General features: G+C 44.4%; 45 protein-coding genes (1 of these 45 only partly in view). 43 read left to right on the plus strand and 2 right to left on the minus strand.

Annotated features, from left to right (window positions below; genetic code table 11):
• The 13 genes from GPK88_RS14795 to GPK88_RS14855 form a co-directional block, all read left to right on the plus strand.
• Window positions 1–1169, plus strand: the 3' portion of a protein-coding gene (locus GPK88_RS14795; protein ID WP_173761907.1) for an MATE family efflux transporter. 160 nt of this gene lie to the left of the window's left edge; 1169 of the gene's 1329 nt are visible here — the last part of the coding sequence; the start codon falls outside the window, past its left edge; its stop codon occupies window positions 1167–1169.
• A gap of 197 nt (window positions 1170–1366) precedes the next feature.
• Complete coding sequence (locus GPK88_RS14800) at window positions 1367–2302, plus strand: AraC family transcriptional regulator (protein WP_243874509.1); 936 nt, start codon at window positions 1367–1369, stop codon at window positions 2300–2302.
• Between the two features lie 84 nt (window positions 2303–2386).
• Window positions 2387–2899 carry a DUF6106 family protein gene (locus GPK88_RS14805; protein WP_148446768.1) on the plus strand — a complete coding sequence of 171 codons (513 nt, stop codon included), beginning with the start codon at window positions 2387–2389 and terminating at the stop codon, window positions 2897–2899.
• A 321-nt stretch (window positions 2900–3220) separates the two neighbouring features.
• Window positions 3221–4510 carry an ABC transporter substrate-binding protein gene (locus tag GPK88_RS14810; protein ID WP_021976632.1) on the plus strand — a complete coding sequence of 430 codons (1290 nt, stop codon included), beginning with the start codon at window positions 3221–3223 and terminating at the stop codon, window positions 4508–4510.
• 107 nt (window positions 4511–4617) lie between these two features.
• Window positions 4618–5517 (plus strand): carbohydrate ABC transporter permease, encoded by a 900-nt coding sequence (locus GPK88_RS14815; protein ID WP_022426329.1) that lies wholly within the window; start codon window positions 4618–4620, stop codon window positions 5515–5517.
• On the plus strand, window positions 5510–6340 hold the full coding sequence (locus GPK88_RS14820) for a carbohydrate ABC transporter permease (protein ID WP_173723223.1): 831 nt from the start codon (window positions 5510–5512) through the stop codon (window positions 6338–6340). Before GPK88_RS14815 ends, GPK88_RS14820 begins: the two co-directional genes overlap by 8 nt.
• A 121-nt stretch (window positions 6341–6461) precedes the next feature.
• Entirely contained in the window at window positions 6462–8486 is a 2025-nt protein-coding gene (locus GPK88_RS14825; protein WP_118064695.1) for a beta-galactosidase, read from the plus strand.
• A 77-nt stretch (window positions 8487–8563) separates the two neighbouring features.
• The gene (locus GPK88_RS14830; protein WP_118064697.1) at window positions 8564–9679 is read left to right on the plus strand and encodes a phosphotransferase enzyme family protein; all 1116 of its coding nucleotides are present in this window, start codon (window positions 8564–8566) and stop codon (window positions 9677–9679) included.
• A 34-nt stretch (window positions 9680–9713) separates the two neighbouring features.
• Window positions 9714–11876, plus strand: a complete 2163-nt coding sequence (gene gnpA / locus GPK88_RS14835; protein WP_173761909.1) for a 1,3-beta-galactosyl-N-acetylhexosamine phosphorylase — start codon at window positions 9714–9716, stop codon at window positions 11874–11876.
• A 192-nt stretch (window positions 11877–12068) separates the two neighbouring features.
• Complete coding sequence (locus GPK88_RS14840) at window positions 12069–13448, plus strand: urease accessory protein UreH domain-containing protein (RefSeq protein WP_215707988.1); 1380 nt, start codon at window positions 12069–12071, stop codon at window positions 13446–13448.
• 22 nt (window positions 13449–13470) lie between these two features.
• A complete protein-coding gene (locus GPK88_RS14845) occupies window positions 13471–13818 on the plus strand; it encodes a Fe-S-containing protein (protein ID WP_173761911.1) in 348 nt (115 codons plus the stop codon).
• 134 nt (window positions 13819–13952) lie between these two features.
• The gene (locus tag GPK88_RS14850; protein ID WP_174095619.1) at window positions 13953–14789 is read left to right on the plus strand and encodes a YitT family protein; all 837 of its coding nucleotides are present in this window, start codon (window positions 13953–13955) and stop codon (window positions 14787–14789) included.
• Between the two features lie 81 nt (window positions 14790–14870).
• Window positions 14871–15386: a GNAT family N-acetyltransferase gene (locus GPK88_RS14855; protein ID WP_243278892.1), complete on the plus strand. Its 516-nt coding sequence runs from the start codon at window positions 14871–14873 to the stop codon at window positions 15384–15386.
• Between the two features lie 134 nt (window positions 15387–15520).
• Here the strand turns inward: GPK88_RS14855 and GPK88_RS14860 are convergent, their stop codons facing one another.
• A complete protein-coding gene (locus GPK88_RS14860; protein ID WP_173761914.1) occupies window positions 15521–16576 on the minus strand; it encodes a LacI family DNA-binding transcriptional regulator in 1056 nt (351 codons plus the stop codon).
• A gap of 289 nt (window positions 16577–16865) precedes the next feature.
• Between GPK88_RS14860 and GPK88_RS14865 the strand changes: the two genes are divergently transcribed.
• From GPK88_RS14865 to GPK88_RS14880, 4 genes are all read left to right on the plus strand, one after another.
• A complete protein-coding gene (locus tag GPK88_RS14865; protein ID WP_173761915.1) occupies window positions 16866–17726 on the plus strand; it encodes an alpha/beta hydrolase in 861 nt (286 codons plus the stop codon).
• 67 nt (window positions 17727–17793) lie between these two features.
• A complete protein-coding gene (locus GPK88_RS14870) occupies window positions 17794–18606 on the plus strand; it encodes a purine-nucleoside phosphorylase (RefSeq protein ID WP_173761916.1) in 813 nt (270 codons plus the stop codon).
• A gap of 35 nt (window positions 18607–18641) precedes the next feature.
• The gene (locus GPK88_RS14875; RefSeq protein WP_148446755.1) at window positions 18642–19631 is read left to right on the plus strand and encodes a RelA/SpoT-related domain-containing protein; all 990 of its coding nucleotides are present in this window, start codon (window positions 18642–18644) and stop codon (window positions 19629–19631) included.
• An 11-nt stretch (window positions 19632–19642) separates the two neighbouring features.
• Window positions 19643–20977: an MATE family efflux transporter gene (locus tag GPK88_RS14880; protein WP_173761917.1), complete on the plus strand. Its 1335-nt coding sequence runs from the start codon at window positions 19643–19645 to the stop codon at window positions 20975–20977.
• Between the two features lie 71 nt (window positions 20978–21048).
• On the opposite strand, the gene GPK88_RS14885 is transcribed toward GPK88_RS14880, so the two are convergent.
• Window positions 21049–21540 carry a DUF2798 domain-containing protein gene (locus tag GPK88_RS14885; RefSeq protein WP_148446751.1) on the minus strand — a complete coding sequence of 164 codons (492 nt, stop codon included), beginning with the start codon at window positions 21538–21540 and terminating at the stop codon, window positions 21049–21051.
• A gap of 362 nt (window positions 21541–21902) precedes the next feature.
• Here GPK88_RS14885 and eno point away from each other — a divergent pair, with 362 nt between their 5' ends.
• From eno to GPK88_RS15015, 26 genes are all read left to right on the plus strand, one after another.
• Window positions 21903–23198, plus strand: coding sequence for a phosphopyruvate hydratase (eno, locus tag GPK88_RS14890; RefSeq protein ID WP_215707989.1), 1296 nt, complete (start codon window positions 21903–21905; stop codon window positions 23196–23198).
• Window positions 23199–23364: 166 nt separating this feature from the next.
• Window positions 23365–24141, plus strand: a complete 777-nt coding sequence (locus tag GPK88_RS14895; RefSeq protein ID WP_148446747.1) for an ABC transporter permease — start codon at window positions 23365–23367, stop codon at window positions 24139–24141.
• A gap of 23 nt (window positions 24142–24164) precedes the next feature.
• Window positions 24165–24902 carry an ABC transporter ATP-binding protein gene (locus tag GPK88_RS14900; RefSeq protein ID WP_148446745.1) on the plus strand — a complete coding sequence of 246 codons (738 nt, stop codon included), beginning with the start codon at window positions 24165–24167 and terminating at the stop codon, window positions 24900–24902.
• A gap of 120 nt (window positions 24903–25022) precedes the next feature.
• Complete coding sequence (gene larB / locus GPK88_RS14905; RefSeq protein WP_215707990.1) at window positions 25023–25766, plus strand: nickel pincer cofactor biosynthesis protein LarB; 744 nt, start codon at window positions 25023–25025, stop codon at window positions 25764–25766.
• On the plus strand, window positions 25767–27143 hold the full coding sequence (gene larC, locus GPK88_RS14910) for a nickel pincer cofactor biosynthesis protein LarC (protein WP_215707991.1): 1377 nt from the start codon (window positions 25767–25769) through the stop codon (window positions 27141–27143).
• Window positions 27144–27297: 154 nt separating this feature from the next.
• A complete protein-coding gene (locus GPK88_RS14915) occupies window positions 27298–28326 on the plus strand; it encodes a LacI family DNA-binding transcriptional regulator (protein WP_148446739.1) in 1029 nt (342 codons plus the stop codon).
• 385 nt (window positions 28327–28711) lie between these two features.
• The gene (gene iolC / locus GPK88_RS14920; RefSeq protein WP_215707992.1) at window positions 28712–29746 is read left to right on the plus strand and encodes a 5-dehydro-2-deoxygluconokinase; all 1035 of its coding nucleotides are present in this window, start codon (window positions 28712–28714) and stop codon (window positions 29744–29746) included.
• Window positions 29747–29764: 18 nt separating this feature from the next.
• The gene (gene iolD, locus GPK88_RS14925; RefSeq protein WP_215707993.1) at window positions 29765–31696 is read left to right on the plus strand and encodes a 3D-(3,5/4)-trihydroxycyclohexane-1,2-dione acylhydrolase (decyclizing); all 1932 of its coding nucleotides are present in this window, start codon (window positions 29765–29767) and stop codon (window positions 31694–31696) included.
• A gap of 16 nt (window positions 31697–31712) precedes the next feature.
• The gene (locus GPK88_RS14930; protein ID WP_215707994.1) at window positions 31713–32498 is read left to right on the plus strand and encodes a 5-deoxy-glucuronate isomerase; all 786 of its coding nucleotides are present in this window, start codon (window positions 31713–31715) and stop codon (window positions 32496–32498) included.
• A 138-nt stretch (window positions 32499–32636) separates the two neighbouring features.
• Window positions 32637–33788, plus strand: a complete 1152-nt coding sequence (locus GPK88_RS14935; RefSeq protein WP_173761921.1) for an iron-containing alcohol dehydrogenase — start codon at window positions 32637–32639, stop codon at window positions 33786–33788.
• A 124-nt stretch (window positions 33789–33912) separates the two neighbouring features.
• Entirely contained in the window at window positions 33913–34860 is a 948-nt protein-coding gene (locus GPK88_RS14940; RefSeq protein ID WP_215707995.1) for a substrate-binding domain-containing protein, read from the plus strand.
• A gap of 250 nt (window positions 34861–35110) precedes the next feature.
• The gene (locus GPK88_RS14945) at window positions 35111–36481 is read left to right on the plus strand and encodes an MFS transporter (RefSeq protein WP_330626705.1); all 1371 of its coding nucleotides are present in this window, start codon (window positions 35111–35113) and stop codon (window positions 36479–36481) included.
• Between the two features lie 137 nt (window positions 36482–36618).
• Window positions 36619–38358, plus strand: a complete 1740-nt coding sequence (locus GPK88_RS14950) for a cache domain-containing sensor histidine kinase (RefSeq protein ID WP_215707997.1) — start codon at window positions 36619–36621, stop codon at window positions 38356–38358.
• A complete protein-coding gene (locus tag GPK88_RS14955) occupies window positions 38358–39944 on the plus strand; it encodes a response regulator transcription factor (protein WP_148446726.1) in 1587 nt (528 codons plus the stop codon). The genes GPK88_RS14950 and GPK88_RS14955 overlap by 1 nt, the downstream gene beginning before the upstream one ends.
• Before the next feature lie 27 nt (window positions 39945–39971).
• Window positions 39972–41015 (plus strand): LacI family DNA-binding transcriptional regulator, encoded by a 1044-nt coding sequence (locus tag GPK88_RS14960; protein ID WP_215707998.1) that lies wholly within the window; start codon window positions 39972–39974, stop codon window positions 41013–41015.
• A 495-nt stretch (window positions 41016–41510) separates the two neighbouring features.
• On the plus strand, window positions 41511–42524 hold the full coding sequence (iolG, locus tag GPK88_RS14965; protein ID WP_148446722.1) for an inositol 2-dehydrogenase: 1014 nt from the start codon (window positions 41511–41513) through the stop codon (window positions 42522–42524).
• 26 nt (window positions 42525–42550) lie between these two features.
• Entirely contained in the window at window positions 42551–43450 is a 900-nt protein-coding gene (iolE, locus tag GPK88_RS14970) for a myo-inosose-2 dehydratase (RefSeq protein ID WP_215707999.1), read from the plus strand.
• A 106-nt stretch (window positions 43451–43556) separates the two neighbouring features.
• A complete protein-coding gene (locus tag GPK88_RS14975) occupies window positions 43557–44402 on the plus strand; it encodes a class II fructose-bisphosphate aldolase (protein ID WP_118071573.1) in 846 nt (281 codons plus the stop codon).
• 102 nt (window positions 44403–44504) lie between these two features.
• Window positions 44505–45731, plus strand: a complete 1227-nt coding sequence (gene rlmD, locus GPK88_RS14980) for a 23S rRNA (uracil(1939)-C(5))-methyltransferase RlmD (RefSeq protein ID WP_243278894.1) — start codon at window positions 44505–44507, stop codon at window positions 45729–45731.
• A 132-nt stretch (window positions 45732–45863) separates the two neighbouring features.
• The gene (locus GPK88_RS14985) at window positions 45864–46184 is read left to right on the plus strand and encodes a SymE family type I addiction module toxin (RefSeq protein ID WP_148446720.1); all 321 of its coding nucleotides are present in this window, start codon (window positions 45864–45866) and stop codon (window positions 46182–46184) included.
• 14 nt (window positions 46185–46198) lie between these two features.
• Entirely contained in the window at window positions 46199–46984 is a 786-nt protein-coding gene (locus tag GPK88_RS14990; RefSeq protein WP_148446718.1) for a ParA family protein, read from the plus strand.
• Window positions 46974–47972, plus strand: a complete 999-nt coding sequence (locus tag GPK88_RS14995) for a ParB N-terminal domain-containing protein (protein WP_195565766.1) — start codon at window positions 46974–46976, stop codon at window positions 47970–47972. Before GPK88_RS14990 ends, GPK88_RS14995 begins: the two co-directional genes overlap by 11 nt.
• A 129-nt stretch (window positions 47973–48101) precedes the next feature.
• Window positions 48102–48401: a hypothetical protein gene (locus GPK88_RS15000; RefSeq protein ID WP_330626706.1), complete on the plus strand. Its 300-nt coding sequence runs from the start codon at window positions 48102–48104 to the stop codon at window positions 48399–48401.
• A gap of 46 nt (window positions 48402–48447) precedes the next feature.
• Complete coding sequence (locus GPK88_RS15005) at window positions 48448–48810, plus strand: TfoX/Sxy family protein (protein ID WP_195565768.1); 363 nt, start codon at window positions 48448–48450, stop codon at window positions 48808–48810.
• A gap of 17 nt (window positions 48811–48827) precedes the next feature.
• Window positions 48828–49013: a DUF6440 family protein gene (locus tag GPK88_RS15010; protein WP_005342831.1), complete on the plus strand. Its 186-nt coding sequence runs from the start codon at window positions 48828–48830 to the stop codon at window positions 49011–49013.
• Between the two features lie 25 nt (window positions 49014–49038).
• The gene (locus GPK88_RS15015; RefSeq protein WP_005340973.1) at window positions 49039–49506 is read left to right on the plus strand and encodes a hypothetical protein; all 468 of its coding nucleotides are present in this window, start codon (window positions 49039–49041) and stop codon (window positions 49504–49506) included.
• Window positions 49507–49598: the final 92 nt, after the last annotated feature.

The following is a 49598-nucleotide window of genomic DNA, read 5'->3' on the forward strand; positions in this document are numbered from 1 at the left end:
TTAACCTATTTACGGCACTTGCATCCGGAGGAGCAGTTGTAGTCAGCCAGTATATTGGCCGGCGGGATATGAAAATGGCATCGGAATCATCCAGTCAGCTTCTGATGGTAGCTACTGTATTTGCAGTAGTGATCTCAATTCCGGTACTGATCTGGAAAGTCCCTCTTCTGAAGGGATTATTTGGCAAGGTAGAACCGGATGTAATGGAAGCGTGTAAAACATATCTCAGGATCTCCGTATATTCTTTTCCGGCTCTGGGAATATACAATGCAGGAACCGCACTCTACAGAAGCATTGGAAAGACAAGTGTGACCATGAAGATCTCAATTGTATCCAATCTGATCAATGTGGCAGGAAATTTGATCGGAGTTTTTGTTTTCCGAGCAGGAGTAGCAGGCGTTGCTTATCCATCCCTGATCGCCAGAACGTTTTCAGCAGTGGTGATCACACTGCTTTGCTTCCGGGAAAAGGAAGTTCGCTATGTGGGCCGATGGATCTTTCAGTGGAACAGAGAACTTCTGAAAAAAATGCTTTCTATTGCAATCCCCAATGGAGTGGAAAGCGGGATCTTTCAGTTTGTAAAAGTGGCACTTTCCAGTGTGGTTGCGCTGTTTGGTACTTACCAGATCGCGGCAAACGGAATTTCTCAGAGTATCTGGAGTGTGGCAGCACTGATCAGTGTGACCATGGGGCCGGTATTTATTACTGTGATCGGTCAGTGTATGGGAGCTGGAGATATCAGGCAGGCGGAATATTATTTTCGGAAATTAACGAAAGTGACAGTCTGTATTTCAGTCGCCTGGAATACACTGATCTTTCTGATAACGCCACTGCTTATAAAGATCTTTGCAGTTTCCCGGCAGACAGGGCAGATGATCCTCTATCTGGTGCTGATCCATAACATAGCCAATGCAGTGGTATTTCCATTTGCAGATCCTCTGGGAAAAGGCCTCCGGGCAGCAGGAGACGCCATGTTTACCATGGGAATCTCTTTGTTCACAACCATTGGCGTGAGACTGATATTATCTATATTGCTGGGAATTGTCCTGGATCTGGGAGTGATCGGGATCGCACTGGCCATGTGTCTGGACTGGACGGTCCGCGGAGTGATCTTCTGGATCCGTTTCCGCCAGGGAAAATGGAAAACTTATCGTGTGATCGGTGAATAACCGGAACAGAACAATAAACAAGAAGAGAAAACAAATGAAAAAGCAATCGGCAGAATGCACAGATATCAACAGATCAGAGCTTTCAGCAGGTTGCTTTTTTTGGCGGATAGCGGTAAGATAACAAAGACTTGACTTAAACGCGGATCGTTTTTATCCGCCTGAAATGCAGACATAGGAAAACATACGGAGGAATATCTTTGGCAAAAAAACGAAAACCCAAAATGGAGCTCCGGTATTACAAAATGCCGGAAGGGAGTCCGATTCTTGCATTGCTTGGTCAGAAATGGATCCAGAATTACGGAAACGATATCGATTATCTTCATTTTCATAATTATCTGGAGATTGGTTTCTGCTATGAAGGTCAGGGGTTCTTGATTCTTGGAGAAGATAAGGTACGGTTTCATGACCGGGAATTTACAGTGATCCCGCCCAATTATCCCCATACCACAAACAGCGACATTGGAACTGTCAGTCGGTGGGAGTATCTTTTTATTGACGTGGAAGGATTTTTGAATAAATTTATTGACAATTCCGTGAAAAAGGAAAAGATCGTTCAGCGTATCAACTCCAGAGCACTTTTTCTGAATGAAAAAGAAAACCGTTCCATGGCGGATAAGATCCTGAAGATCCTAGATATCATGCGGAATGGAGAAGAGTTTTATCTGGAAGAAGCCAAGGGGATCCTGGCATCGCTTCTTGTGGAGATTGCAAGGATCAACCGGGATTCGGGGGAAGAGCGCTACAGTGAGGGAAGAGGAAAAGTCATGGATATGATCTCCAAATTCCAGGATTATATTTCCGATCATTACATGGAGGATCTTCGGATCGATGAGCTGGCAGAATACTGTCACATCAGTGAAACCCATCTGCGACGGATCTTTACGACCTACATGAAGATGAGTCCGCTGGAATACATCAATACCATCCGGATCCAGGCGGCCTGTGATTATCTGAAAAAGACGGATCAGCCCATTGCGGATGTGGCACATAAGTGCGGCTTTACCACTAATTCCACTTTTAACCGGAACTTTCGCCAGGTTATGGGGATGACACCTCTGGAGTGGAGAAAACGGCCAGAAAATTATGAACAGCAGCTTCTTAAGTTTGATATCCATTCAGAGGAAGGCTGGTAGAACAAAAAAACAGATCTGTGGATCTGGCACAACAGAAAAAATACAGGGTAGTGTGTCGGATCAGACAGATGGAAAGAGGGAAAAATGTACGACTACAGGATCGTGGAGCAGGTCTCCCGAAAAAAGAAACATATGTCAGGAGCTCTCAGAAAAGTAATGGTGATCTTTGCGGTACTTTTTGTACTGATGGGAATCACCATCTCCCAGGCATTTATGCTCCCGGGATTTCTTCTGGCGCTGCTTTATTTTGTATATGATATCTTCAGCCAGAGAGATTATGAATATACCATGGAGAATGGCCAGCTGACCATTGATGTGATCTATGGCAAAAAATACCGGAAAACAGCACATGTGCTGAACCTTGAGGAGATGGAAGTGACCGCACCTCACTATCACGAAAAAGTGGCAAAATACAAAAAGAATTCCGGTACAGAGAAACTGAAAAAATACGATTATACCTCCTATGAGGATGATGTGCCATACTATACCATGATCATCCGGGAAGACGGGCGGAAAATAAAACTTCTTCTGGATCTGACAGAGGAGATGTTACATACGATGAAAACACAGTTTCCGGAAAAGGTCTATTTTGCATAATATGTTAAAATGTTTGTGAAATATGTATAAAAAATAACGTAGAATTTTATGAAATAGAAACAAAAACCTTCTTTTTTGGCGAAAAATATTCGCAGAATGTCGAAAAAGAAGGTTTTTCTTTGCCATGATGACCAATGAGAAAAATGAAAAACACTCAAAATGCATAAAAAAGCAGGTGCCTGAATCATGAAATAGTGCAAAATCAATAAAATGGTTGAAATTGCACATTATATGAACGGTTCTGCAAACTATGGCCGGAATACGGATGCTATAATCCATTCATAAGCAAACGGGAAATGCTTAATAAAGGAGGAAAAGTAAATGAAGAAAAAATTACTCGCAGTATTAATGACAGGCATTATGGCAATGTCTTTCGCTGCAACAACTACAGCAGTATATGCAAAAGGTGACGATGACAATACACTGACCGTATGGGCATGGGACCAGAACTTTAACATCAAGGCTATGAACATTGCAGGTGAGCAGTATGCAAAGGATCATGAAGGATTTAAAGTAGATGTAGTTGAGACATCTTCCGATGACTGCCAGACGAAACTTACAACAGCTGCAAACGCCGGAGATTACAGCACACTTCCGGACATCGTTCTGATGCAGGACAACAGCTACCAGAAATATCTGAAGAGCTATCCGGACGCTTTCACAGATCTGAAAGACATGGACATCAACTGGGATGATTTTGGAAAACTGAAACAGTCCTACTCCATGGTAGATGATACACATTACGGTGTTCCATTTGATAATGGTGCAACAATCGCCTGCTACCGTACCGATATCCTGGAAGAGGCAGGATACACCATCGATGACCTTACAGATATCACATGGAGTAAATTCGAGGAGATCGGTAAAGATGTTCATGAGAAAACCGGTAAATACCTCCTTACAAGTGAGGCAACAGGCGGCGATACTCTGATGATGATGATCCAGTCCTGTGGAGCAAACTTCGTAAATGAGGATGGAGAAGCTTACATTGTAGGAAATGATGTAGCTGAGAAATGTGTAGATCTTTATGTAGACCTTGTAAAGAACGATGTTGTTAAATTAGTAAACAACTGGGATGAGTACATCTCCACAATCACAAGCGGTGAGGCAGCAGGTATCGTTAACGGTAACTGGATCACAGCTACACTGATGGGAACAGAGGATCAGAAGGGTCTGTGGCAGATCACAACAATGCCGAAAGTTGACGGTGTTGACACAGCTACAAACTATGCGAACAACGGTGGTTCTTCCTGGTATATCACATCCAACTGCAAGAACGTAGAGCTTGCTGAGGACTTCCTTGCAAGCACATTTGGTTCCAGTACAGATTTCTATGATGCGATCCTTCCGGAAACAGGAGCAATCTCCTGCTACCTGCCAGCTGGTGAGTCTGACGTTTACAACGAGCCAAGCGAGTTCTTCAACAACCAGCCAATCTTCTCAACAATTGTAGAGTACTCTTCACACATTCCGGAATTCACAAAGACTCCGTATCACTATGAGGCAAGAGAGTGCATCAACACAGCAGTTGTTAATATCGTAAACGGCGCAGACAAAGAGTCTGCACTTCAGGAAGCACAGGATACACTGGCATTCAAGATGACAGAGTAAGATCTGAAGGCTGCATTCTGAAATGAATAAGTAAATACGAAGCAGGGGACTGCATGCAGTCCTCTGTCTTATGTAAAGGCTTAAGAGGTTTGAAAGGAGGAGTTCCTGTGAATTCCAAAAAAAGTGGCATGTCTCTGGTAGCGAAACAGAGAGCGGCAGGCTGGATCTTTCTGGCACCTGCAACCATCATGATCGCTGTCATGAGTTTTTATCCGATGATCCGTGCATTTATCATTTCTTTACAGACAGGTGCCGGAGCAAACATGAGGTTTGCGGATCCGATCTTCAGTAACTATAAACGTATCATGATGGATAAGGTATTCCAGCAGTCCATCGTCAATACTTTCCTGTATCTTATTATTCAGGTACCGATCATGCTTGTCCTTGCGATCCTGCTTGCACAGCTTCTGAATAACAAGGATCTGAAATTTAAAGGCTTTTTCCGTACATGTGTATTTCTTCCATGTGCAACATCTCTTGTATCTTATTCTCTGATCTTCCGTTCTATGTTTGCAACAGACGGTCTGATCAACAGCATCCTGATCAAACTTGGAATTTTAACAACTGGCTATAACTTCCTGGGTAACTCCACAAGTGCAAAGATCGTGATCATCATCGCACTGATCTGGAGATGGACAGGATATAACATGGTGTTCTATCTGGCAGGTCTTCAGAATATTGAATATTCTGTATACGAGGCAGCAAAGATCGATGGTGCCAATGGCTGGAAGACCTTCTGGAAAATTACCGTACCACTTCTGAAACCGACAATTATCATGACATTTATTATGTCGATCAATGGTACACTGCAGTTGTTTGATGAGTCTGTCAACCTGACAAAAGGTGGCCCGGCGAACTCAACAATCACAATGTCCCATTATGTTTATAATACATGTTTCATCAACGTGCCAAACTTCGGATATGCGGCAGCAATGTCATTTATCATATTTATCATGGTAGCGATCCTGGCCTTTATCAATTTGAAAGTAGGTGATACACGTGACTGAGAAAAAGAATAAATCCGCAATTCAGAGAAGATTGATCCCTACATATATTTTTCTGATCATCGTATCATTTATCTCTGTATTTCCACTGTACTGGATGATCTCTGCGGCAACCAATACATCCACAGATGTATCCAGAGGCCGTATCCTTCCGGGTACATATTTTATGCAGAACTTTAAAAACCTGACTGCACAGCAGCCGCTGTGGAGAGCTCTTGGAAACTCTCTGTTTTATGCAGTTCTTACTACAGTGATCTGCCTTCTGATCTGTTCTATCGCAGGTTATGGCTTTGAGGTATATCATGACAGATGGAAAGACAGACTGTTTTCCATCCTGCTTCTTGCAATGATGGTTCCGCAGGTTGCAACGATGGTTCCTTTATTTAAGATGTTTTCAAAAGCCGGACTCTTAAATACAGCGGTAGGTTTTATCCTTCCGATCATTTCCACACCATTTATGATCATGATGTTCCGTCAGAATGCCAGAGCATTTCCTATCGATATCATTGAGGCAGCACGGATTGACGGATTAAGCGAGGTAAGGATCTTTTTCCAGATGTTTATCCCGACTATGAAATCTACTTATGCGGCGGCAGCAGTTATCACATTTATGAATGCATGGAATTCCTATCTGTGGCCGAAGGTAATCATGACAGATAATAAGGCGATGACCATGCCGATGTTGATCGCCAATCTGATCACAGGATATGTAACGGATTACGGCATGCTGATGTGCGGCGTATTATTCTGTTCCATTCCGACCATGATCGTATTCTTCGTATTACAGAAACAGTTCGCAGAGGGTATCACCGGAGCTGTTAAATAAGATTCAAATTTAAAAGGATGCTGTCGAAAGCTGTAGGTGTATTGTATAATATGCTTCAAGTGGATCACACAGCATCCTTTTTATAAAGTGTCATAATAAAAAATATAAGGAGAAAGAAAAAATGGCAAAGCAGATCAGATATGACCATTTCCTGCACGGTGGCGATTACAACCCGGAGCAGTGGCTGGACAGACCGGACATTCTGAAAAAAGATATCGAATATTTTAAGAAAGCACATATCAACACGGTTTCCATGGGGATGTTTTCCTGGGCTGTACTGGAGCCGGAAGAAGGGAAATATAACTTTGACTGGCTGGAAGCGGTAATTAACAATCTGTATAAAGAAGGCATTTATACGATCCTTTCCACACCATCCGGAGCCAGACCGAAATGGATGGCAGATAAATACGAGGAAGTTCTCCGTATGGACCCGGATCGGACAAGAAGATTTTTCGGTGGAAGACATAACCACTGTTATACTTCTCCTGTATACCGTGAAAAGATTTTTAATATCAATAAGAAGCTTTCCGAACGCTTCGGAAAACATCCGGCAGTGATCCTGTGGCATATTTCCAATGAATACGGCGGGGAATGTCACTGTCCTCTGTGCCAGGAAAAATTCCGGGAATGGCTGAAAGAGAAATATGGAACCATTGAGAATCTGAATTCCAGATGGTGCACAACCTTCTGGAGCCATACCTACAACAGCTTTGACCAGATCGAAAGTCCGTCACCAAAAGGAGAAAATGCGCTTCATGCACTGACTCTGGACTGGAAACGTTTTGTTACAGACAGAACTGTAGATTTCATGAAACATGAGATTTCTGCGATCCGCGCAGGCGGGTCAGATCTTCCGGCAACCGCCAATCTGATGTACGACTACGACGGACTTGACTATAAAAAGTTTAAGGATGTTATGGATATCGCTTCCTGGGATAATTACCCAAGCTGGCATAAAAAAGACAACTATACCACAGCAGTGGATGGAGCCTTGCAGCACGACCTTATGAGGAGTATCAAAAAAGCACCGTTCCTTCTGATGGAATCCTGTCCTTCTGCAACCAACTGGAAGCCGATCAATAAGCTGAAAAAACCGGGAATGCATCTGGCTGCTTCCCTGCAGGCAGTCGCCCATGGTTCCGACAGTGTCCTGTATTTCCAGCTCCGCCAGAGTCAGGGTGCCTCCGAGAAATTCCACGGTGCGGTGATCGATCACTATGGCGGTGATGATACCAGAGTTTTTCGTGAAGTGACAGAGGTAGGAAAAGTTCTGGAACAGATCCAGGAAACTGTGGGAAGTGTAACGAAGTCTCCGGTGGCTGTTCTTTATGACCGTGAAAATGACTGGGCGCTGAAAGATGCCCAGGGACCTCGAAATGAAGATATGCATTACCAGGAAAACGTACAGAAACAATATCGTGCACTTCGAAGAAAAGGTTATAATACCGATATTATCAGTATGGAACATGACCTGTCTGATTATAAGCTGGTAACAGTACCGATGGCCTATATGTTCTATCACGGATACGCCGAAAAGCTTCGTACCTTTGCTGAAAATGGAGGTACACTGGTAATTTCCTACTGGTCCGGACTTGTAGATGAGACAGATAAATGTTATCTTGGGGGAACGCCTCACGGTCTCATGGAAACAGCAGGCATCCGTGCAGAAGAAATCGATGCGCTTTATGACTGGGAAGAAAATACCGGTATTCCGGAAACCGGAAATCACCTCAAACTTACAGAAAGCTATACCTGCAAAAATCTCTGTGAGCTAGCAAAAGTTTCCGATGCGGAAGTGCTGATGCGTTACGGAAAAGATTTTTATCAGGGCTATCCGGTGCTGACTCACAAAAAATATGGAAAAGGCCATGTTTACTATGTGGCAGCCGATATGGAAGCAGCCTTTTATGAGGACTTCCTGGGACGAGCAGCAGAAGAAGCCGGTGTGGAGATGCCGCTTACGTTTATACCGGAAGGAGTTTCTGTGACAACCAGGGAAAATGAAGATACGGAATATCTGTTTATCCAGAATTTCGGGGAGAAAACGGAAACAGTTTCTGTTCCGGAAGGTTACGAAGTCCTTTATGGATCGGACAGTGAAATTATGGCCCCGCTTACTACAAGAATCTTAAAGGGGAAAAAATAATCACAGCAAAAAAGTATAAAGCATATCTGCTTTCGGACGGTATGCTTTTTACTGCTGTCTGGGAAAGAGAAGGTAAGATGACAAAGATACAAAAAGAAGAGATAAAAAAAATCGCGGATCAGTTTGCATTTACCGGGGAACTGATTTCCTGCGCCCCCTGCGGAAGCGGGCATATCAATGGAACCTACATGCTGAGATACCGGATCGGAGAAATGGGCTCCATCAAGGTGATCCTCCAGAAGATCAACAGGGAGATCTTTCAGAAACCGGAAGAGCTTATGGAAAATATCGCAGGAGTCACCGGACATCTGAAAAAGAAGGTCATTGAGAAGGGTGGAGATCTGGAACGGGAAGTTCTGAATCTGATTCCCACAAAAGAGGGAAAAGCATATCTGACAGATGAGAACGGAGAGTGCTGGAGAGCCTATATTTTTATTACCGATGCAGTAAGCTATGATCTGGTGGAAAAACCGGAAGATTTTTACGAAAGTGCTGTTGCATTTGGAAAATTTCAGGAAATGCTGGCTGATTATCCGGCAGAGACTCTGCATGAAACCATAAAGGATTTCCATGATACAAAAAAGCGTTTTCAGGCGCTGAAAGATGCCGTGGAAAAGGACTGCTGTCACCGTGCCGCATCGGTAAAAGAAGAAATTGCGTTTGCACTGCAGCATGAAGATCTGGCTGGAATATTTGGAAAACTTCTGGAAAATGGGGAAGTTCCACTTCGGGTAACCCATAACGATACAAAACTGAATAATATCATGATCGATCTGGAAACGGGAAAGGGAATCTGTGTGGTCGATCTGGATACTGTAATGCCAGGACTGGCCATGAATGATTTTGGTGATGCGATCCGGTTCGGAGCCAGCACTGCGCTGGAAGATGAGAAAGATTTAAGTAAAGTCTCCTGTGACATGGAGCTCTACGAGATTTACGTGAAAGGTTTTCTGGAAAGTTGTGGAGACAAGTTAAACGCCAGGGAGATCGAGATGCTTCCTATGGGCGCCAAGGTGATGACCTATGAATGTGGCATCCGTTTTCTTACTGACTATCTGGAAGGAGATCATTATTTTAAAATCGACCGTGAAGACCATAATCTGGACCGCTGTCGTACACAGTTTAAGCTGGTGGCAGATATGGAGCAGAAATGGGAGCAGATGCAGGCAATCGTAAAAAAATATCAGAAATAAAAAACAGGGGATTTTTACAATGGAGGTAAAGATAATGAGCGAGACAAAAGGAAGAGTGACCATCCCGACAGATCTGGATGTGATTCCGGAGACACTGAAAATGCTGGATGAGTGGGGTGCAGATGCCATCCGTGACTGTGACGGAACAGAATTTCCGGCAGAGCTGAAAAATACAGGGGCCAAGATATATGCTACCTATTATACTACCAGAAAGGATAATGCCTGGGCGAAGGCACATCCGGAAGAGATCCAGCAGATGTATATCATGACATCTTTTCACACGGCAGTTTCCGATACTCTGGAGATACACCTGATGGACCATCTGTATCCGGATATGCTTGCTGTCAATACCAGAGATGATATTAAAAGATGGTGGGAAGTTATGGACCGTACCACAGGAGAGGCTGTCGGTACAGAAGAATGGTCCTATGATGAAAAATCCGGAAATGTGGTGATCCGTCCGGCAAAAGAGTTTCATGAGTATACGGTAAGTTTTCTTGCATATATCATGTGGGACCCGGTACATATGTACAATGCTGTTGTCAATGACTGGAAGGATGTAGAGCCTCAGATCACCTTTGATGTGCGCCAGCCTGCAACACGGGCACATTCCCTGGAACGTCTCCGCAGATTTCTGGATTCGCATGATTATGTGAACGTGGTACGATTTACCACATTTTTTCATCAGTTTACGCTGATCTTTGACGAGATGGCAAGAGAAAAATATGTGGACTGGTTTGGATATTCTGCCTCAGTGAGCCCTTATATTCTGGAACAGTTTGAGCGGGAAGTAGGCTATAAATTCCGTCCGGAGTTTATCATTGACCAGGGGTATATGAATAATACCTACCGTATCCCGTCAAAGGAATTTAAAGATTTCCAGGCTTTTCAGAGAAGAGAAGTGGCAAAGCTTGCAAAGGAAATGGTAGATATTGTCCATGAGTATGGAAAAGAAGCCATGATGTTCATGGGCGATCACTGGATCGGCATGGAGCCTTTTATGGATGAGTTTGCTTCCATCGGACTGGATGCAGTAGTGGGAAGTGTTGGAAACGGAGCAACCTTACGTCTGTTCAGCGATATCAAACATGTAAAATATACAGAAGGAAGATTTCTTCCATACTTTTTCCCGGATACCTTCCATGAAGGCGGAGATCCGGTAAAAGAGGCAAAAGTAAACTGGGTAACTGCAAGAAGAGCTATCCTTCGAAGCCCGATCCAGAGAATCGGCTATGGCGGCTATCTGAAGCTGGCTCTGGAATTTCCGGATTTCGTACAGTATATCAAAGAAGTATGCCAGGAATTTCGTGTGCTCTATGACAATATCCAGGGAACCACGCCATACTGCGTAAAACGTGTGGCAGTTTTAAACTGCTGGGGAAAAATGCGCTCCTGGGGCAACCATATGGTACATCATGCTATCTATTACAAACAGAATTATTCTTATTTTGGAATCATCGAGGCATTAAGCGGTGCGCCGTTTGATGTTTCCTTTATCAGTTTCGATGATATCCGTGAAAATAAAGATCTTCTTAATGATTTTGACGTGATCATCAATGTAGGTGATGCGGACACTGCACAGTCCGGCGGCGAGAACTGGGCAAATCCGGAAATCCTTACAGCAGTGCGGAAATTTGTCTACAATGGCGGCGGTTTTATCGGCGTTGGTGAGCCGGCAGCCCACCAGTGGCAGGGAAAATTCTTTCAGCTGGATGATATCCTGGGAGTAGAGGAAGAAAGAGGATTTAATCTCAATACAGACAAATACAACTGGGAAGAACACAGAGATCATTTTATTCTGGAAGATACAGACGGAACCGTAGATTTCGGCGAGGGCAAAAAGAATATCTTTGCACTGCCGGATACGAAGATCCTGATCCAGAAAGACCAGGAAGTCCAGATGGCGGTGAAAACCTTTGGAAAAGGCCGTGGTGTTTATATCAGCGGACTTCCGTACAGCTTCTGTAACAGCCGTATTCTTTACAGAGCTGTACTCTGGTCAGCGGCAGCGGAAGGCGAACTTCACCGTTGGTTTTCTTCCAATTATAATGTGGAAGTACATGCTTATGTGAAAAATAAGAAATACTGTGTGGTAAACAACACGTATGAGCCACAGGATACCACAGTTTACACAGGGGACGGACAGAGTTTTGACCTTCATCTGGAAGCCAATGAGATCCGCTGGTATCAGATCTGAGAAAAGTGTCGTTCGTGAAGATTCTGTGAAATTTCCTGACGGCGTTGACAGAGGATAAAACCTATAATATAATAAGCCTATCACAATACTAGGAAATAAAAAACTGTTACAGTAGAATCTATGATTTATTGTAACAGTTTTTGTTTTGTTTTAAATGAAAAATGGAATGTGGGAGTCTGATTCAGAAATCTTATGAAAAAGGTGAGGAGAAAAACATTGAAACATGAGAGGGTATATATTGATGGTATGACCTGTATCAACTGTCAGACTAGGATCTGGAATGCACTGAGATCCAGAACCGGGATTACAGATGTCACAGTCAGTTATGAACGGTCACAGGCAGAATTTTACTATGAGCCACAGCAGATCACACTGGATGAGATCCGTAAGCTGATCGAGGATCTGGGATATCAGATGATCCCCGGGGAGAAATTCAGAAGAAAACGTTTCTGTCAGGCGGCAGGAGAAATTTTTGTGATCGCCTTTCTGTTTCTGGTCCTGCAACACTTTGGGATTCTTAACCATCTTGCGCCGGATTCTCTTGCAGAGACAGGAATGGGATATGGAATGCTGTTTGTCATTGGCCTGATCACTTCTGTACATTGTATTGCCATGTGTGGCGGGATCAATCTTTCCCAGACCTTGCAGAAGCAAGAAGCGAACGCAGAGGAAATATCAAGGTCAATGTTTCGGAATACATTTTCCTATAATATGGGACGGGTTGTTTCCTATACTGTGATAGGAGGAGTTCTCGGGGCCGTGGGTGGTCTGGCAGGGATCGGTGACAGTTTACAGACTTCCACCGTGTTTCAGGGATCTCTGAAACTCCTGGCTGGAATTATCATGGTCGTTATGGGGGGAAATATGCTGGGGATTTTTCCGGGACTTCGGAAACTGAGGATTCACATTTCATTTTCTGGTAGGAAATCTTTATGGAAAAAAAGGACACCTTTTCTGGTTGGGCTGTGTAATGGGTTCATGCCCTGTGGACCACTGCAGTCTATGGAGATTGTTGCACTGGCTTCCGGAAGCTGGGCCTCCGGAGCTTTTTCCATGTTCTGTTTCAGTCTGGGAACGGTTCCTCTGATGCTGGGATTTGGTTCGATTTTTTCCGCACTGGGAAAGAAATTTACCAGACAGATCCTAAAAACAGGCGCGATCCTGGTGGTTGTTATGGGGCTGGCTATGATGTCTCAGGGGAGTGCGCTATCAGGTTTTGGTAGCAGGTCCGGCGAAAAGGCGGCAACAGAAGCGGACAATGTGCAGGATAATGATCAGACAGATACGGCAGTGGAAAAAGATGGAGTGCAGTATGTTTCCAGTATATTGCGTTCTGGACGGTATCCGGATATTACTGTGAAGGCAGGGGAACCTGTAAAGTGGGAGATCCAGGTACCGGAGGGCAGCATCAATGGATGTAATTATAAGATGATCCTTCAGGATTTTGGAATGGATCATACTTTCGAGAACGGAGAAAATGTCATCGAATTTATACCGGAAAAAGAAGGCGTCTATACGTATAGCTGCTGGATGGGCATGATCACAGGGACTATTTATGTAACAGGAAAATAAAAACAGAGGAGTAATGTTAAAGATGAAAAAATTTATGATAACAGGTATGGTGTTTCTCACAGCAATGACAGTGCTTGCAGGATGTGGAAATGCAACCGAAACAACAACTACAGAAGAGATTTCCACAGCAGATGAAAATCAGGAAATCAGCGTCAGCTCCGGCGGGAACCTGACCATACCGGTTGACGAACTGACAGAAAATGCAGCTTTTTATTCTGTAAATGTAGATGGCACAGAAATGGAAGTGATGGCAGTAAAGACTTCGGATGGAACCATCCGTACCGCTTTTAATACCTGCCAGATCTGTTATGATTCCGGAAATGGCTATTATAAACAGGAAGGGTGCATATCAGAGTTAATGCAGCATTGACAGGAAAAAGAAAACATCATATAATAAATCCATTCCAAAAGAGGGAAAACAAGGCTGTTACAATAGAAAAATCTATTATAGCAGCTTTTTTACTGCTATTGACAGACAATTTTGCTTACAAAAAGGAGGTCTTTATGAACAAAAAAATCAAAACATTGTTTTCGTATCTGATGATCATTATCGGAGCCATACTGGCCAGCTTTTCCGTTGCCTGTATCCTGCTTCCCAATGATGCCATCGATTACGGAACTGCCGGAATTGCCATTATCATAAGCAAACTCACTGGGTATAATCTGTCGTTGTGTGTACTGATTGTCTTTCTGCCATTTCTGATCGCCGGGATCATTCTTATCGGTAAATATTTCTTTGCAAAAACGTTCGTAGGTTTTGTAATCTACACAATAGGTCTTTCCTACTTTGAAAAAATCCCTTTTGAACTAAATACAGAACATTTTATTGCGGTGGCTTTCGGAGGGGCGATTCTTGGAGCAGGACTTTCTCTGATTCTCCGAAATGGTGGCTGCATTGACGGCTCTGAGATTTTTGCCAATATCATTGTAAAAAAAATCTACAATCATTCGGGCAAAGACTACAGTATTTCCTACATATTAATTGTATTCAATGCCTGTGTATATGGGGCGGTGTTTGTACTTCTTGACAGAGATTCCGCACTTTTAAGTCTTCTGGTGTACATCGTGGCAACTTCCATCATCGATCATTTCACAGATCATTTTGAGGCATTGAAACAGGTGACCATCATCACAAAAGATCCAGATTCAATCATCTGCGATATTAAAGAAGAACTGAATAAAACCTGTACTATTATCAATTCTTCCGGTGTGATCGCGGGGGAAAATAAAACATTGATCTGTTATGTGAATTACTTTGAACTGCAGAAAGTGAAAGAGATTATTTCCAGGAATAAAGGATCTTTCAGTACTGTTTCAACTATTGATGAGATCCTGCGATAAGGCTTTACAATAAAAGATGGGTTTTTCTCCGAAAAAATGTTATCCTGTATAAGGATGAGGAAAAAACAAAGGAGAAGAATTATGAATCTATCAGAAAAATACGAATTTCGTTCCATACGTAAGGATGAGGCAGATCAGGCGACAGAGATCGAGCAGATCTGTTTCCCTCCGGCAGAGACAATCAGCAGAAAGGATATTATAGACCGGGTGGAAAAAATCCCGGAACTGTTTCTTGTGGCAGAAGACCGGGAAACAGGGAAGCTGGCAGGATATCTTACAGGTCTTGCAACGGATGAAGAAGTTTTTCAGGATAAGTTTTTTACAGATGCAGACTTAAGTATGCCGAATGGCAAGAACAATATGCTTCTTGGCCTGGAAGTTCTTCCGGAACATCGCGGACAGGGGCTTGCCAGGGAATTGATGATGCGTTATCTTGCCAGAGAGCAGGAACGGGGGAGAAAGAAAGCGATCCTCACCTGCGTGGATGGGAAAGTCGGAATGTATGAAAGGATGGGATTTGAATATACAGGAATTTCCGCTTCTGTTTTGGGAAATGTAAAATGGAATGAGATGGAATATATATTCCAATGCCTTTGAAAAAGATGTACAGCTGATCAAAAGTGCGGGAATGAATGAGCGCATATCCAAGCCTCTTGATACAACGAGGCTTTGGATGTGCTGTGGAAGTGGATCTAAAGTCTGTTCGCTTAAAGAGTGAAGATTCTGTGAAATCAGCATTCATTATTGAAAGAAGAAATCTGCTTCACAGAATCTCTTAAAATTAATTTTGTACCAATCCGGAGTTTGCGTGAGCGCAGCTCCGGAATTTCTTTTTCCCGGTTGCTGATCATACGCAGAAGTTCATCGACTGTTTCCACAGAGATGGCATGCTTGGAAACATCTACAGAAGTCAGAGGAGGAACGGTAACCTGACAGGCTGGGCGGTCGTTGAATCCTACCAGGGAAATTTCCTCTGGAACCTGATATCCCTGTTCTGTCAGTGCGCGCAGAACTCCTACGGTGATGGTATCGTCATCTGTCACAAAAGCAGTTGGCAGGGAAGCGTGTGACCGGTCAAAGGATTCCAGATATTCCCGCATATCCCGGTAGCTGCTTTCTTCTGTATAATGAAGGGTAATAATATCTTTTTCATCAAGATTCAGACCAAAATGCTCCATGGCTGCCCGGTATCCGTTCTCACGTTCCACAAAACTGTTGATCCGGATGTTACATTTCAGATAACCGATTCTTTTGTGTCCCATTTTGACGAGGTGTTCAATTGCCTGAAAAGAGCCCATCTGATTATTGATGGCAACAGTATTGCAGGAAAGCCTGGAAAAATCATTATCCATTGCAACAAACGGATAGGGAAGCTTCTGAAAAAGAGCAATATCTTCATCCTGCATTTCTGTGGCAAAGATAATGGCCCCCTGACAGTTCAGGGTATTCAGATAAGAAAGCTGCGGGGCCAGTTCCCGACGTTTGTCTACCGTGCAGAGAATGATATTGTAACCAAAAGAACGGGCATGGTTTTCTATATTTTCCATTAAAAGAAGAAAAAAAGGATGCAGATCCAGAATTTCTCCGTGGCGTTTGTAAATAATAAAAGCCAGATTTGTTCCGGCGGGAGCGGATACTTTTTTGATCAGATTTCCGTAGCCCATTTCTTTCAGCTGGGAGAGTACTTTGGTACGGGTGGCGTCGGACACGCCAGGTTTATGGTTGATGATCAGTGAAAGTGCTGCCGGTGAAATTCCCAGTTTTTGAGCAATTTCTTTATTTGTCATATCAAAAATCCTCCTTTGGAGTGCAATACATCGTTTATTATTGTAAATTATATAGTAGTTCATAAAGAAAGTCAATTGTTTAGTGAAGCGTTTAGATAAATATTTAGCACTTATAAACAAAATATTTAGTACAGTTTTAAAAGATTAAGTGTGAATTTCAGTTTTTGCGCCAGACGGTGAAAAACAGAATATTGGATGAAAAAATAAAGGCAGAAAGAGTGGTATTGTGATAAAATAGAAAAAAGATCCTTCGAAAACAGAATATAATAATCAGAAAGGGGTAGATACTATGGCAAAAGCAGAAAAGCAGACACTGAAACTGGAAATAGAAAAACCGCAGTACATTACGGTAAGTGATGTAACCTATGCACAGGTGGACTCCTGGTTTGGTCATTGCAGAAGAGACCTGAAATTAGATATTATCTATCCGGAAGCGCAGGATGGAGCCACATATCCGTGCATACTCTGGATCTGTGGCGGAGCGTGGCTGATGATGGATAAATCAGCCCATAATCTTTATCTGAGCAGACTGGCTGGCAGCGGTTTTGTAGTAGCAAGTGTGGAGTACCGTACTTCTAATCAGGGGCCGTATCCAATGCCTCTGCAGGATGTAAAAGCAGCAATCCGCTATCTGAAAGCGCACGCGGACCGGTTCCGTATCAATAAAGAAAAAATGGGAGTTATGGGAGAATCTGCCGGAGGATATCTTGCCTGTATGGCTGCACTGGACAATGATCCGTCTCTGGATGTAGGAGAATATCTGGAAGAATCCAGCAAAGTACAGGCGGCCTGCCCCTGGTATCCGCCTACGGATCTTTCTGCATTTCCGTGTGAATCCGCAGAACAATGTGCTTCTTCCGCAGAGTCTCTTCTTCTGGGCTTTAATTCCAAGCGAAACAGGGAAAAGGCGTATAACTGCAGTCCGGTATCCAAAGTAACAAAAGATGCACCGCCATTTCTGATCATCCATGGAAACTGTGACCGGACAGTGCCGTATGTACAGTCAAAAACATTATATAATCTACTGGAAGCGCAGGACTGTGATGTAACCTTGCTGACGTTGGACGGGGCAGATCATGCGGATCTTCAGTTTTTCCAGGATGAGACATGGAAACGGATTATTGATTTTTTCAGAAGAAAATTAAAATAAAACAGAAAACAGGGGATTTTTGGGGCATGGCTCTGACGATATTAAGATAAGAAAGGAAGCGGAAACGATGTATCAGAAATTAATGACATGTCTGGAAAGTGTAAGAAAGAAAACGGATTTCAAACCGGAAGTTGCACTGGTTCTTGGATCTGGACTTGGTGATTTTGCAGAGCGGATCCAGATCGAACAGATCATTAAATATACAGATATCGAAGGATTTCCGGTATCTACAGTAAAAGGACATAAGGGACGCTTTGTATTCGGTTATGTAGAAAAAACACCGGTTGTGATCATGCAGGGTCGGGTTCATTATTATGAAGGATATCCAATGTCTGACGTAGTTCTTCCGACACGCCTGATGGGGCTGCTTGGGGCAAAAAAACTGCTTCTTACCAATGCAGCCGGAGGTGCCAACCCATCCTTCCATCCCGGCGATCTTATGATGATTACAGATCATATTACAACTGCAGTTCCAAGTCCTTTGATTGGACCCAATATTGATGAGCTTGGAACCAGATTTCCGGATATGAGTGAAGTATACAGTCTCCGCCTTCAGGATGTGATCCGTAAATGTGCGGTGGAATGTGGCATTGAACTTCAGAAAGGTGTTTATGTGCAGTTTACAGGCCCTAACTATGAGACACCGGCAGAGATAAGACTTGCTCAGCGATGGGGTGGAGATGCGGTTGGAATGAGTACAGCATGTGAAGCCATGGCTGCCCGCCATATGGGAATGGAAGTCTGCGGAATTTCCTGCATTACAAATATGGCAGCAGGGATTTCCAAGGAAGCTCTGAATCATGAAGAAGTGCAGGAGACGGCAGACCGCGTGGCAAAATCTTTCCAGAAACTGGTTGAAAAAGTTGTTGTAAATATGTGATCCTGAAAAACTAAAATAAGAAAAGAGAAACACAAATGATAACATTAAACGATTATCTGTATTCCGGAGATACTCTTCTTCGGATACTGAAAAAATATATCCGGGATCTTAGGACAGAGGCAAAGGAAAAACATAACGAAATCGATCTGGTACACTGCAATTTTCTGATCCAGATCCAGGAACTTCTGGAACATAATGATTTCCTTACTGCCCAGTCCCAGAAAATCCGGGAATTCTATAAATATATGGCCGGGGAATATCCGTTTCTGGCATTTACCTTCAAGGGGAGAATTAAATCTCTGATCCGCGCAGAAGAAAAATTTAATGGATATGTGGTGGAGTTTATCTATGATTATTATAAAGAACATGGAGAATATCCTTCTGTATCTAAGATCAAGGAGCGCTTAAGCTGTTTTCGGGATTTTATCGCTTACCGGATCGTTATCGCCATGCCCAGGTGTCATCTAAAAAATGGCGAAAATGCCAGAGAGGAAGAATTGCGTTATCTCTATGAGATTGCAAATGTGCTCCCGGGTTTTCTGGAAGAAAGAGGATTTACCGCAGAGCCGGCCAGAGGCGTGCAGGAAAGCACTTCTCCATTGCTCAGCGAGGAAGCCAAACCTTACTATCGGGATTATATCTGCAACAACAGTGAGGATGATTATCAGTCTCTGCATATTACCTTTTATGATAACAGTTCCAGAAGCTATATGGAAGTACAGTTGCGGACCAAAGACATGGATGATGTGGCAGAGATCGGCTCTGCCAATCACTTAAGCTATGAGAAAAAACAGGAAAGTGAGCGCAGGCGAAGAGATGCGATCCCTCATGGCGAATGTATTTATTTTGACGAGGCTTATGAACGTGGGATGAGACTTCTGGGTCTGGATCTTGCAAAATTGGATGTCAATATGTTCGGGGCGGTAAACAACAGCCTGATCAATGACGGCTGTGGACTGTTCCGCGGAAGAATGATTCTTCCCTATGAGCATCTTTCCCGTTTTCAGAATGATATCATTGACTGAGGGAGGATGCTATGAAAGATCTGACAAAGGGAAAACCTTCCGCTTTGATTCTTTCTTTTGCACTTCCGGTGTTTCTGGGGAATCTTTTGCAGCTGACGTACAGCCTTGTGGATACCAGGATTGTGGGAACTTTTCTTAAGGAAGATGCGTTGGCGGCGGTGGGAGCAACCAGTGCTTTAAGTGGACTGATTATCGGGTTTCTGCTGGGCCTTGCAAATGGTTTTGCCATTATTACCGCACAGAAATTTGGTGCCGGAAAGAAGGAAAGCGTGCGAAAATCTTTCGCCTTGTCTCTGATGATGGGAAGCGCAATTGCATTACTTCTGACAGTTATAGGACTTCTGTTTCTACACCCGATCCTTACATTCTTAAATGTGCCGGAGCATCTGGTAAATATGGCTGCACAGTATATTTTTATTATTATTGCCGGTATGCTGGCAACATTTCTTTACGATGCTTGTGCTGCGTCGTTGCGTGCGTTGGGAGATACGGTTACGCCGTTAATGATCCTGGCGGTATCTGTGGTTTTAAATATTGCAGGAGATCTGTTTTTTATACGGGTAGTGAAGGCAGGAGTCCGGGGAGCGGCCATTGCCACGGTGCTTTCACAGGTACTGGCATTTCTGGTGTGCTGGTTTTATATGGTTCGCAGATATGAGATTCTTCGGCTGAAGAGAGAGGATTTTGTAAAGCCGGATAAATCCATGATGAAAAATATGCTGAGTGCAGGATTGTCCATGGGATTTATGAGTTCTCTTGTAAATCTTGGAACGCTTGCTTTACAGACATCCATCAACCGTCTGGGAAGAGATATTATCGTGGCACATACGGCAGCGCGGAAAATTACCGAAATGTTTATGATCATGTTCAGCGTGTTCGGCCAGACCATGGCAACGTTCTGTGGACAGAATGCAGGAGCAGGGAGAATGGACCGTGTGCGAAAAGGAATCGGCCTTGCGATTATGTATACCTGTATCTGGTCGGTATTTGCCGCAATTTTAAGTTTTACCATAGGAAAACATCTGGTTTATCTGGTTACCGGAAGCCGGAATGAAACAGTAATTCTTAATGCAACCAATTATCTGAAATTTGATACGCTTTTTTATTTTGTGACTGCTGTGATCAGCATGCTGCGTAATTCCATGCAGGGCCTGGGGGAATATGTGATTCCATTGGTTTCCAGTTCTCTGGAAATGATTGAAAAAGTTATCATTGCGATGACGCTGGTGCCGCTTCTGGGGTATACCGGTGTGATTGTGGCAGAGCCCATTGTATGGTTTATTATGGTAATTCCGCTGATTATAAAAATTTTCCGGATGCCGGTATTTGAGAAAAAAACAGTATAACAGTATAAAAAAGCACGCTGCCTGGAAATCCAAAAGCAGCGTGCTTTTTAACACTTTGAAATTATTTGTAGTTACATATTTGTAGCGGCTTCTTTGGCGCTTTCTTTTTCAGGGAAAATATGTCTGAAAATAAAACGTACAATAGGACCTGCGTAGATCAGCTGCCAGAAAAAGGCTGCCGGGAAATTCATAAAAGTTGTCTGAAGCCAGACAGCAATAAACTGATTTCCTGCATGTTTAAAGAAAAGAGTTGCAAAAAAGCTCATCAGCGGACACATGAAAGCAATGGAAGCAACAGAGATTGCAAGGATCATGCTGAACGGATGACAGCTGCGGAAATCTACCATGCGGTTTGCGCAGGCAAAAGCAAGTTTGGATACAAGGAAGAAATCAAGAACAAAGGCGATCGGTCCCATAAAAGTAAGCTCACGAAAAGCAGAGAGGAACACGCTATTTGTCATTGCTCCGGTGTTCAGTACGATGTTGTAACAGATCATGGCGTAAACCATGAAAAATACCATGATGATAGTAAAAATGACTTCCTGAAATTTGTTTTTTGGCATAAAAAATCCTCCTTTAAAATGATTAAGTGATAATGTAAAACCTTAGAGCATGTGTTGTTCGTTAATCATTCAGGAGAATGTGCGTTTCCAATATATGACAGGATTTTGTCATAAACCATATTCAGTTTTTATTCCGGCGGTTATATTAGCATAATCAACAAAGCCTTGTCAATATGTAGTTGAGAAAAAATAAACAATAACCCCTCTTGACCACGAAAGTTAGATATAGTAAACTTATATACGGTTAGTAGGTTCTAACTATTGCGTAAATAATTGTGGCGGGCCGCAATCCCCTGACAAAAAGCGGCCCGGGCAAAATTTACGGACAGGGCGAAAAGGCCAGACAGGAGGATAAATATCAAATGGAATATTTAGAGATCGAGAAAGTCATTGGAAGAGAGATCATTGATTCAAGAGGAAATCCGACCGTAGAGGCGGAAGTTTATCTGGCAGATGGAACTATCGGAAGAGGAGCAGCACCGAGCGGAGCATCCACAGGAGAATTCGAAGCACTTGAGCTGAGAGATCAGGATAAAAGCCGTTTCGGAGGAAAAGGTGTTTCCAAAGCCGTTGAAAATATCAATACTGTAATCAACGATGCACTGACAGGAATGGATGCATCTGACATTTATGCTGTAGACGCTGCTATGATTAAGGCAGACGGAACAAAGGACAAATCCAAACTTGGTGCAAACGCTATCCTTGCGGTATCTATCGCATGCGCCCGTGCGGCAGCGATTTCCCTTGACATTCCGCTTTACAGATTCCTTGGCGGCGTGAACGGAAACAGACTTCCGGTTCCGATGATGAACATCTTAAATGGTGGAGCACATGCTGCAAATACTGTAGATGTTCAGGAGTTCATGATCATGCCGGCAGGAGCACCAAGCTTCAAAGAGGGACTTCGCTGGTGTACAGAGGTATTCCACGCACTTGCTGCACTTCTCAAAGAGAAAGGTCTTGCAACAAGCGTTGGTGATGAGGGCGGCTTTGCGCCGGATCTTGGAAGTGACGAGGAAGCCATCGAGTACATTCTTGAGGCAGTAAAGAAAGCAGGATACGAGCCTGGAAAAGATTTCGTACTTGCTATGGATGCTGCATCCAGTGAGTGGAAAGGAAGCCAGAAAGGTGAGTATGTCCTTCCGAAATGCGGAAAGAAATTTACATCTGCCCAGCTTGTGGAACACTGGAAGAACCTGATTGAGAAATACCCGATCTACTCCATCGAGGACGGCCTTGACGAGGAAGACTGGGAAGGATGGCAGATCATGACAAAAGAGCTGGGTGGAAAAGTACAGCTTGTAGGTGATGACCTGTTTGTTACAAATACCGAGCGCCTTGAAAAAGGTATCAGCCTTGGATGCGGAAATTCCATCCTGATCAAACTGAATCAGATCGGCTCTGTATCCGAGACTCTGGAAGCAATCAAAATGGCACATAAAGCAGGCTATACTGTAATCTCATCTCATCGTTCCGGTGAGACAGAAGATACAACTATTGCAGATCTTGCGGTAGCATTAAATACCTGCCAGATCAAGACCGGAGCGCCGTCCAGAAGTGAGCGTGTTGCAAAATACAATCAGCTTCTCCGAATTGAAGAAGAACTTGGTGATGCAGCGGTATACCCGGGATTCCAGGCATTCAACATTAAGAGATAAAGGAACTTTCATATAAAATTAGCCAAGAGTACATCGGGGCCGGAACAGATTTTTTCTGTACCGGCCCCGGTTTTTGGGCAAAAATAATGTTGCCAGATTTGTAAAAATGGTATATTATGTTTAACAGCCGCGTGAAACAAATAAAAAATTTAATATTGGAGATGCTATGAAAGAATACGTAAATACTTTTTTACATTACAGGTTCCTTCTGGGAGAGCTTGTAAAAAAAGGAATTAAGTTGAAATACCGACGTTCCTATCTTGGTATTGTCTGGTCGCTTTTGGAACCGTTGCTTACTATGATTGTACTGACTATCGTATTTGGTACTCTGTTTGGAAATAAGGATCGGACGTTTCCTGTATATATTCTTACCGGTCGTTTGCTGTACAGCTATTTTTCAAATTCAACGTCACGTGCGCTGAAATCAGTCAGAGCGAATGCGGGAATGATCAAAAAAGTATATGTACCGAAGTATATCTATCCATTATCCAGTGTACTTTATAACTACGTGATTTTTCTGATTTCATTGATTGTGCTTGCGATCGTAAGCGTTGTGCTTGGAATTCAGCCAACTATTTATATGTTCCAGATACCGATCGCGTTGATACTGGTGCTTTTACTTTCTTATGGAATCGGAATGATTCTTGCGACAATTGGAGTCTTTTTCAGGGATATGGAGTATTTGTGGTCAGTAGCACTGATGATCATTATGTATACTTGTGCAATTTTCTATTATCCGTCCAGACTTTTGAAGAGTGGTTTTGCATGGATACTGAAATTCAATCCATTGTATTGCACAATCAGTATTTTTCGTTCTGCCATGTTTGGAGAAATGATGAATATCCATTATTTTGTATATGCGCTGGGCTTTAGCTTGGTGACAATTCTGGTTGGAATGATCTGTTTTAAGAAAAAACAGGATGAATTTATACTTTATATATAATTGCGGATTTACAGGAGAGAAAAATGGGAAAACCGGCAGTTGTAGTAGACAATGTAAGTATGAAATTTAATCTCAGTAAAGAGAAGGTTGATAACCTGAAAGACTATCTGATTAAATTCATAAAGAAAGAAATTAAATATAATGAATTCTGGGCTCTTCAGAATGTGAAGTTTGAAGTGGAAAAGGGAGACCGTGTTGGCATCCTGGGACTGAACGGAGCCGGAAAAAGTACTCTGCTTAAAGTAATTGCAGGCGTATTTAAACCTACAGAAGGTAAAGTTATCAAAAATGGAAGACTGGTTCCGCTTCTTGAACTTGGAGCTGGCTTTGAGTCACAGTATACCGGCCGTGAGAATATCTATCTTTACGGAGCAATGCTTGGATATTCCAAGAAGTTTATTGAAGAAAAATTTGATGAGATCGTTGAATTTTCAGAACTGAAGGAATTTATTGATGTACCGATCAAGAACTATTCTTCCGGTATGAAAGCGAGACTTGGATTTTCCATCGCGACACTGGTGTCACCGGATATCCTGATCCTGGATGAGGTACTTTCCGTAGGAGATGCCAAATTCAGGAAAAAGAGTGAGAAAAAAGTTCTCAGTATGTTTGACAAAGGTGTCACCGTTCTGTTTGTCTCACATTCCCTGCAGCAGGTACAGCGCCTCTGTAATAAAGCGATGATCCTTGAAAAAGGAAAACTGATCGCATATGGTGATATTGATGAGATTTCTGAACAGTATGAAAGAATGATCGATTAACAGAAACAGGAAAGCTCAGGCGGATGCCTGAAAAAATGGCGATAGCCAGACGATTTGCGGAAATAATGCAAATGTCTGGCTATTGTGTTATTATACTATGGAAGAACAGGGAGGTGAAAAATGACATTACAGCAGATTCTTGAAGAAGTAAAGAACGGCCAGCTCTCTGTGGAACATGCAGAGAACCTTCTGAAAAAAGAAGGCTATGAGGAGATGGACTACGCAAAGCTGGATACCACTCGGAAAGAACGGACCGGTTTTGCAGAAGTGGTTTACTGTGCAAGAAAAGCCGATGAACATCTTTTGAATATTTATCAGAAACTTTATGAGGAAGACGGAGAAGTATTTGGAACAAGAGCGTCTAGACATCAGTATGAACTGGTGAAAAGCATTCTTCCCCAGGTAGTTTATGATCCTGTCTCCGGGATTTTGAAGATTGAAAAAGAAAAGGAACATATCGGAAAAGTGGCTGTATGCACAGCCGGGACTGCAGATATTTCTGTTGCGGAGGAGGCAGCTCAGACTGCAGAGTATTTTGGTACCCACGTAGATCGGATCTATGATGTGGGAGTCAGTGGCATGCACAGACTTTTTTCCAGACTGGATACCATCCAGGAGGCTAACTGCGTGGTTGCCGTAGCAGGAATGGAGGGCGCACTGGCAAGCGTGATGGGCGGACTTGTGAAACGTCCGGTGATTGCGGTTCCTACTTCGGTGGGATATGGTGCCAGCTTCCATGGTCTGTCAGCGCTTCTGACCATGATCAATTCCTGTGCCAACGGAATTGCGGTAGTAAATATTGACAACGGATATGGAGCCGGATATCTGGCAACACAGATCAACCGGCTTGCGGAGGGAAAATAGATGAAAAACAAATTATATCTGGAGTGTACCTCCGGGATCAGCGGAGATATGACAGTTGCGGCACTTCTGGATCTTGGCGCAGATCAGAAAAAACTGGAGAGAGCTCTTAAAAGCCTTCCGGTAAAGGGCTTCGACATAAAGATCAGCCGTGTGGTAAAATCCGGGATCGATGCCTGTGATTTTGATGTACTGCTGGATCAGGAACATGAGAATTACGACCATGATATGGAATATCTCCATGGACATTCTCACAGTCATGCTCATGAGGAGCATCATCATCAACATAGTCATGAAGCCCTGGAAGTTCATGAGCATACCCATTCTCATGATTATGTACAGGAAGCCCACAAGAACAGTCATACACATACAGAAACAATGCATTCTCATCATGGGCACCGTCATCATGAACACCGTGGCCTTAATGAGATCATGGAGATCATTGACCATGCAGATATGACAGACCGCGCGAGATCCTATGCGAAAAAAATCTTTACCATCCTGGCCCATGCGGAGGCGAAAGCCCATAATGTACCGGAAGATATGGTGCATTTTCACGAAGTAGGAGCGGTGGATTCCATTGTGGACATTCTTTCCGTTGCAATCTGTATGGATGATCTGGATGTGGAGGAAGTGATCGTTCCGAGACTTTGCGAGGGAAGCGGAACCATCCGTTGCCAGCATGGGATTCTTCCGGTTCCGGTACCGGCAGTAAGCAATATTGTAAGTGCCCATCATCTGAAACTGCATATCACACCGGTACAGGGTGAACTGGTAACCCCTACCGGAGCGGCTGTCGTGGCAGCATTCCTTACATCAGAAAAACTGCCAGAAGATTTCACAGTGGAAAAGATCGGCATCGGAGCAGGCAAGCGCCAGTACGAATGCCCGGGAATCCTCCGGGCCATGCTGATCCGGGAATCCGGGGATGTTTCGGGAACGGATGTTTCCACAGAAACAGATACCATCGTGAAACTGGAATCCAACATAGATGACTGTACGGGAGAAACTCTCGGTTATGTTATGGAACGTCTGTATGAGGCAGGAGCCAGAGAAGCCAATTACATGCCTGTATTTATGAAGAAAAACCGTCCGGCGTGGCTGCTTACGGTTCTCTGTAAGAGGGAACAAGTTCCGACAATGGAGCAGATCATTTTCAGAGAAACCACAACCATCGGGATCCGCCGCCAGGAGATGGAGCGGACGATTCTGAAACGGGAAAAAAGAACGGTTGACACTCCTCTTGGAGAGGTGGAAGTAAAGGTCTGCTCTTTTGACGGGCAGGAATATTTTTACCCGGAATACGAAAGTATAAAAAAACTCTGTGAAAAAACGGGAATTTCTTATAAAGAAGCATACCATATGGCTGTCCGGGGCTGAGGTCAGCATGCCTGTCCACGGAATACTGTCCGCAGATAATGGGGCTTACATATTGACACATTTTCAAAAAAACTATATAAATGTATATAGAACGATCATTGCCGGACAGAGGATCTGGCAGTGATACAGTAAGGCAGAAGCAGGAGAAGGATTTATGGCGGTAACGATACAGCAGATTGCAGAACGGGCAGGGGTTTCCAGAGGAACCGTAGACAGAGCATTAAATCACAGGGGACGGATCAATCCGGAGGTGGCAGAGAAGATCTGTCGTCTGGCGGACGAGATGGGATACGTACAGAAAGAGCGGAAACGTTCCAGAACAGCTAAAGACGAAAGACTGAAGATCGGAGTGGTAACACAGCTTGCCAGATCTTCTTTTATGCAGGAAGTGAACCGTGGCATTGAGAAGGCTGCCCAGGAACTGAAAGAAAAAGGAATCCAGCTGATCCTGAAAGAAGGCCTTTCCGTAGATGAGGACGAACAGCTTCAGGCCATTGAAGAACTGGAACAGGAAGGGATCCGTGGCCTTGCGGTGATGCCGGTAGACAGTGAGGCTGTCCGGGAAAAACTGAATGCACTCATCGAAGAGAAAAATATTCCTGTGGTAACCTTTAACTCGGATATTGTGGGGACAAGAAGAGCCTGCTTTGTGGGAATGGATAACCGTAAGAGCGGACGTACCGCAGCGGGTCTCTTGGGAATGATGACAAGAGGAAGCGGAAAGATCCTCATCATTACCGGATATTTCAGCAACCATGTTGACAATCAGCGCGTGGATGGTTTCGTGGAGGAAGCCAAGAGGGCATTTCCACATCTGGAGATTGCCGGAGTTCATGGAAGTTTCGATGAGGCATCGGAAGTGGAACATATTATCGAGAATGCCATGATGAGTACTTCCGGGATTAGCGGGATCCTGGTAGTATCTGGTGGTCAGGCAGGTGTGGGGAAAGCGTTTGATAAGCTCAGGCTGGACCGTCGCCCGTATGTTGTGATCTATGACCAGACACCGAAGAATGAGAAGGCACTTAAAAATGATTCCGTGGATTTCCTCATCGATCAGAACGGATATGTCCAGGGCTATGAACCGCCAAGGATCCTGGCAGATATCCTGACCAAAGGGCAGGAACCGGAACGGGAATTTCTTTTTACAGATATCAAGATCAAAACCAAATATAATCTGTGATCAGGCCGGTGGGCGAAAGATCACACAGAAAAATAAGAAAGTCTGCAGGATGGAAACCTGCAGGCTTTTTTTATGGAAAGAATCTTCCTTGTTATGAAAAATATACATTCAAAAAGCGTGCTATATGCGTGCTGAAATACAAAGCACGTAAAAGCACATGGTAACAATAGCCACTTTCACCAAAATAAAACCATAGAAATTGTACAGAATAACAGAAAACAAAGAAAATGAAAAGAAGTACTTGCTCAATTTGAAAAAGAGTGCTATATTAACACCATAAGGAACACGCAAGAAAGCACGCTAGATGAAAAGAAAAGCACGCAAAACAAAAAAGCACACAAAAAAGAAGTAAAAAATAAACCATCAAACAAACGGAGGTAAGATCATGAAGTATATCGAATTTGATGAATCCAGACCAATGGACCTGGTACTCCTTGGAAGAGTTGCCATTGATTTCAACCCTGCTTACAACGATCAGGTGAAAGAAGAGTTCAAACCCCTGAAGAAAGTACATATGTTTGAGAAATTCGTAGGAGGATCTCCTGCAAACATCGCTGTAGGTGTTACCAAACATGGTCTGAAAGCAGGATTCATCGGAAAGGTTTCTGACGATCAGTTCGGTGAGTATGTAGTGGATTATTTCAATGAGAGAGGAATCGATACCTCACAGATCACAAAGTGCACAAACGGAGAGAAACTGGGACTTACCTTTACCGAGATGCTTTCTCCGAAGGAAAGCAGCATCCTGATGTACCGTAACCGCATCGCAGACCTGCAGCTTCATGTAGATGATATCCATGAGGACTACATCAAAAACGCAAAAGCAATTCTCATTTCCGGAACAGCTCTTGCAGAGAGCCCGTCCAGAGAAGCAGCCATCAAAGCAGTTATGCTTGCAAAGAAAGTAAATACAAAGATCATCTTTGATATTGATTACAGAGAATACAACTGGAAGAACGCAGATGAGATTTCCATCTACTATTCCATCGTAGCCAAGGAAGCCGACATCATCATGGGCTCCAGAGAAGAATTCGACCTTACAGAGAAGCTGATCAAAGAGGGTATGACCGATGAGGAGAGCGCAGCTTACTGGCAGGCAAAGAATGCTAAGATCGTTGTGATCAAACACGGTATGAAAGGCTCCACAGCATACACCATCGACGGACAGAAATTCAGCATCAAGCCATTCCCGGTTGAGGCAAGAAAAGGCTTCGGCGGCGGCGACGGATACGGTTCCGGATTCCTGTATGGACTGTATCAGGGCTGGGAGATCATTGACTGTCTGGAATTCGGTTCTGCAGAGGCATCCATGATGGTTAAGAGCAACAACTGTTCCGATTCCCTTCCGGGACCGGATGAGGTTCATGCATTTATTAAAGATGAAAAAGAAAAATTCGGCGAAATGATCGCAAGAGTATAAAGAAAAGGAGTGGAAAAAATGGCAAAGACAGTAAGAATGACAACTGCACAGGCAATTGTAAAATTTCTGGATAATCAGTATGTTTCCATGGACGGAGTGGAGACAAAATTTGTAGAAGGATTTTTCACGATCTTCGGACACGGCATTGCAGTAGGACTTGGTGAAGCACTGGATACCAATCCGGGCCAGTTAAAAGTCCTTCAGGGAAGAAACGAGCAGGGCATGTGCCACGTTGCAACCGCTTTTGCAAAACAGAGCAACCGTAAGAAAATTATCGCTTGTGCATCTTCCATCGGACCTGGAGCTGCAAACATGGTAACCGCATGTGCGACAGCTACAGTAAACAACATTCCGCTTCTTGTATTCCCGGCAGATACTTTTGCATCCCGCCAGCCTGACCCGGTTCTTCAGCAGCTGGAGCAGAGCAGCAGCCTTGCAATCAGCACAAACGATGCATTCAAACCGGTCTGCAAATACTGGGACAGAATCACAAGACCGGAGATGGTTATGACAGCTCTTATTAACGCAATGAGAGTTCTTACAGATCCGGCTGAGACAGGTGCATGCTGTATCGCACTCTGCCAGGATGTTGAGGGTGAGTCCTTTGACTTCCCGGAGTACTTCTTCAAGAAGAGAGTACACAGAATCACAAGACCGGTTGCAGTAGATGAAGAGCTTGAGGATGTAGCAGAGATCATCGCAGGAGCTAAGAAACCGCTTATCGTTGTTGGTGGTGGTGTCCGTTACTCAGAAGCAGGAGAAACCGTTGAGAAATTCTGTGAGGAGTTCAAGATCCCGTTTGGCGAGACACAGGCCGGAAAGAGTGCCTGCCAGTCCAGCAATCCATATTGTCTTGGAGGTATCGGTGTAACAGGAACCTACGCTTCCAACATCATCGGTAAAGACGCAGACGTGGTAATCTCCATCGGTTCCAGAATGTCTGACTTTACAACAAGCTCCAAGCATCTGTTCCAGAACGAGGATGTTCAGTTCGTAAGCATCAACAACTGCAGATTCCACGCATACAAGATGGATGCAGTAAAAGCAGTGGGTGATGCAAAAGCTACCGTAGAAGCACTTGCAGAAAAGCTTCGTGCAAGAGGATATAAATCTGCATACACAGATGAGATCGAGAAAGCAAAAGCTGCATGGGATAAAGAGATGGAGCGCCTTGGTAGCATTGAGTACACAGGAGATGATTTTGAGCCGCTGATCAAGGCAAGAGATCCTCGTACAATTCCGGAGTATGTAAAGCTTACAAACGGAAAGATCACACAGACAGCAGCACTTGCAGCCATCAACAGAACTATCGACAAAGATGCAACCATCATCACAGCAGGCGGTTCCCTTCCAAGCTGTATGCAGCGTATGTGGAGAACAGACAAACGTGGCGGATATCACGCAGAGTACGGATATTCCTGTATGGGATATGAGGTTGCAGCTACCCTTGGTGTGAAATTTGCCGAGCCGGATAATGAAGTATACTGCGTAGTTGGAGATTCCAGCTTCCAGATGCTCCACAGTGAGATCATGACTATCATGCAGGAGAGACAGAAAGTCAATATCATGGTATTTGATAACTGCGGATTTGGCTGCATCAACAACCTTGAGATGAATCACGGAATCGGAAGCCTTGCAACGGAGTTCCGTTACACAGACGGCAAGAAACCGACCGGAGATCTGATCCCTGTAGATTATGCAAAGATCGGCGAAGGCTATGGCCTGAAGACATACACCTGCCGCACAATCCAGGAACTGGTAGATGCTCTGGAAGATGCCAAAAAGCAGGAGATCGCATGCCTCTTTGATCTGAAGGTTATCCCGAAGACCATGACAGACGGATATGAGTCCTGGTGGGATGTAGGAATCGCAACAACATCTGAGAAAGAAAGCGTAAGAAAGGCTTGCGAGGGAGTTATGAAAGGCCGTGAAGAGGCAAGACTGTACTAATCTGGGAGGTAAGAAAATGAGTAAAGTATTTGGTTATCCGGAATATGACGAAAAAGGCGAAAAGATTCTTACAACATACGATAATGAGTACAAGGCCATGATGATGGACATCCGTGTTTACCGTATGAAAGCAGGAGAGACAAGAACATTTTTAAGAGAGGGTGAGGAGACAGCAGTTCTCCTCCTCTCCGGAAATATCACCTATAAATGGAACGGAAACGAAGCAGCAGCAACCAGAAAAGATGTGTTCACAGAGGGACCGTGGTGCGTTCACGGATGTACAGGAACTGAGATCACAGTTGTGGCAAATGCAGAGTCACAGATCCTTGTTCAGTGCACAAAGAATGAGAAAGATTTCGGTGCAAAGCTTTACAAACCGGAAGATGCTCCCTGGGGATATTCCAGCGTAGGCAAATTCGGAAACGTGGCAAAGAGAAGAGTAAATACTATCTTTGATCACGACATTTCCCCGGAATCCAATATGGTACTTGGCGAGGTCCTCAATGACAGAGGAAACTGGTCCGGATACCTGCCGCACAGACATCCGCAGCCTGAGACATACTTCTTCAAATTTGACCATCCGGAAGGATTCGGAGCAAGCTTTGTGGGTGACCAGGTATTTAAGAGTACAGACGAGAGCTTTTCCGCAATTCCAGGAGGAGAGCTTCATCCGCAGGCAGTTGCACCTGGATATCAGATGTATACATGCTGGATGATCCGCCATATTGACGGAAATCCGTGGCTGCAGACAGACCGCTGCGAGGATGAGAGATATACCTGGCTTCATGACGCCGAGTTTTAAGGATTCGGAGAAACAGATACTGAAACGTAAATAACAGGCAGCAGGAAGAGGAGAATGCTGCTGTCCGTGAGGAACGGACAGTGGCAGACCTGCTGCTATTATGAAAAAAATTGTACTGACTGAAGGGAGATTTTGACAATGGCAAGAGAATTTATTGTACCTGGAGAAATTATTTCCGGTTCCGGAGCACTGGATATGGCGGAAAACGCACTGAAACTCCTTGGTAAAAAAGCTCTGATCGTAACCGATAAAGTAATGATCGACCTGGGAAACTGTGCAAAAGTTGAGAAGGCGCTGACAAATCAGGGCATTGCATACAGCATTTATTCTGACATCTGTGGTGAGCCGACAGATACCATGATTGAAAAAGGCTTACAGATCTATAAAGATGAGAACTGTGACTTCCTGGTAGCTTTGGGAGGCGGAAGCCCCATTGACTCCATGAAAGCTATCGGATCACTGGTAGTAAATGGCGGAAGCATTTCCGATTACATGGGAAAAGTGATCGATGTAAAGATGCCGCCAATGGCAGCAATCCCTACTACAGCAGGAACGGGATCTGAGGCAACACAGTTCACGATCATCACAGATACTAAAAAAGACATCAAGATGCTTCTTAAAGGCAAAGTTCTCATGCCGGATCTTGCCATTATCGACCCGCAGTTTACTATGACTGCACCTCCAAAGATCACAGCAGCAACAGGCCTTGATGCACTTTGCCACTGTGTGGAGGCTTATACATCCAGAAAAGCACAGACACTTTCCGATACATTTGCGGTATCAGCAGTAAAGAGAATTTTCAAATATCTTCCAATTGCGTACAAAGACGGAAAGAACGAAGAAGCCCGTGTACAGATGTCAGTAGCAGCTCTGGAAGCAGGAATCGCATTCAACAATGCATCCGTTACCATTATCCACGGAATGAGCCGCCCGATCGGAGCTCTGTTCCATGTAGCGCACGGACTTTCCAATGCCATGCTTCTGAAAGAGTGCCTTACTTTCGCACTTCCTGGAGCATATGACAGATTTGGTGCCCTTGGCCGTGATATCGGTGTTGCTGACGCCTCCGATTCCGATCAGGAAGCAGCTGAGAAATTCCTGAAAGCAGTAGAGGCACTTGTAAATGAACTGGATACTCCGACTCTGGAGCAGTTCGGAATCAACAAAGAAGAATTCTTCAATGTAATTGATAAAATGGCACATGACGCTATGGACAGCGGAAGCCCGCAGAATACCATGCGTGACGTAACCGAAGAAGAAGTGAAAGAAATCTACAGAAAACTCTGGTAAAATGCACATGTAAATCCGAAATGCCAGATAAGAAAAGACTCCGGACCGGAGAAAAAGGCTCCGGAGTCTTTTTTTCCGTAGTAAAAACAGCGGCAGCTGCAAAAGAAAGGGAGGCATATCCTTCGTGAGAAAAAAATATATCTGTATTCTGGCGGCAGTTTTAAGTTTTTGCAGCCTTTCCGGATGCGGGCCCTCAGCAAAGAAAACAGAAGAGGAAAAGGTAACCATCGGTGTTGTCACAAAATCCAAAAGCAGCGAATACTGGCTGTCCGTCTGTGACGGAATGGAAGATGCGGCGGAAAAATATCATGCGGATGTGGTGATCCTGTCTCCGGATTCTGAGACAGAGGAAAAAGTCCAGAAAAATATGATCAGGGATCTTCTGAAAATAGATATCCAGGCGCTGGCGGTTTCCCCAATTGATTCTTATGAATGTGAAGAGTATGTGCAGCAGGCGAAGGAAAAAGGTATTTCCGTGTACGCCTGCGATACCCCCATAGAAGATGCAGATGTACCTTATATCGGAATTGACAATGAAAAACTGGGTTATGAGCTTGGCGAGCAGCTTGCCAGGGCCCTGGATCATAAGGGAAAGATCGGTGTGATCGCCGGTGATTTTAATCAGGCAGGGCATCGGATGCGTGTTAACGGATTTGAAAAATATATGGAAAAAGAACCCGGGATCACCATTGAAATGGTGCGAAACGGTTACAGCAATATGCAGGTTTCTCAGAAAGATGTGGATGAGATCCTCAAGAAGTATCCGGATCTTGACGGGATCATGACCACCAGCGCTGTGACTGCTCTGGGCCTTTCAGAGGCAACGGAAGGAAGGGGGATCTCCATTGTTTCCGTAGATGCCCAGGAAGACGCCCTGAAAGCAGTTAAGGACGGTCGTATCGTGGCGCTGGGAGCCCAGTGCGGTTATCAGATCGGTTACGAAACCATCCGGTATATTGTGAAAGATCTGGAAGGAGAAGGAACCGGAGAGGATGAGATCCTGGATTCCCAGGTACTTACCACGGAGAATATTGATGCGTACATAAAAGAAGACAAATATGGTTCTTCTTAAAGTGCAAAGGCAGGAAGCAGAGCATCTTCATCCAAAAATAAAACACAAAACATAAAAATAGGACAAAAACAGGACACCGGGAAACCGGAAACAGGAGAACTTTGGCACAGATTTAACAGTCAGGCAAAAATAATACCGAAAAAACTAAAATTTCTCACACTTTGATAATCCCGTATTTTCGATAAAATAGAATCATCAAAAGGAAGTCGAAAACAAAAAACGAAAAGAAATGAAAGGGCGGGATAATAAGATGGAGAAGAAGAAAAAACTTTCGGTATCAACGAGGCTGTGTTATGCTGGAGGAGATGTAGGATGTAATATCGTGTTCGGAATGATCGGAACACTGCTGACACTGTTTTATACAGATTATGTAGGAATCAGTGCAGCGACAGTAGGACTTGTCATGTTACTTTCCAGATGCTTTGACGGATTTTCCGATCTGGTCATGGGTGTCATTGTAGAGCGTACCAATTCCAAATGGGGAAAATCAAGACCCTGGCTTCTGTGGATGAGTGTTCCGTTTGCACTGTCAGCAGTACTGCTTTTTACAGTACCGCACACAACAGGAATGCTTCAGTTTCTGTATCTGTTTGTAACTTATAACTTCTGTACAACAGTATGTTATACAGCGATCAACCTTCCATATGGAAGCCTTTCCACAATGATGATCCGTGAATCATCGGAGAGAGATAAACTCAGTGTTATGAGAATGGGACTTTCCCCTCTTGGCAGAATTATCGCTGCAACCTGTACACTACCACTTGTAAAACTGGTTGGAAACGATCAGGCTGCATGGATCAAGGTTATGAGCGTCTGGGCAGTACTGGCACTGGTTCTTCTGCTTCTGTGCTTCTTCAAATGTGAAGAGAAAGTTCAGATCGAGGCAAGAAAGAAAGATGAGAAACTTCCGGTTCCTACAATGCTGAAAGCACTTTTTACAAACCAGTATTTCTGGGCAGTTATGCTTCTGTGGACAGTACAGAGCGTATCCTTTACAATCACAGGAACCATTCTTCCTTACTATTGCAAATATATCTTCAACAATGACACATGGATGTACAGTGCACTGTATCTTACAGAAACACTGGTACTGGTAGCAGGAATCTTCGTCTGCTCACCGTTAATTAAGAAATTCGGAAAAAGAAACATCGCATTTGTGGGCGGATTTATCGCACTTGGCGGACAGCTTCTGTTCTTCCTGAACCCATACAGCTTCGGATTCATGGTTATGAGCTGTGTCACACGTGCCATCGGACTTGCACCGTTAAATGCAGTTGTATTCAGTATGGTTGGTGATGTAGTTGAGTTTGGACAGTGGAAAAACCACATCCGTCAGGAAAGCCTGATCTTTGCAGGCGGTTCCATCGGAACAAAAGTTGGTGCAGGTCTTGCATCAGCAATGATCACAGGACTGTTAAGCAGCTCCGGATATGTAAGCTCATCTGCAGGAATAACTGCACAGCCGGAAACAGCACTGGAGATGATCGTTTCTCTTTACAAATTCGGACCGATCCTCATTGCAGCAGTGATCATCGTAACACTCTTCGGATACAAACTTGACAAGATGTATCCGTCGATCATGCAGGAGCTTACCGAGCGCGAGGCACACGGACAGTTATAAAGTTTATTGTAAAACATATATTCAACCACAAACAGGAAATCAGGCAGGGGTAAGATACTCCTGCTGTTTCCTGTGTTTATGAGGAAACAGCCAAAGCGGAAGAGATGTATCCGCTTTTATAGAAGGGAGGAGGTCTTGTGTTAAAAAGCATCCGGGCAAAGATCATGCTGGCGATTCTGGCAGTTACCATGTTTACCGCCGGTTCTCTTACCGTGGTATTTTATCTCCGGGCAGCAGGGATGATCGAAGAAAACTATTCCGGGATCCTGTACGGACGGATGCAGCAGACCGTAAAAGATCTGGACGAATCCCTGAAAGAGATTTATTATGTGAATACGAGAACCGCCTGGGATGAAGAGATCCGGAACAATGCAGTGGATTACCTTCATACCGGAAATGAAAGCAGCCTGGAAAATATGGCAGGGCTTCTCCGGGAACACAGCCGGGAATATAAAGATATCAATTCTCTTTACTTTGTTTTTCCAGACAAAAAAATGGCGGTGACATCGGAAGAGTTTCCGGTAAACAAACAAGGGATTAAAGGAGAGCGGATCGAAGAGCTGGAAGAAATACAGGAGAGGGATTCTTTTCCGGTCCTTATGGAATCCCTGGTCCATGAAGGCAGCAGTTTTCTTTCGGTGATCCAGAAGGTGGAAGATGACAACGGAGAGGCATTGGGATATGTTGCGGCGGACATCAAGGAACGGGCCATTTATTATGAATATCTGGAAGCTGTCAATGATGAGAAGATCACCAGGATTCTGCTTGTGGATGGAAATAATGAGATTGTAACATCAGAAGATTACAGTGATCTTGGGAAAACATTTCCGGAGATTACAGACCATGATGTTCCAGGTGTGGAAGGATATATAGAAAAAAACGGTGTGATCTCCTTTTTCAGCAGAGGAAGTTTTTCAGACTGTGGGTTATACCTGGAAGTACCAAAAAAAGAAGTCCTAAGTGGACTTTCCCAGATGAGGCTTTTCCTGATCGGAATCTTCGGGGCTGTTTTTGTGGCAGCTGTGCTTCTGGCACTGTGGCTTTCCAGGGTGGTCTGCGGACCACTCCGGTCCATGACAGGTACCATTGAGAAGGTTGGTGAGGGAGACTTAAGCCTTCGCACAGAAGTGACCACTGCCGATGAGATCGGAACCCTGGGAAAAGAATTCAACCATATGCTGGATTACATCGAAGATCTGATCGCCCAGGTGATTGAGGAGGAACAGCAGAAAAAAGATGCGGAACTGGAAGCGCTGCAGTATCAGATCACACCGCATTTTATGTATAATACCCTGAATTCCATCAAGTTTGCCGCATTTTTAAAAGGGGAGAAAGAGCTGGCAGGCCTCATCGGAGATTTTGTGGAGCTTCTTCAGGCCAGCATCAACAAAAAAGGAAGTTTTCTCTCCGTTGCTGATGAGATCCATATCCTGAAAAACTATATCCATCTGCAGGATTTCCGTTATCAGGGGAGTTTTCAGGTGGAGTATGAGATTTCCGAGGAAGCATACCGGTGCTATATTCCAAGGCTGATTCTTCAGCCCCTTGTGGAGAACGCCCTTCTTCACGGGATTGACATCAAGCGGCAGACAGGAAAGATATGGATCAGCGGAAAAGTAAAGGAAGGAGAGCTGATCCTTATAGTAAAAGATAACGGAAGAGGAATGACAGAAGCACAGATCCGGGATCTTTTGGGAAGTCGTGCAAAAAAGACAAAGGGACTTTCCGCAGTGGGAGTTCCCAATGTAAAAGAACGACTGGAGCTTTATTATGGAGAAAAAGGTGGAATGAAATATGACAGCAGCAGTAATGGTACAATCGTTACTGTCTTTCTGCCAGCAATCTATGATATACCGGAAGAAGGGAGGAAAAGCTGATGTACAGAACACTGGTGGCAGATGATGATTTTCTGGTAAGAAGTTATCTGAAAACACTGGATTCCTGGGAAAAAGCTGGATACGAGATCGTGGATGATGCCGAGGACGGAGAGGAAGCCTACGGGTTTCTTCAGAAAGAAAAGATCGATGTTCTTGTGACGGATCTGACCATGCCTGTGATGGATGGCATTGAGTTGATCCGAAAGATCCGTGAGGAAAACAGGGATATCTATATTATCGTGCTCAGCTGTCATGATGATTTTGAATATGTAAAAGAGGCCATGCGCCTTGGCGCGGATGAATACGTACTGAAAAACAGTCTGGATGAGGACAGTCTCTATGATACCCTGGAAAAATCAGCCCGGCTGATCGAAAACCGCAGGAAAAAAAGCCAGGAACAGGCGCAGGCAAGAAAACTGATCCATCTGGGAAGCCATGCTCTAAAATATTATTTTTTCAACGGCCTGATTTCCGGGATGCTGAAAAACCAGGCACGTGAAGAAAAACGTGTGGAAGCCGGGATCGCCGGGAAATATTTTAACAGCGCTGTGATCTGTATGTTTATGGAAAGATGGGCGGAGCGGGAACGGCAGTGGACCCCGCTGGAAGTGGAACAGTATTCCCATCATTTCCGCCACAGGCTTTTGGAACGGACGGAAGAGCTCCTTGGAACAGAAAGCGAATTTACAGAAGTGATTTATCTTGGTGCAGGGATTTTCTGTTGTTTTCTGGATCTTTCCAGGGACTGCAGGACTTCAGCCATGCAGCAGAGGCTGACAGAGGTTGCGGCTATTTGCTACCGGCACTGCCAGGAGGATTTTTGCGATTTCGGCATCAGTGTCAGCAGTGTCTGCATGGGAGAGGAAGGAATCCGTCAGGCTTACCAGCAGGCCAGAGAAATGATGAAACTGCATTTTTATGAGAAAAAAGAGATCCTTTATTTTGAAGGCCGGAAGAAAGCGGACAGTGTTCTGCCGGAAAGTGCCGACATACTGGAAACACAGATTTCTGCCCTGAAAGCAGGAAAGGACAAAAAGAAGGCGGAAGAGCTCTGGGAGCAGGTCCTTACAGAATGTCAGAATCGTTATACGGACGGAAGGCTTCTTGTACAGTGGCTTAAGAAACTGAACCAGACAGCAGGCCTTGAAAAAGATCCAATCTGGTATGAAGAGATCGAAGATTTTGAAGAATTCCGGGAAAAAGGAAATTCCTGTATTTCGGAACTTTTTGCAGGAGGAGAGGATGTGGTTCCGGAGGGGATTTCTGCTGCTGTGAAAAAGGCGCTGGAGTTTATCCGGGAACATTATGAAGAGCAGATCAGCCTCCAGGATGCGGCAGATGCGGCGGAGGTGAATCCTGCCTATCTCAGTTATCTTTTCAAACAGGAGATGAAGATTGGTTTTTCCAATTATGTGCAGGAGCTTCGGATTGACTGTGCGAAGAAGCTTCTTTCCGGGACGAACTGCAGGGTGAAGGATGTGGCCCTGCGCTCCGGTTTCGGAGATTACCACTATTTTTCCAAGACATTTAAGAAGATCACAGGGATGAGCCCTGCGGAGTACCGGAAGGGTTCCGGCATATCATAGGGTATAGCAGAGAAGAGGAGCAAGAACATGGGTGTTACCATAAGACAGATTGCAGAGGCTGCTGGTGTTTCCAGAGGAACCGTTGACAGAGCATTGAATAACAGAGGGCGTATCAGGCCGGAAGTAGCAGAACGAGTCCGGCAGATCGCAGAGGAGATGGGGTATAAACCGAATCAGCTGGGACGTGCCCTGTCCATGAGCAGAAATAATATCAAGATTGGCGTGATCCTTCAGGGTGCGGAGACTCCTTTTATGAAGGAAGTCATGAAGGGTGTTGAGGAGGCCAGGGCGGAAGTCGATAATCTGGGCGGCACGGTGCTGATCCATACCATTGAGCATCAAAGTGCAGAGGATGTTCTTTTTACCATGGAAAAAATGCGGCAGGAAGAAGTCAGCGGTATTGCGATGGTTCCTCTTGAAGCCGAAGAGGTGAAAAAAGAGATCGACCGGTTTGTGGAAGAGTATCATATTCCGGTGGTGACTTTTACTTCCGATGTGGAGGATACGAAGCGGCTTTGTTTTGTGGGGCAGAATGGTGTGCAGTGTGGACGGGCGGCTGCGGGGCTTATGGGAGAACTTACCGGGGGAAAGGGGAAAGTTGCCATTATCTCTGGTTACAGGACCAATACTTCTCTTAGCAGTCGTGTGTCGGGGTTTCGGTCTGAGATGAGGAAAAAGTATCCGGGGATTGAGATCATTGGGCCGGAGTATTGTTTTGAGGAGAATGTGCGGGCCAGAGAGATTGCGGAGAAGATTTTTGAAGAGGTTCCGGATCTTGCGGGGATTTATCTTACTTCTCATGGTGAGGAGGGTGTTTGTAGGGCTATTGCAGAGGCTGGTAAGATGGGCCAGGTGAAGATGGTTGCTAATGATTTTATGGGGCGGAATTATGAATTGATGAGGAAAGGGTTTATTCATTTTCTGATTGGGCAGGATGCCAGGATACAGGGGTATGAGCCGGTGATGATTTTGTTTCGGCTGTTGTTTAATGGGGAGGAACCGGATAGGGAGAAGTTGTTTACGGAGATATATATAAGAAATGAGTATACGATTCCGGAGGGGAGACACTGAAATGGGGGTGTCCCCTTCCACGGCTGGTGCATCCAGCGAGAAAAAAATGTCGTTTGACAGATAGGTTGTGGGTCGTCAGCGCTTCGCTGGACGACTGCAGGGGCTGAGTTTGCGTTTGTTTGACGGGAGGGTTGTGGGCGTCGGCGCTGCGCTGGACGCTTGGAATTGGAGAGGCTGAGTTTGCGTTTGCGTGACGGGAAGGAGGTGGGCATCGGCGCTGCGCTGGATGCCTGGAAGTGGAGGAATGGGTTTGTATATGTCTGATTGAAACTGTGGGAATATGTTGGAATTATTGTGGTGAAGTTGACCTAAAAATATTACATATTGTGGCTAAAAATAGTTCTCGTCATTTTTAATAGAAAAAAGATGGTAATATTGTACAATATTAGGGGTTGCGATTTGTGGGTTACGATGATATTATATTAAGCATAAAGAGCGTGTTCGGACACGCAAGAGGATAACATTGGGAAAATAAATCAAAAGGAGATCAAAACTATGATTAAAGTTGGTATTATCGGAGCAGGTAGAATTGGTAGAGTTCATATCACCAGTATCACAACAAGGGTACCGGATGCAGTAATTAAGACTGTTGCGGATCCGTTCTTAAATGATGAGACTGCTGCTTGGGCTAAGAGCATGGGTGTTGAGCATACGACTAAGGATTATAAGGAGATCATCAATGATCCTGAGATTTCCGCAGTTCTGATCTGTTCTTCTACAGATACTCATTCTCCGATTTCTGTAGAGGCTATCAAGGCTGGCAAGCATGTTTTCTGTGAGAAACCGATCGATCATGATATTGCCAAGATCAAAGAGGTTATCAATGCTCTTGAGGGCACGAATCTGAAATATCAGGTTGGTTTCAACAGAAGATTTGACCACAACTTTGAGTCTCTTCAGCAGGCTGTTGCAGCTGGTAAGGTTGGTAAACCGGAGATCATCAAGATTACTTCCCGCGATCCTGAGCCGCCTAGCATTGATTATGTTAAGGTTTCCGGTGGTATGTTCCTGGATATGACCATTCATGATTTTGATATGGCTCGTTTCCTTGCAGGATGTGATGCTACTGAGGTTTATGTTCAGAGTGCGAACCTGGTTGATCCGGCTATCGGTGAAGCTGGGGATGTTGATACAGCTGTTATCACTCTTCAGATGGAGAATGGTGCGATCGCTGTTATCGATAACTGCAGAAGAGCTTCCTATGGATATGACCAGAGAGCGGAAGTATTCGGTTCTGAGGGTATGGCTGCTATCTCCAATGACAGCCAGTCTTCCACAGTGATCAGCAATGCTGAGGGCGTTACCGGTGAGAAACCGATGTTCTTCTTCCTTGAGAGATACATGGATGCTTACGGTAAAGAGGTTGCAGCATTTATCGATGCCATCGTTAATGACAAAGAGACACCTCTGAATGTTTACGATGGTCTGAAACCGGTATTAATGGGTCTTGCTGCTAAGAAATCCAGCGAGGAGCACAGACCAGTAAAGATTTCTGAGATTATGGAATAATTCAAATAATAAAGGAGAATTGACCAATGTTTGATAAGAATAAAGTAAAACTTGGTATTGCACCAATTGCATGGACTAACGATGATATGCCGGACCTTGGCAAAGAGAATACTTTTGAGCAGTGTGTCAGTGAGATGGCCCTTGCCGGTTTCACAGGTTCCGAGGTTGGTAACAAATATCCGAAAGATCCGGAAGTTCTCAAGAAAGCTCTTGAACTTCGTGGTGTTGAGATCTGTAACCAGTGGTTTTCAAGCTTCCTTATCACCAAACCATTTGAGGAAGTTGAGAAAGAGTTCCGTGCACAGCTTGATTTCCTGAAAGCTATGGGGGCTAAGGTTATTGGCGCTTCTGAGCAGAGCTACAGTGTTCAGGGTCAGCTGGATACTCCGATCTTCGGCCATAAATATGAGATGAATGACCAGGAGTGGGATACTTTCTGCACAGGTATGAACAAACTTGGTAAGATCGCCAAAGAGGAGTATGGCATTGCCCTTACTTTCCATCATCATATGGGTACTGTTGTACAGAGCCTTGCTGAGGTTGACCGTATGATGGAGAATACAGATCCTGAGTATGTAAGCCTTCTTTTTGATACCGGTCACTTTACATACTGTGGAGAGGATCCGCTTGAAGTTGTTAAGAAGTATGTTCACAGAATCAAACATGTTCATCTGAAAGACATCCGTCCGGAAGTTGTTGAGCAGGTTAAGAAAGAGAACATGAGCTTCCTTGCAGGTGTAAGAGCTGGTGCCTTCACAATTCCTGGAGATGGATGCATCAACTATGATCCGATCTTCAAAGTTCTGGAAGAGGCTGGCTATGAAGGATACATGGTTGTAGAGGCTGAGCAGGATCCGGCTAAGGCTAATCCGCTTGAGTATGCGATCCGTGCAAGAAAATTCATTGCCGAGAAGACAGGACTCTAAATAATAAATAATATAAATCAGACGGAAAAAGCGGTATCGGCCAGAAGTGCGTGGACACCGCTTTTTCTGTAAACAGTGTACGATTAACAGGACAGGAGGATCAGTCATGGCACTTGTGAAAATGAAAGATCTGCTGAAGCGTGCCGAGGAGAAGAATATTGGCTGTGGTGCTTTCAGCGTTGGTAATATGGAGATGGTGAAAGGTGCGATCCGCGCCGCAGAAGAATTAAATACACCCATCATCCTTCAGATCGCGGAGGTTCGTCTCAAGAATTCCCCGCTTCATCTGATGGGACCGATGATGGTGCAGGCTGCAAAAGAAGCCAAGGTGGATGTGGCTGTCCATCTGGATCACGGCCTTACTTTTGAGACGGTTGACAAGGCTCTGGAGCTTGGTTTTACATCCGTTATGCTGGATGCGTCCACTCTTCCTTTTGAGGAAAATATCGCCAAGGTAAAGACGGTTGTGGAGAAAGCCCGTAAATATGGCGCCACCGTTGAGGCTGAGCTTGGTCTTGTAGGCGGAAGTGAGGATGGAAGCTGTGACCATGGTATCCGCTGCACAGACCCGGATGATGCAGTTGTTTATGCAAGAGAGACAGGTATCGATGCTCTTGCAGTTGCCATCGGCAATGCACACGGTAACTATCCGGTAGCACCGACTCTTGCTTTTGATGTACTGGAGAAGATTCATGAGAAAGTGGACATTCCGCTGGTTCTTCATGGCGGCAGTGGTATCACGGACAAAGATTTCCAGAGAGCGATCTCTCTTGGTATCCGCAAGGTGAATATTGCCACAGCAAGCTTTAACAGCCTGACTGCTCATGTGGAGAAATATATGGCATCCACAGACAAACATAATTTCTTTGATCTCAATGAGGCTATGGTTCAGGGGACTTATGAGAATGTGAAGAGACATATTCTTGTATTTAACGAGCCATATCAGGCATAAATCAAGGATTTTCTTGTAAAAAAACATAAGGTCTGCTAAGATGTTCTCAGTGAAAATAACTGGGAACATCTTTTTTGTGCCCGTGAAAGAGGAGAGATATAAATGGAGCAGAAAGAAACTGTCTGTTCAGTTGCGAAGAAATGCGGCGGCTGTCGTTACCAGGGAGTACCTTATCAGGATCAGCTTCGCAAGAAACAGAAAATTACAGAAGGCCTTCTGAAAAAATTCGGTAAAGTTGAACCGATCATCGGAATGGAAGATCCTTATTATTACAGAAATAAAGTTCATGCGGCGTTTGGCCGTGACCGGAAAGGAAATGTGATCTCCGGCATTTATGAGGAAAAGAGCCACAGGATCGTTTCTGTAGACGACTGTATGATCGAAGATAAAAAGAGCCAGGAGATCATCCGTACCATCCGTGGTATGCTGAAATCTTTTAAGATCAAGACTTATGATGAGGACACAGGTTACGGACTTCTCAGACATGTGCTTGTGCGCAGAGGATTTTCTACAGGGGAGATCATGGTAGTTCTGGTTACGGTTTCACCGATCTTTCCGTCCAAGAATAATTTTGTAAAAGCTCTCCGCAAGGAACATCCGGAGATCACAACTGTAGTACTCAATGTCAATGACAGACAGACCAGCATGGTTCTCGGAGACCGGAATATTGTACTTTACGGACCGGGATTTATCAAAGACCGTCTTATGGGACTGACCTTCCGTATTTCACCGTCTTCCTTTTATCAGGTAAATCCGGTGCAGACAGAAGTGCTTTACGGAAAAGCCATGGAGTTTGCGGCAATGACAGGGAAAGAGCGTGTGATCGATGCTTACTGCGGAACAGGTACCATTGGGATCATTGCTTCCAGAAATGCCAGAGACGTCATTGGTGTGGAGCTGAACCGTGATGCCATCCGTGATGCCAGAATGAATGCCAGAGAGAACAAGATTCGTAATGTCCGTTTTGTTCCGGGGGATGCCGGCTGGTTTATGGAAGGAATGGCTGCAGAAGGGGAAAAAGTGGATGTAGTTCTTATGGATCCTCCGCGTGCAGGAAGTGACCGTAAATTCCTGCATTCTCTTTTGAGCCTTTCCCCGGAGAAGATCGTTTATGTATCCTGTAATCCGGAGACTTTGGCCAGAGACCTTGCATATCTTACAAAGAGAGATTATCTGGTGAAGAAGATGCAGCCGGTTGATATGTTCCCGGTCACCGATTCGGTGGAGACTGTGTGCCTTTTGGGCAAACGAAAACCAGATGCCAAGGTAAAAATAGGCATTGATATGGATGATTATTACCGTATCAGGGAAAATGCTGAAAGCAAATAAACCTTTACAAAACCGAATAATACACTGAAACAAAGCAAGACAGAAGCTGTTGATGCGTTAGAAAATAACGTGTCAGCGGCTTTTTCTTTTTATCTGAAAATCTATTAGTCAAATCTGAAAGGAGTCAATTCTATGGCAAAGAAAAATGTAAGAAATATGAAGGTTTGTGGACAGAGCGGTTATAAATATGAGACGGTTCCGGTAATTACATTAAAAGGAAAGTGGCTGGAAGAACTGGGATTTCATCTTGGGGATTATGTGCAGGTGAAATGTGAAAATGGTCAGCTGATTATCACGCCGGATGTGAATAAAGCACAGGAGCAGGAAGCAAAAACAGCATTTATGGATGAGGAGATTAAGAAACTGAAAATCAGATACCAGAATGAAAAAGAAGAAATTACTGCAAAATATGTGGCAGAGCAGAGTGCTGGCTGTTATGGAAAGAAAGCATGAGAGGGGGAGAAAGTGTGGCAAGAATTATCATGTGCGGATCATTTAAAGGGGGAGTTGGCAAGACTGCCAGCTCCTGGAACCTGGCTTATTCACTGGCTGAGATGGGAAAAAGGGTTCTGGCTGTTGATTTTGACAGCCAGGCAAATCTGACAACCTGCTTCGGAATTGAAGATCCTGCGGCTGTGCCGGTGACGATTGGACATCTGATGATGAATCGGCTGGAAGATGAGGAAATGCCGGATCTGTCAGAGTTTATTCAGAGCAGAAATAGCGTGGACTTTATTTCATCATCCATGATGCTTTCAGCAGTGGACAGTAAGCTGCGGATGGAGATGGGTTCAGAGAAGATGCTGACCGGCATTCTGGAGCCGCTGAGAGGGCTGTATGACTATATTATTGTAGATACCTGTCCATCGCTCGGAACATTGACGATTAACGCACTGACGGCGGCTGATGAGGTGATTATTGCTGTCAATCCGCAGCTTCTGGCAATGATGGGATTGCAGGATTTTATCCGGACAGTGAAGAAAGTCAGAAGCAGACTGAATGACCGCCTGCAGATTTCAGGAATCCTGCTGACTATGTGTGATGCAAGAACAAATCTCTGCAAGGTAATCACAGAACAGCTGACGGAAACTTTTGATGGACAGATCCGGATTTTTAAGAGCATCATACCAAACACAGTAAAGGTGGGAGAATCAATTTATTACAGTGAGCCGCTTCTGGAGTATGCACCGGAGAATAAGGCTTGTAAAGCATACCGGAATCTGGCAGAGGAGGTGGCTGGGGATGAAAGCTAATGCACCAAAAAGAAAAGTATTTCAGGACGCACTGGATCTTCTTTCTGAGGATCCGGTGCAGGATACGTCAGTGGCTGTGAACGGGATTGTTTCTATTCCTGTTGAGGAAATCCATCCGTTTTATGATCATCCATTCCGGCTGTATGAGGGAGACCGTCTGGAAGATATGGTACAGAGCATCAGGGCGTATGGTGTGCTGAATCCGGTGATCGTGAGGAAGGCTGCAAGGGGGTATGAGATGCTTGCAGGGCATAACAGAACCAATGCGGCGAAGATAGCAGGATTGACGGAAGTGCCGGCGATAGTGAAGACAGATCTGTCTGATGAGGATGCTTATGTATATGTGATCGAGACAAACCTGTTGCAGAGATCTTTTGCAGAACTGCTTCCATCAGAGAAGGCAGCAGTGCTGGTGGCACGTTATGAAAAGATAAGCAGTCAGGGGAAACGAAATGATATTCGGCAGGAGATTGAGGCTCTGGAAGAAACCTGTGGACACGATGTCCACAAGTCCAGACAGAGAACCTGTGGACATGATGTCCACAAGTCACAGAAAAGCCGTGATGGACTTGGTGAGGAATATGGAATGACTGGAAGGAATATTGCCAGATACATGCGGCTGGACCGGCTGATTCCGGAGTTTAAGGATGCCGTTGATAAGGGGACGCTGGCAATGGTAGCCGCTGTGGATCTGTCTTATCTGAATGTGAAGATGCAGAAGATGATCCAGCAGGTGGCAGAAGCAGAAGGAAAGAAACTGAAACCGAAGCAGGCAGTGGAACTGCGGAAGATGGGAAAGGAGATTACGAAAGAGGCGGTTGAAAGTGTCCTGGCAGGAAAAGAACAGAAGAAGCCGCAGAGTGTGTCTGTGAAGCTGCCGGTGGAATTGTATGAGAGGTATTTTGGGCAGATGGATGCCGGAGCGGTGCAGGAAATCATGGAGAAAGCACTGGAAGGGTATTTTGGAAAGGAGGCACCAGGTGTTTAGCAGGGAAGATCTTGAATGTCTGGATCCGGGATATTTTGAAATAATTTATATGGATGACCGGGATGTGACCATCATGTCCCGGAATACCAGACATATGTGGTATATACATAATCCGGAGATTCCTATGAGGTGGAGCTGGAGGATGTGGAAGCGGATTCCGGTGGTGAGACGGAGGCAGGGACGACGCAGAGGGATGTGGTGCGGCATGGCGTTGCGCAGATCCCGGTGTCGTTTTCTGTTACGGCGAAGTGGCTTAAGAAGCTGGCAGGGTATGCGAAACTGGATAAGATCAGCGTGCAGTATTTTGATGTGGAGATATCGGAGCTGAAACTGTCTGAGATGTATGTGACTGGGTATAAAGCGAAGCTGAAAAAGGATACCAGTTATAAGGGATTGTGGACGGTGAGCTTTACGTTGAAGGAGATGTAGTGAGATGTTATAATGGGAGAATCAAATAGGAATTTGAGGTGGAAATATGGCATCAAGCAAGGAATACTTAGAGCTTATTTTAGGGCAGCTATCTGAGTTAGAAGAAATTACTTATCGAGCTATGATGGGAGAATTTATTATTTATTATCGTGGCAAGATTGTAGGTGGTATCTATGATGATAGATTACTTGTTAAACCAGTAAAATCAGCAATTAGTTATATGCCGACAGCTCCGTATGAATTACCCTATGAGGGAGCAAAAGAGATGTTGTTGGTAGATGAGGTTGATAATAAGGAATTTTTGACAGGCTTGTTTCATGCAATGTATGATGAATTGCCAGCCCTAAAACCGAAAAGAAATAAACAATTCCCAGTTTGTATAACAGGAAAATTTAAATTTAACGCTTGAAAAAAGGAGAAATAAACATGGCAAAGAAAGAAGAAAGATTTGAAGTTACATTTAGAGACGGAAGTCAGCTTAAGGATGAAGGAGTTCGCCAAATCCTTGTAGATAAGGAGACTGGGGTTAACTATCTTTGTTGGAAATCTGGATATGGAGCGGCTATTACACCTCTTCTGGATTCAGAAGGAAAAGTCATAGTTACAAAGTAAAATCGGAATTTCAGGAGGTGTTTTTATGCCACAAATGAATAAGGGAGGAAAATTTATTTTCGGGAAATCACTCATTCGGACGGATGGAACATTGCGGATTCCACCGCAGGCAATGGAAGAATATCACATTGCAGATGAAGGAAAAGTATATCTTTTTACCGGAAGTAAGATTACCGGTGGCTTCTGCGTCACCCGGAAAGGCCTTTTGCATCCGTCAAAACTTGGTCACATTTTGGACGATACTCCACCGTTGCTTGACTACTCAGCAGGTTCTGGCGAATTTATCAAATACAAGGGGCGTTCCTACTGCTGGGTAGAGATTTCACAGGAGGGGCAAATTCTTCTTACGAAGAAAATGATGGATTTTTTGAAGGTGAGACCCGGAATGGAGCTGCTCTCTATCCGCAGTAGCGACATCGCGTTTACGATGGGAGCTAAAGGACCGCTATTGGAAAAAGCAGAAAACTATGATGGTGAAATTCCGCTTTTTTAAGTGTAACAATTTGAAGTTGTAGTAAAGGAGGTTTACAATGGGGTTTTGGATTTTTATGTTGATTATGGATTTGCTTCTTCCATTTACGATGA

The sequence above is a fragment of the Blautia sp. MCC269 genome, assembly GCF_018785655.1.
GTDB lineage: Bacteria > Bacillota > Clostridia > Lachnospirales > Lachnospiraceae > Blautia_A.

Excerpts from the sequence above, each read along its gene's own strand:
- GPK88_RS14805 (WP_148446768.1), top strand. The coding sequence starts at position 2,387 with ATGTACGACTACAGGATCGTGGAGCAGGTCTCCCGAAAAAAGAAACAT.
- GPK88_RS14810 (WP_021976632.1), top strand. The coding sequence starts at position 3,221 with ATGAAGAAAAAATTACTCGCAGTATTAATGACAGGCATTATGGCAATG.
- GPK88_RS14825 (WP_118064695.1), top strand. The coding sequence starts at position 6,462 with ATGGCAAAGCAGATCAGATATGACCATTTCCTGCACGGTGGCGATTAC.
- GPK88_RS14830 (WP_118064697.1), top strand. The coding sequence starts at position 8,564 with ATGACAAAGATACAAAAAGAAGAGATAAAAAAAATCGCGGATCAGTTT.
- gnpA (WP_173761909.1), top strand. The coding sequence starts at position 9,714 with ATGAGCGAGACAAAAGGAAGAGTGACCATCCCGACAGATCTGGATGTG.
- GPK88_RS14840 (WP_215707988.1), top strand. The coding sequence starts at position 12,069 with ATGAAAAAGGTGAGGAGAAAAACATTGAAACATGAGAGGGTATATATT.
- GPK88_RS14845 (WP_173761911.1), top strand. The coding sequence starts at position 13,471 with ATGAAAAAATTTATGATAACAGGTATGGTGTTTCTCACAGCAATGACA.
- GPK88_RS14850 (WP_174095619.1), top strand. The coding sequence starts at position 13,953 with ATGAACAAAAAAATCAAAACATTGTTTTCGTATCTGATGATCATTATC.
- GPK88_RS14855 (WP_243278892.1), top strand. The coding sequence starts at position 14,871 with ATGAATCTATCAGAAAAATACGAATTTCGTTCCATACGTAAGGATGAG.
- GPK88_RS14860 (WP_173761914.1), bottom strand. The coding sequence starts at position 16,576 with ATGACAAATAAAGAAATTGCTCAAAAACTGGGAATTTCACCGGCAGCA.
- GPK88_RS14865 (WP_173761915.1), top strand. The coding sequence starts at position 16,866 with ATGGCAAAAGCAGAAAAGCAGACACTGAAACTGGAAATAGAAAAACCG.
- GPK88_RS14870 (WP_173761916.1), top strand. The coding sequence starts at position 17,794 with ATGTATCAGAAATTAATGACATGTCTGGAAAGTGTAAGAAAGAAAACG.
- GPK88_RS14875 (WP_148446755.1), top strand. The coding sequence starts at position 18,642 with ATGATAACATTAAACGATTATCTGTATTCCGGAGATACTCTTCTTCGG.
- GPK88_RS14880 (WP_173761917.1), top strand. The coding sequence starts at position 19,643 with ATGAAAGATCTGACAAAGGGAAAACCTTCCGCTTTGATTCTTTCTTTT.
- GPK88_RS14885 (WP_148446751.1), bottom strand. The coding sequence starts at position 21,540 with ATGCCAAAAAACAAATTTCAGGAAGTCATTTTTACTATCATCATGGTA.
- eno (WP_215707989.1), top strand. The coding sequence starts at position 21,903 with ATGGAATATTTAGAGATCGAGAAAGTCATTGGAAGAGAGATCATTGAT.
- GPK88_RS14895 (WP_148446747.1), top strand. The coding sequence starts at position 23,365 with ATGAAAGAATACGTAAATACTTTTTTACATTACAGGTTCCTTCTGGGA.
- GPK88_RS14900 (WP_148446745.1), top strand. The coding sequence starts at position 24,165 with ATGGGAAAACCGGCAGTTGTAGTAGACAATGTAAGTATGAAATTTAAT.
- larB (WP_215707990.1), top strand. The coding sequence starts at position 25,023 with ATGACATTACAGCAGATTCTTGAAGAAGTAAAGAACGGCCAGCTCTCT.
- larC (WP_215707991.1), top strand. The coding sequence starts at position 25,767 with ATGAAAAACAAATTATATCTGGAGTGTACCTCCGGGATCAGCGGAGAT.
- GPK88_RS14915 (WP_148446739.1), top strand. The coding sequence starts at position 27,298 with ATGGCGGTAACGATACAGCAGATTGCAGAACGGGCAGGGGTTTCCAGA.
- iolC (WP_215707992.1), top strand. The coding sequence starts at position 28,712 with ATGAAGTATATCGAATTTGATGAATCCAGACCAATGGACCTGGTACTC.
- iolD (WP_215707993.1), top strand. The coding sequence starts at position 29,765 with ATGGCAAAGACAGTAAGAATGACAACTGCACAGGCAATTGTAAAATTT.
- GPK88_RS14930 (WP_215707994.1), top strand. The coding sequence starts at position 31,713 with ATGAGTAAAGTATTTGGTTATCCGGAATATGACGAAAAAGGCGAAAAG.
- GPK88_RS14935 (WP_173761921.1), top strand. The coding sequence starts at position 32,637 with ATGGCAAGAGAATTTATTGTACCTGGAGAAATTATTTCCGGTTCCGGA.
- GPK88_RS14945 (WP_330626705.1), top strand. The coding sequence starts at position 35,111 with ATGGAGAAGAAGAAAAAACTTTCGGTATCAACGAGGCTGTGTTATGCT.
- GPK88_RS14955 (WP_148446726.1), top strand. The coding sequence starts at position 38,358 with ATGTACAGAACACTGGTGGCAGATGATGATTTTCTGGTAAGAAGTTAT.
- GPK88_RS14960 (WP_215707998.1), top strand. The coding sequence starts at position 39,972 with ATGGGTGTTACCATAAGACAGATTGCAGAGGCTGCTGGTGTTTCCAGA.
- iolG (WP_148446722.1), top strand. The coding sequence starts at position 41,511 with ATGATTAAAGTTGGTATTATCGGAGCAGGTAGAATTGGTAGAGTTCAT.
- iolE (WP_215707999.1), top strand. The coding sequence starts at position 42,551 with ATGTTTGATAAGAATAAAGTAAAACTTGGTATTGCACCAATTGCATGG.
- GPK88_RS14975 (WP_118071573.1), top strand. The coding sequence starts at position 43,557 with ATGGCACTTGTGAAAATGAAAGATCTGCTGAAGCGTGCCGAGGAGAAG.
- rlmD (WP_243278894.1), top strand. The coding sequence starts at position 44,505 with ATGGAGCAGAAAGAAACTGTCTGTTCAGTTGCGAAGAAATGCGGCGGC.
- GPK88_RS14985 (WP_148446720.1), top strand. The coding sequence starts at position 45,864 with ATGGCAAAGAAAAATGTAAGAAATATGAAGGTTTGTGGACAGAGCGGT.
- GPK88_RS14995 (WP_195565766.1), top strand. The coding sequence starts at position 46,974 with ATGAAAGCTAATGCACCAAAAAGAAAAGTATTTCAGGACGCACTGGAT.
- GPK88_RS15005 (WP_195565768.1), top strand. The coding sequence starts at position 48,448 with ATGGCATCAAGCAAGGAATACTTAGAGCTTATTTTAGGGCAGCTATCT.
- GPK88_RS15010 (WP_005342831.1), top strand. The coding sequence starts at position 48,828 with ATGGCAAAGAAAGAAGAAAGATTTGAAGTTACATTTAGAGACGGAAGT.
- GPK88_RS15015 (WP_005340973.1), top strand. The coding sequence starts at position 49,039 with ATGCCACAAATGAATAAGGGAGGAAAATTTATTTTCGGGAAATCACTC.